Origin of the sequence: Methylobacterium sp. Leaf118 (assembly GCF_920984675.1) — a bacterium.
Taxonomy (GTDB): domain Bacteria; phylum Pseudomonadota; class Alphaproteobacteria; order Rhizobiales; family Beijerinckiaceae; genus Methylobacterium.
Genome location: NZ_CAKLBV010000006.1, coordinates 55195 through 111273, shown reverse-complemented (window position 1 = coordinate 111273; position 56079 = coordinate 55195). Strand labels below are relative to the sequence as shown.

At 70.8% G+C, this 56079-nt stretch carries 49 protein-coding genes and 2 pseudogenes (2 of these 51 cut by a window edge); 28 read left to right on the top strand and 23 right to left on the bottom strand.

Annotation, left to right across the window (positions count from 1 at the left end; genetic code table 11):
- Together hpt and LW587_RS04625 are read left to right on the top strand one after the other, a co-directional pair.
- Positions 1-86 carry the 3' portion of a hypoxanthine phosphoribosyltransferase gene (gene hpt / locus LW587_RS04630; protein WP_232628422.1) on the top strand. The gene continues 484 nt to the left of window position 1, outside the view, so the window shows 86 of its 570 coding nt (coding positions 485-570); its start codon lies off the left edge, out of view; its stop codon occupies positions 84-86.
- A gap of 161 nt (positions 87-247) precedes the next feature.
- Positions 248-613, top strand: a complete 366-nt coding sequence (locus LW587_RS04625; protein ID WP_232628421.1) for a response regulator — start codon at positions 248-250, stop codon at positions 611-613.
- 4 nt (positions 614-617) lie between these two features.
- Here the strand turns inward: LW587_RS04625 and LW587_RS04620 are convergent, their stop codons facing one another.
- Positions 618-1133 carry a TspO/MBR family protein gene (locus LW587_RS04620; protein WP_232628420.1) on the bottom strand — a complete coding sequence of 172 codons (516 nt, stop codon included), beginning with the start codon at positions 1131-1133 and terminating at the stop codon, positions 618-620.
- Positions 1134-1285: 152 nt separating this feature from the next.
- Between LW587_RS04620 and LW587_RS04615 the strand changes: the two genes are divergently transcribed.
- Both LW587_RS04615 and LW587_RS04610 read left to right on the top strand, forming a co-directional pair.
- Positions 1286-2494: a trans-sulfuration enzyme family protein gene (locus tag LW587_RS04615; protein WP_232628419.1), complete on the top strand. Its 1209-nt coding sequence runs from the start codon at positions 1286-1288 to the stop codon at positions 2492-2494.
- 107 nt (positions 2495-2601) lie between these two features.
- Entirely contained in the window at positions 2602-3081 is a 480-nt protein-coding gene (locus LW587_RS04610; RefSeq protein WP_232628418.1) for a hypothetical protein, read from the top strand.
- A 119-nt stretch (positions 3082-3200) separates the two neighbouring features.
- Here LW587_RS04610 and mdoH read toward each other — a convergent pair whose 3' ends face one another.
- Positions 3201-5132 carry a glucans biosynthesis glucosyltransferase MdoH gene (mdoH, locus tag LW587_RS04605; RefSeq protein ID WP_232628417.1) on the bottom strand — a complete coding sequence of 644 codons (1932 nt, stop codon included), beginning with the start codon at positions 5130-5132 and terminating at the stop codon, positions 3201-3203.
- 34 nt (positions 5133-5166) lie between these two features.
- On the opposite strand from mdoH, the gene LW587_RS04600 reads away from it, so the two are divergent.
- The gene (locus LW587_RS04600) at positions 5167-6843 is read left to right on the top strand and encodes a glucan biosynthesis protein G (protein WP_442919091.1); all 1677 of its coding nucleotides are present in this window, start codon (positions 5167-5169) and stop codon (positions 6841-6843) included.
- 71 nt (positions 6844-6914) lie between these two features.
- Positions 6915-7748 (top strand): DUF4261 domain-containing protein, encoded by an 834-nt coding sequence (locus LW587_RS04595; protein WP_232628415.1) that lies wholly within the window; start codon positions 6915-6917, stop codon positions 7746-7748.
- A 165-nt stretch (positions 7749-7913) separates the two neighbouring features.
- Here the strand turns inward: LW587_RS04595 and LW587_RS04590 are convergent, their stop codons facing one another.
- Both LW587_RS04590 and LW587_RS23975 read right to left on the bottom strand, forming a co-directional pair.
- Entirely contained in the window at positions 7914-8150 is a 237-nt protein-coding gene (locus tag LW587_RS04590) for a hypothetical protein (protein ID WP_232628414.1), read from the bottom strand.
- A 100-nt stretch (positions 8151-8250) separates the two neighbouring features.
- Positions 8251-9057 (bottom strand): cold-shock protein, encoded by an 807-nt coding sequence (locus LW587_RS23975; RefSeq protein WP_269780289.1) that lies wholly within the window; start codon positions 9055-9057, stop codon positions 8251-8253.
- Between the two features lie 370 nt (positions 9058-9427).
- Between LW587_RS23975 and LW587_RS04575 the strand changes: the two genes are divergently transcribed.
- A complete protein-coding gene (locus tag LW587_RS04575; RefSeq protein ID WP_232628413.1) occupies positions 9428-9907 on the top strand; it encodes a response regulator in 480 nt (159 codons plus the stop codon).
- A gap of 25 nt (positions 9908-9932) precedes the next feature.
- Here the strand turns inward: LW587_RS04575 and LW587_RS04570 are convergent, their stop codons facing one another.
- Entirely contained in the window at positions 9933-10874 is a 942-nt protein-coding gene (locus tag LW587_RS04570) for a metallophosphoesterase family protein (RefSeq protein WP_232628412.1), read from the bottom strand.
- Between the two features lie 239 nt (positions 10875-11113).
- On the opposite strand from LW587_RS04570, the gene LW587_RS04565 reads away from it, so the two are divergent.
- From LW587_RS04565 to lpxK, 3 genes are read left to right on the top strand one after another with little or no spacing between them, the layout of a single operon-like run.
- Entirely contained in the window at positions 11114-11860 is a 747-nt protein-coding gene (locus LW587_RS04565) for a lysophospholipid acyltransferase family protein (RefSeq protein WP_232628411.1), read from the top strand.
- The gene (locus tag LW587_RS04560) at positions 11857-13161 is read left to right on the top strand and encodes a 3-deoxy-D-manno-octulosonic acid transferase (protein WP_232628410.1); all 1305 of its coding nucleotides are present in this window, start codon (positions 11857-11859) and stop codon (positions 13159-13161) included. The genes LW587_RS04565 and LW587_RS04560 overlap by 4 nt, the downstream gene beginning before the upstream one ends.
- Positions 13161-14174: a tetraacyldisaccharide 4'-kinase gene (gene lpxK, locus LW587_RS04555; protein WP_232628409.1), complete on the top strand. Its 1014-nt coding sequence runs from the start codon at positions 13161-13163 to the stop codon at positions 14172-14174. Before LW587_RS04560 ends, lpxK begins: the two co-directional genes overlap by 1 nt.
- Here lpxK and LW587_RS04550 read toward each other — a convergent pair.
- The gene (locus LW587_RS04550) at positions 14149-14373 is read right to left on the bottom strand and encodes a DUF2093 domain-containing protein (protein ID WP_232628408.1); all 225 of its coding nucleotides are present in this window, start codon (positions 14371-14373) and stop codon (positions 14149-14151) included. The genes lpxK and LW587_RS04550 overlap by 26 nt on opposite strands.
- Before the next feature lie 140 nt (positions 14374-14513).
- On the opposite strand from LW587_RS04550, the gene cdd reads away from it, so the two are divergent.
- From cdd to deoA, 4 genes are read left to right on the top strand one after another with little or no spacing between them, the layout of a single operon-like run.
- Positions 14514-14942 carry a cytidine deaminase gene (cdd, locus tag LW587_RS04545; RefSeq protein WP_232628407.1) on the top strand — a complete coding sequence of 143 codons (429 nt, stop codon included), beginning with the start codon at positions 14514-14516 and terminating at the stop codon, positions 14940-14942.
- Positions 14932-15741 carry a purine-nucleoside phosphorylase gene (locus LW587_RS04540; protein ID WP_232628406.1) on the top strand — a complete coding sequence of 270 codons (810 nt, stop codon included), beginning with the start codon at positions 14932-14934 and terminating at the stop codon, positions 15739-15741. Before cdd ends, LW587_RS04540 begins: the two co-directional genes overlap by 11 nt.
- Before the next feature lie 10 nt (positions 15742-15751).
- The gene (deoC, locus tag LW587_RS04535) at positions 15752-16516 is read left to right on the top strand and encodes a deoxyribose-phosphate aldolase (protein ID WP_232628405.1); all 765 of its coding nucleotides are present in this window, start codon (positions 15752-15754) and stop codon (positions 16514-16516) included.
- Complete coding sequence (deoA, locus tag LW587_RS04530; RefSeq protein WP_232628404.1) at positions 16513-17823, top strand: thymidine phosphorylase; 1311 nt, start codon at positions 16513-16515, stop codon at positions 17821-17823. Before deoC ends, deoA begins: the two co-directional genes overlap by 4 nt.
- 290 nt (positions 17824-18113) lie before the next feature.
- Here the strand turns inward: deoA and LW587_RS04525 are convergent, their stop codons facing one another.
- The 4 genes from LW587_RS04525 to dnaK all read right to left on the bottom strand — a co-directional run bounded on the left by LW587_RS04525 (position 18114) and on the right by dnaK (position 22723).
- Entirely contained in the window at positions 18114-18476 is a 363-nt protein-coding gene (locus LW587_RS04525) for a hypothetical protein (protein WP_232628403.1), read from the bottom strand.
- A gap of 136 nt (positions 18477-18612) precedes the next feature.
- The gene (locus tag LW587_RS04520; protein WP_232628402.1) at positions 18613-19260 is read right to left on the bottom strand and encodes a class I SAM-dependent methyltransferase; all 648 of its coding nucleotides are present in this window, start codon (positions 19258-19260) and stop codon (positions 18613-18615) included.
- Between the two features lie 157 nt (positions 19261-19417).
- The gene (dnaJ, locus tag LW587_RS04515) at positions 19418-20578 is read right to left on the bottom strand and encodes a molecular chaperone DnaJ (protein WP_232628401.1); all 1161 of its coding nucleotides are present in this window, start codon (positions 20576-20578) and stop codon (positions 19418-19420) included.
- Positions 20579-20806: 228 nt separating this feature from the next.
- Positions 20807-22723: a molecular chaperone DnaK gene (gene dnaK / locus LW587_RS04510; protein ID WP_232628400.1), complete on the bottom strand. Its 1917-nt coding sequence runs from the start codon at positions 22721-22723 to the stop codon at positions 20807-20809.
- Between the two features lie 455 nt (positions 22724-23178).
- On the opposite strand from dnaK, the gene LW587_RS04505 reads away from it, so the two are divergent.
- The 3 genes from LW587_RS04505 (at position 23179) to LW587_RS04495 (ending at position 26921) form a co-directional block, all read left to right on the top strand.
- Positions 23179-24162, top strand: coding sequence for a hypothetical protein (locus LW587_RS04505; protein WP_232628399.1), 984 nt, complete (start codon positions 23179-23181; stop codon positions 24160-24162).
- A gap of 102 nt (positions 24163-24264) precedes the next feature.
- Positions 24265-26586, top strand: coding sequence for an FdhF/YdeP family oxidoreductase (locus LW587_RS04500; RefSeq protein WP_232628398.1), 2322 nt, complete (start codon positions 24265-24267; stop codon positions 26584-26586).
- A 41-nt stretch (positions 26587-26627) separates the two neighbouring features.
- On the top strand, positions 26628-26921 hold the full coding sequence (locus LW587_RS04495; RefSeq protein WP_232628397.1) for an RNA polymerase sigma factor region1.1 domain-containing protein: 294 nt from the start codon (positions 26628-26630) through the stop codon (positions 26919-26921).
- Between the two features lie 44 nt (positions 26922-26965).
- On the opposite strand, the gene LW587_RS04490 is transcribed toward LW587_RS04495, so the two are convergent.
- The 4 genes from LW587_RS04490 to LW587_RS04475 form a co-directional block, all read right to left on the bottom strand.
- The gene (locus LW587_RS04490; protein ID WP_232628396.1) at positions 26966-28999 is read right to left on the bottom strand and encodes an O-linked N-acetylglucosamine transferase, SPINDLY family protein; all 2034 of its coding nucleotides are present in this window, start codon (positions 28997-28999) and stop codon (positions 26966-26968) included.
- 258 nt (positions 29000-29257) lie between these two features.
- Complete coding sequence (locus LW587_RS04485; RefSeq protein WP_232628395.1) at positions 29258-33934, bottom strand: beta strand repeat-containing protein; 4677 nt, start codon at positions 33932-33934, stop codon at positions 29258-29260.
- 230 nt (positions 33935-34164) lie between these two features.
- Positions 34165-35583 carry an HlyD family type I secretion periplasmic adaptor subunit gene (locus tag LW587_RS04480; RefSeq protein WP_232628394.1) on the bottom strand — a complete coding sequence of 473 codons (1419 nt, stop codon included), beginning with the start codon at positions 35581-35583 and terminating at the stop codon, positions 34165-34167.
- The gene (locus LW587_RS04475) at positions 35583-37676 is read right to left on the bottom strand and encodes a peptidase domain-containing ABC transporter (protein WP_232628441.1); all 2094 of its coding nucleotides are present in this window, start codon (positions 37674-37676) and stop codon (positions 35583-35585) included. Before LW587_RS04475 ends, LW587_RS04480 begins: the two co-directional genes overlap by 1 nt.
- 475 nt (positions 37677-38151) lie before the next feature.
- Between LW587_RS04475 and LW587_RS04470 the strand changes: the two genes are divergently transcribed.
- The 3 genes from LW587_RS04470 to LW587_RS04460 are packed head-to-tail and all read left to right on the top strand — an operon-like array spanning position 38152 to position 41560.
- Positions 38152-40035 (top strand): MHYT domain-containing protein, encoded by a 1884-nt coding sequence (locus tag LW587_RS04470; RefSeq protein ID WP_232628393.1) that lies wholly within the window; start codon positions 38152-38154, stop codon positions 40033-40035.
- 2 nt (positions 40036-40037) lie between these two features.
- The gene (locus LW587_RS04465; RefSeq protein ID WP_232628392.1) at positions 40038-40484 is read left to right on the top strand and encodes a response regulator; all 447 of its coding nucleotides are present in this window, start codon (positions 40038-40040) and stop codon (positions 40482-40484) included.
- A gap of 38 nt (positions 40485-40522) precedes the next feature.
- Positions 40523-41560 carry a sensor histidine kinase gene (locus LW587_RS04460; RefSeq protein ID WP_232628391.1) on the top strand — a complete coding sequence of 346 codons (1038 nt, stop codon included), beginning with the start codon at positions 40523-40525 and terminating at the stop codon, positions 41558-41560.
- A 53-nt stretch (positions 41561-41613) separates the two neighbouring features.
- On the opposite strand, the gene LW587_RS04455 is transcribed toward LW587_RS04460, so the two are convergent.
- The 4 genes from LW587_RS04455 to LW587_RS04440 all read right to left on the bottom strand — a co-directional run bounded on the left by LW587_RS04455 (position 41614) and on the right by LW587_RS04440 (position 44236).
- Positions 41614-42513, bottom strand: coding sequence for an MBL fold metallo-hydrolase (locus LW587_RS04455; protein ID WP_232628390.1), 900 nt, complete (start codon positions 42511-42513; stop codon positions 41614-41616).
- A gap of 178 nt (positions 42514-42691) precedes the next feature.
- A complete protein-coding gene (locus LW587_RS04450; protein WP_003601858.1) occupies positions 42692-42958 on the bottom strand; it encodes a DUF2312 domain-containing protein in 267 nt (88 codons plus the stop codon).
- A gap of 128 nt (positions 42959-43086) precedes the next feature.
- Positions 43087-43395: a DUF1244 domain-containing protein gene (locus LW587_RS04445; protein ID WP_232628389.1), complete on the bottom strand. Its 309-nt coding sequence runs from the start codon at positions 43393-43395 to the stop codon at positions 43087-43089.
- A 58-nt stretch (positions 43396-43453) separates the two neighbouring features.
- Positions 43454-44236 carry an N-formylglutamate amidohydrolase gene (locus tag LW587_RS04440; protein WP_232628388.1) on the bottom strand — a complete coding sequence of 261 codons (783 nt, stop codon included), beginning with the start codon at positions 44234-44236 and terminating at the stop codon, positions 43454-43456.
- 214 nt (positions 44237-44450) lie between these two features.
- On the opposite strand from LW587_RS04440, the gene LW587_RS04435 reads away from it, so the two are divergent.
- The 4 genes and pseudogenes from LW587_RS04435 to LW587_RS04425 all read left to right on the top strand — a co-directional run.
- Complete coding sequence (locus LW587_RS04435; protein WP_232628387.1) at positions 44451-45764, top strand: glycerate kinase type-2 family protein; 1314 nt, start codon at positions 44451-44453, stop codon at positions 45762-45764.
- Positions 45730-46224 (top strand): DUF1036 domain-containing protein, encoded by a 495-nt coding sequence (locus LW587_RS04430; protein ID WP_232628386.1) that lies wholly within the window; start codon positions 45730-45732, stop codon positions 46222-46224. Before LW587_RS04435 ends, LW587_RS04430 begins: the two co-directional genes overlap by 35 nt.
- Before the next feature lie 88 nt (positions 46225-46312).
- Positions 46313-46615 (top strand): annotated as a pseudogene (locus LW587_RS24200) (Arm DNA-binding domain-containing protein); the annotation flags it as partial.
- Positions 46616-46665: 50 nt separating this feature from the next.
- Positions 46666-47401 (top strand): annotated as a pseudogene (locus LW587_RS04425) (IS630 family transposase); the annotation flags it as partial.
- Here LW587_RS04425 and LW587_RS04420 read toward each other — a convergent pair.
- The 5 genes from LW587_RS04420 to LW587_RS04400 all read right to left on the bottom strand — a co-directional run bounded on the left by LW587_RS04420 (position 47374) and on the right by LW587_RS04400 (position 53599).
- Positions 47374-48975: a PepSY-associated TM helix domain-containing protein gene (locus LW587_RS04420; protein ID WP_232628385.1), complete on the bottom strand. Its 1602-nt coding sequence runs from the start codon at positions 48973-48975 to the stop codon at positions 47374-47376. The pseudogene LW587_RS04425 and the gene LW587_RS04420 sit on opposite strands and share 28 nt — an antisense overlap.
- Positions 48972-49274, bottom strand: a complete 303-nt coding sequence (locus LW587_RS04415) for an iron transporter (protein ID WP_232628384.1) — start codon at positions 49272-49274, stop codon at positions 48972-48974. Before LW587_RS04415 ends, LW587_RS04420 begins: the two co-directional genes overlap by 4 nt.
- 58 nt (positions 49275-49332) lie before the next feature.
- A complete protein-coding gene (locus tag LW587_RS04410; protein ID WP_442919090.1) occupies positions 49333-51834 on the bottom strand; it encodes a TonB-dependent siderophore receptor in 2502 nt (833 codons plus the stop codon).
- Positions 51835-52027: 193 nt separating this feature from the next.
- Entirely contained in the window at positions 52028-53002 is a 975-nt protein-coding gene (locus LW587_RS04405) for a FecR family protein (protein WP_232628382.1), read from the bottom strand.
- Between the two features lie 87 nt (positions 53003-53089).
- Positions 53090-53599, bottom strand: coding sequence for an RNA polymerase sigma factor (locus tag LW587_RS04400; RefSeq protein WP_232628381.1), 510 nt, complete (start codon positions 53597-53599; stop codon positions 53090-53092).
- A gap of 61 nt (positions 53600-53660) precedes the next feature.
- On the opposite strand from LW587_RS04400, the gene LW587_RS04395 reads away from it, so the two are divergent.
- The 4 genes from LW587_RS04395 to LW587_RS04380 form a co-directional block, all read left to right on the top strand.
- Entirely contained in the window at positions 53661-53864 is a 204-nt protein-coding gene (locus tag LW587_RS04395; protein WP_232628380.1) for a hypothetical protein, read from the top strand.
- 65 nt (positions 53865-53929) lie between these two features.
- Positions 53930-54517, top strand: a complete 588-nt coding sequence (locus tag LW587_RS04390; protein WP_232628379.1) for a hypothetical protein — start codon at positions 53930-53932, stop codon at positions 54515-54517.
- Between the two features lie 83 nt (positions 54518-54600).
- Positions 54601-55098 (top strand): HAD domain-containing protein, encoded by a 498-nt coding sequence (locus LW587_RS04385; RefSeq protein WP_232628378.1) that lies wholly within the window; start codon positions 54601-54603, stop codon positions 55096-55098.
- A gap of 240 nt (positions 55099-55338) precedes the next feature.
- Positions 55339-56079: the 5' portion of a hypothetical protein gene (locus tag LW587_RS04380; RefSeq protein WP_232628377.1), read on the top strand. 6 nt of this gene lie beyond the right edge of the window; 741 of the gene's 747 nt are visible here — the first part of the coding sequence; the start codon lies at positions 55339-55341; its stop codon lies off the right edge, out of view.

Below are 56079 nucleotides of genomic sequence, written 5' to 3'. Positions count from 1 at the left end.
ATGCGGCCCACGCCTTCCGGCAGCTCCCCTTCGTCGGCCTGGTGGATTACGAGAGCACCGACCCGGACCTGTTCGGAGGCGCGTGACCGGGAGATCGGGGACGGCAAATCTCCGATAATTCTGCGACACTTCCCTGCAAAAGATAACGAATGGAACTCACGGCCGTGTGAAGGCTTGACAGGCCGCGGCTGCGCTTGATCAGTCGTAGCACACGAATGTCTTGAGGAACGGGTAAGGGCAGCCGGTCATGGCGCGCATCCTGCTGGTGGATGACGAGGACACCGTGCGCGGTTTTCTCAAGCGGGGGCTGGAACTCGACGGCCACACCGTCGTCACGGCGATCGACGGCAGCGACGGGCTCGACCGCCTGTCCGAGTCGGGCGGCGATTTCGACCTGCTCCTGACCGATATCCGCATGCCCCTGATGGATGGCATCGCGCTCTCGCTTGCGGCCAAGCGCGACTATCCCGGCCTGACGATCCTCCTGATGACCGGTTTCGCCGACCAGCGCGAGCGCGCCCGCGGCCTCGACGCGATCGTCACCGACGTGCTGACCAAGCCCTTCTCCCTCGCCGACCTGCGCTCGACCGTGACCCGGGCGCTGGCGGCGTAAGTCTTCAATTCATCTGCCAGATCACCCCGTTGAGAAGGCAGGCGAAGCTCACCCAGGCGGCATAGGGCACCAGGAGCCAGGCCGCCGCCCGGTCGAAGCGCCAGGACAGTCGGATGCTCCACAGAATCATCGCCAGCATGGCGAGCGCGACGATCAGGGCGAGGCCGAGTTCGTGGACGGCGAAGAAGACCGGCGTCCAGGCGGCATTGAGCGCGAGCTGCGCCCCGAAGGCGGCGAGCGCCAGCCACCAGGCCCGCCGGGCCGGGCCGGACACCGGACGCGCGCCGAGGAGCCGCCAGAGCGACACCGCGATCATCGCGTAGAGGAGCGTCCAGGCGACGGGAAACACCCAGTTCGGCGGGTTGAAGGCGGGCTTCCGAATCGTCGCGTACCACGTCTCGATGTTCGCGCCGGTAGCGAGGGAGCCCAGGGCCGCGGTGACGAGGACCGGCAGGATCGCGGCGGCGATCCGGGGGAGCGGCGGCAAAGCCGGCCGCTCGGGGATGTTCAGACTGGTCATGCGTCGAAATCCGCCTCGTCCTGAGGGTGTCTGAAGCCGCCGCGGGCCGAACCCGATCCGGGCGAAGGCCCCGCCCGGTCGGCTCACGCCTTGCCCGCGCGAGCGGTTTCGCTCAAGCCAGCGCGAGGTGAAAAATTCCGGACAGGACGTCGATGCCCCGCACCAACGCGCCCGCGACCGATCCGGATGCGGGTCCCGCGCCCCTCGACGCCGCGGAATGGCGTCCGCGCACCCTGGCCGCCCAGGCGATGGGCCATATCGATCCGGCGACCCGGGCGGTGGTGCCGCCGCTGCACCTCTCGACCACCTATCTGCGCGATCCCGACAACGCCTATCGCTCCGGCTTCTCCTATGCCCGGCCGGATAACGCCACGACCCGCGAGGCCGAAGGCGTGATCGCCGCGCTGGAGCAGGCGGAGGGCGGGGCGCTGCTGTTCGGCTCCGGCATGGCGGCGGCGGCGGCCGTGTTCTGCGCCCTCTCGCCCGGGGATCACGTGGTGGCACCGCAGGTGATGTATTGGGGCCTGAAGCGCTGGCTCCGCCAGGAAGCGGGCCGGCTCGCCCTGACGGTCGATTTCGTGGCGATGGACGACCTCGACGCCGTGCGTGAGGCGGTCCATCCGGGCCGGACACGGCTCGTCTGGATCGAGACGCCCGGGAATCCGCTCTGCACGATCACCGACATCGCGGCGGTGGCGGAGATCGCCCGGGCGGCGGGCGCCCGGCTCGCCGTCGACTCGACCGCCGCGAGCCCGGTCCACACCCGGCCGCTCGCATTCGGGGCCGACCTCGTGATGCATTCGGCCACCAAGATCCTGAACGGGCATTCCGACGTGGTGGCGGGCGTGCTCGCCTTCGCCGGGGCCGATCCGTTCGCGGAACGGATCGCGGCGATCCGGGCGACCTGGGGGGCGATCCTCGGCCCGTTCGAGGCGTATCTCCTGATGCGGGGCCTGCGCACCCTGCCCCTGCGGGCCGCCGCCCAGAGCGCGGGGGCGCTGCATCTCGCCGAGCGCCTGTCGGCGCATCCGCAGGTGAGTGCGGTGCTCTATCCGGGGCTGCCGACCGATCGGGGCCACGCGGTGGCCGCCCGGCAGATGACCGGCGGCTACGGCTACATGCTCTCGATCCGGGTGGCGGGGGGCGAGGCCGCTGCCGTGGCCGCGGCGGCACGGGTGCAGCTGTGGAAGCGGGCGACCTCGCTCGGCGGCGTCGAGAGCCTGATCGAGCACCGCGCCTCGGTGGAGGGCGAGGGCACGCCCTGTCCGCCCGACCTGCTGCGCCTTTCGACCGGGATCGAGGACCCCGACGACCTGCTGCGCGATCTCGACGCCGCCCTGCGGGCCACGCAGGCGGGTTGATCGTCTCACCCGCGTGTCCCGGGATTTTTTCGGGAGCGGAGGCCGTTCGCCCGGGTCCGCGCGTTGTCGGGGCGGACCCGTTTCCGAAGGCCTGCCCCCGAGCCACCATGACGACGCGCCTGCGCCTCTCCGCCGCCCTCGGCCTCTCCCTCCTCGCCGGACAGGCCCTCGCAGAAGGCGGGCCGCCCCGGCTCGACGTCGAAGCGACCTGCCAATCCGCCCAGCGGGCGCAGGTCAGCATCAGCGACAAGGCGAGCCTGGAGGGCTGCCTGCGCTCCGAGCGCAGTGCTCACGATGAGTTGAAGAAGCGCTGGAGCGACTTCCCGGCCTCCGCCAAGACCCAGTGCTCCCAGCAGTTCAAAGCGGGCGGCGCGCCTTCCTATGTCGAACTGGTGACCTGCCTGGAGCTCGCGAGCGGCACCGTTCCGGCCCAGTCCGAGGCCGTCCGATCCGACGCGGCGAAGCCGGGGACCAGCGATGTCGGCGGCGCCGCGGGCGCGGGCGAGAAGAAGGCCGGCAGCCGGCTCACCCGCGAGCCGCCGCCGACCCAGCGCACCAACCCGATCGACGTGCTGAACGACAAATAGGCGGCTGCGCCGCCACGCGCCGGCGTGATCCCACCGGCCGGAGGCGGACACCGGCTCGCGGGCCGATGCGACGCGGGCTCCGACAGAATCGTCCTTGGTGCGAAATTCCGGATTCTTCGTTAGTGCAGGGTCGGCGCCCTGGCCTCGTCCATCGTGCCGGCCAGCCACTCGGCTTGCGGCGCCGGGAGCGAGGCGGGGCCGGCACCACGGCCCTGGTGCAGTTCCCCGAGTTCCGGCGCCGGCCGCGTGTCGTCCTCGGTGAGGAAGAGACCGCGGGCCTTCGAGCCGAGGCCGAGGCGGGTGCTGCTCGTGAACACGCTCTGGAGCGGGCTCGTCAGCAAGGCGAGGGCGACCGGCGCCATCCAGAGCGCCAGCCAGGGGTCTCCCGCGACGGCGAGCCAGACCGCCAGGACGAACCCGGCCGCGACCGCGTCGCTCTGCAGGCGCAGGGCCTCGCGCCACGGCACGCTGCGGTCGTCGCGGGACTGCGCGTCCCAGCGCACCACCCGGCCGAACAGGGTCGAGACCACGGCGCCCGCGCTGAACAGCGCCATCACCGGCCACAGCGCCACCCAGACCACCTGCTCGAGGACGGCGCTGGCGAGGAGCGGGCCGGTGCCGCCGAAGGCCGCGCGGCGGTCGGCCGAGACGAGCACGTGGCCGAGGCTCAGGAGCTTCGGCAGGGCGAGCACGGCGATGACCAGGGCGGCGAGGGCCCCCGCGGCCGCGCCGCCGCCGTCGAGGCCGTAGCCGAGCAGGCCGAGGTGCCCGCTGCGTGCCGCCTGCCATGTGCCGAGCGCCAGGAAGGCGATCCAGAGCGGGTAGATGCAGTAGCCGAGGATGCCCACGCCGAGATGCCAGCGGCTCGCGGCCAGCAGACCCGGCATCGGCAGCACGCGGAGATGCTGGAGGTTGCCCTGGCACCAGCGCCGCTCGCGCCCGAGCAGGTCGATGAGGTTCGTCGGCATCTCCTCCCAGGTGCCACCCATCTCCGGCAAGAGGCGCACCTCCCAGCCGGCCCGGCGCAGCAGGGCGCCCTCGACGATGTCGTGGCACAGGATCTCGCCGCCGAGGGGGGGCTTGCCGGACAGGACCGGCAGTTCGGCGTTCTGGGCGAAGGCCGCGACGCGCAGGATCGCGTTGTGGCCCCAGTAGGAGCCGTCCGGCCCCTGCCAGGTCTCGAGGCAGCGCAAGGAGAGCGGCGCGTAGAGCCGCACCGCGAATTGCTGGATGCGGGCGAACAGGGTGTCGCGGCCGGCCGCGTAGGAGACGGTCTGGATCAGTCCGACCCGGGGGTTCTCCTCCATCAGCCGGGCGAGCTTGCGCATGCTCGCGCCGGTCATCAGGCTGTCGGCATCGAGCACGATCATGAAGTCGTACGCGGATCCGTAGGTCCGGCAGAACTCGGCGATGTTGCCGGCCTTGCGCCCGGTATTCTCCGCCCGGCGGCGGTAGCGGATCCGCGGCATCCCGCGGCCCTCGCGCTCCGCCCAGGCGACGGCGCGGGCGAATTCGTGCTCCTCGACGGCGCTGATCGCCCCCTCGCGGGTGTCGGACAGGACGAAGATGTCGATATCGGCCCCGTCGCCGCCCTCCCGCTGGAGCGAGCGGGCCATGACGCGGATCGCGGAGAACACCGCGATCGGATCCTCCGCGTGGATCGCCACCACCGCCGCGGTGCGGCTCAGGCCGGTGGCGCGGGCCGGGATCGTGGCGGCCCGGCGTTCCAGCGGCGAGAGCACCCGCTCGCCCATCACCACGGCGATGAGCCCGTACAGGTACTGCCATGCCGTGAACGACTGCCACGCCATCAGCACGACGAACAGCCCGAGCACCGCACGACCGAGCCACGTCTCCGGGACGCCGTAGGCGGCGAGCGCCAGGGCGCCGATGGAGGCCGCGGTCGCCAGCGTCGGTCCGACCAGGGCGAGGCGCCGGAGGCGGAGCGAGGCCGGCCGCGGCGCGGGCCCGGCGCCGAGGGGCCGGACCGGGAGCGGCAGACCCTCTCTCTCGACGGGCGCGCCCACCTGCGGCAAGTCTGGGCTGGACATGGTCGGCGTCAACACTCGCGGGAGGGATCAGCGGATGAACGTGCCGTCGGACGGGGGCGAGGATGGCTCTGAGAACGGACAGGTCTCGCGGCGGCAGATGGTCCGGGGCGCTCTTGCCGGTTCCGCCGGCATTCTGATGCCTAGCCTCCTCGACCTGAATGCCGACAGAACGATGGCCCAGACGGCTGACCCCGCACAACCCCGCCTCGGTGCCCCGCAGGAGCGTCCCGTGACCTACGAGGATGTCGTCGCACAGGCGCAGGCGCTCGCCGCGCAGGCGTATCGTCCGCCGGAAGCGGACCTTCCGCCGGATCTCGCGGCGCTGACCTACGATGAGTTCCAGGCGATCCGCTTCCGCCCCGAGGCGACGGTGGCGCTCGGGCCGCGCTTCTCGCTGCAGCCCTTCCACCGCGGCGGCCTGCACACCCGGCGCGTCGCGATCGACTTCCAGTCGCCGCAGGGGGCGCCCCGGCCGTTCGGCTACGATCCGGCCCTGTTCGACCTCGGGCCCTCGCTCCAGGGCCGCACCTATCCGGCCTCGCTCGGCTTTGCGGGCTTCCGCATCGCCCACGCCTTCGAGGCCGGCCGGCCGGACAACCACGAGGAATTCCTCGTCTTCCTCGGGGCCTCCTATTTCCGGGTCCGGGGACGCGATCAGATCTACGGGCTCTCGGCCCGGGGCATCGCCGTCGGCACCGGGGCGCCGGAGGGCGAGGAGTTTCCCGATTTCACGCGCTTCTGGATCGACGAACCGCGGGGCGGGTCGGTCACGGTCCTGGCCCTCCTCGACGGGCCGAGCCTCGCCGGGGCCTACCGCTTCGTGGTCACGCCGGGCGAGCCCTCGGCGCTCGCGGTGACCGCGGCCCTGTTTCCCCGCCGGGCCATCCCGGCACTCGGCCTCGCCCCGCTCACCAGCATGTTCCTCTACGGCGAGAACGGACCCGGCGCCCGCAACGCCCAGCCCTTCGACGATTTCCGCCCGCGGGTGCACGACTCGGACGGGCTGCTGGTGCAGGCGCCCGGCGACCGGCTGTGGCGGCCCCTCGTCAACGGGCGGGCGGCGCCGCAGATCTCGGCCTTCCGGGCCGCGCCCCTGGAGGGCTTCGGCCTGCTGCAACGGGAACGGCGCTTCGCCGCCTTCCTCGACGTGCAGGCCCGGCACGAGGACCGGCCGGGCCTGTGGGTCCGCCCCGAGGCCGGATTCGGCGCGGGGGCGGTGCGCCTGTTCGAGATCCCCTCTCGCGAGGAAGCGACCGACAACATCGTGGCGGCCTTCGTGCCGGAGGCGCCCGTGGTGGCGGGCCGGCGGCTCGATCTCGCCTATACCCTCGTCACCGTCGGCCCAGAGCCCGCCGCTTCCCTCGCGCCACCCCTCGCCCGGGTGGTCTCGACCCGGGTCGGCTCCGCCGAGCGGCTGCGCCCGACCCAGCCGCCTCGCCCGCAGCGGCGCCTCTACGCCATTGACTTCGAGGGGCCGGGCCTGCCGCAGGACCCGAACGCGGCGATCGAAGTGTCACTCTCGGCCAGTGCGGGCGCCTTCGTCGAGCCGTATGCAGAGCGGGTGCCGCAGACCGGGGGATGGCGCCTCTACGCCGAGTACCGCCCGCCCGAGACGCCACCCGAGACGCCACCGACAGGCGACGTGGTGCTGCGGGCCCGCCTCAGCCATGCCGGCCGGGTGCTGACGGAGACCTGGGACGGCGTGGCGTAACGCACCGACGCCACGACCGCCGACGGGTCGGGCGCCGGACTGCGTGCGATGCGATGCGAGGAGAAGCACGGATGACACAACCGCTGGCAGCCTTCGTTCTGACCCAGAGCGCGTTCGCGGTGGATGCGGCGGTCGTCGCGCGGAAAGTCGGAGAACGCTTCGCGCATCTCGGCATCCGCGCCGAGGTGCATGGGGCCGCCCCGCCGGGGTCGACGCATTACGCGATCGCGGTCGACGGGCTCGTGGTCACGGTCCGCTACGCGGGCGAGTTGATCCCTCACGACCTCCTGACAGGGTTCGCCCCCCACCTGTTCGAGGCCGAGCCGCCGCCGCTGGCCCACCGCGATCGTGCCATCATCATGCCCCTCGACGATGTCGCCGAAGGGCATGCGCCGACCGTTCGGGCCGCCCTCGCCGTCCTGAGGGTTGCCGCCATCCTGGCTGAGGGTGACGAGGCCACCGCGGTCTGCTGGGTTCCGAGCGCGATCCTGATGTCGGCAGCCTTCTTCACGCAGGTGTTCGCGGACTCCGCGGAACCGGGGGAGGTTCCGATCGCCCTCCTGAACCGCTTCGTTCCCTACGAGGGCGAGGCCGAGGGCGGCTTCGAGAGCCAAGCGGGCCTCGCCGTTTTCGGCCTGCACCGCTTTATCGGATGTGACATCGAGTTCACCCCGACGGATCTGCCGATCAATCTCGTTGCCCAGTGGGCCTTGGACGCGAGCAACTGGCTGCTTCTGAAGGGACCCATCTTCGCCGACGGGGATACCTGTGGTGGATCGGAGACCGAGATCATCCGCATCCGCCATGTCGAACGGGGCAGGATCAGCCCTTACCCGGTGCTCGCCCTGACGATCGAGACGCTCGATCCGTCCGACCTCACGAAATCGGCCATGTGGAGCAACTGACCGCCGAACCCTCGCGACGGACGCGCGATCCAACCGCGAACGCGCATTGGCCCGAGCGGTCGACGCCGGCTCTCGGGAAAACCCCGACGCGAACGGGACTCGGAGGGACGCGCCCCGGATCCGGGAGCCAGGAGGTTTGCCCCAAACCGGACCGGCCCGCTTCGGTCAACGGCGGCGCGAGGCCTCGTCCGGCCGGCGCCGCTCCTCGATCCGGGCGACGCTCGGCGGCAACCCGTCCTCGTCCCGGGCGCTCCCCGGCCCCGGCGCCGAGGCCGCGCCGTCACGACCGCGCTCATAGGCCCAGCCGGCATTCACGCCCGCATAGAAGCCGGTGAAGTCGTCCGCTGCGGCCGGGCTCGCCGCCAGCAGGAGCCACAGGCCGATCGCCCTCGTCCACCGCATCCGCCTGCGCCCCCGGTCTTCCTTATCTCACACCCATCCCGACAAACGAAAACGGCGGCCCTGAGGCCGCCGCTTCGTTGCCGTGAGCGAGATCTGTCGCTCAGTATTCGACGCTGATGCTCTGAGCCTCGCGGCCCTTCTGGCCCTCGACCACGCCGAGGGTGACCTGCTGGCCTTCGGCGAGCGAGTCGAGACCCGCGCGCGACAGGGCGGAGCGGTGCACGAACACGTCCTTGCCGCCGTCGTTGACCGAGACGAAGCCGAAGCCCTTGGCCGGGTCGTACCACTTCACGGTGCCGGACATCTCGACCGACGGGCCTGAGGCGAAACGGCCACCGCCGCCACCGCCACCGCCGCCAGGACTGAAGCGGTCGCCACCGCCGAAGCGGCCGCCACCACCGCCGCCGCCGCCACCGCCCGCGAAGCGATCGCCGCCACCGCCGCCGAAGCGGGGGCCCGACTCGCGCCGGGGCGGAGCCGCCTCGGCCGTAGAGGTGTCGACGCTGTTCACGGCAGTCACCTGCGGGCCCTTCTGGCCCTGGGCGGTCTGCACCGTGAGGCGCGTGCCCGGCAGGAGGTCGTCATGACCGGCAGCCTCGACCGCGCGGATGTGGAGGAAGGCATCGCCGGAGCCGTCACCGAGCTCCACGAAGCCGAAGCCCTTCTCCTTGTTGAACCACTTCACCGTGGCATCACGCTCCGGACCGGTGGGAGCCGCCGCTGCGGGGGCGCCGCGCGGAGGGCCGCGGTCGAAACCGCCACCGCCGCCGAAGCCGCCGCCGAAGCGGTTGCCACCGCCACCGTATCCACCACTGCTCGGAGGCAGCTGATCCGGCCACTGCGGCTCGGAGCCCCCCTCATCGAAGCCGCGCTTCTGCGGCCCCCGAAAATCACGACCACGTCCCATTGAAAGCTCGCAAAAACCGTCCGCCCGCCACGTCTCGAATACCGCGTGCGCGCTATCTCGAGACAGCCCACGCCCCGCACTATCATCCCCTCGGCAGCGGCTACCGAGAGCAACGCCTCAGGTCTGACGCAATCCTGCTCGGACCGCAAGGAACTTCTAACCTGACCGTGCTCTCGCCCGCCTTTTTTCGTAGTGAACTGCGTAGCGCCGATCGAGAGGGCCGGAATCGCCGATGAAATCTGGACTTGCGACCGGAGGCGACCGGGATCGCGCGCATTTTGCCGGGGGGCTTTAGGGAAGCGCAAACCGGCGCCCGCTAGCATCCGGCCCGGGAACACCCGAGTGCCGTCGCTCCGGTGCCGAGCCGCCGATGATCGCCACCCCGACCTTTCCGGACCTGTCGGCCCTCGTCGTCGACGAGAGCCTCTACATCCGCCGCATCGTGCGCGACATGCTGATGCGCGTCGGCATCAAGCGCGTGCTGGAGGCGCCCGACGGCGCCGAGGCGCTCGGCGTGCTCGCCGAGAGCAAGCCGGACCTGACCATCATCGACTGGGATCTCGCGATCCTGTCCGGCGAGGAATTCATCCGCCTGGCCCGTACGCCCGCGACCTCGCCGTCGCCGACGGTGCCGATCATCCTGATGCTGGGTCAGCCCCGGCGCAACGTGGTCGACCGGGCGATCGCGCTGGGCGTGAACGAGATCATCGCCAAGCCGTTCTCGCCCAAGACGCTGTGGTCGCGCCTCGACGAGGTGATCAACCGGCCGCGCCCGTTCTCGCAGGTGAAGAGCCTCCTGCGCCCCCTGCCCCGCGCCAACGGCCTGTCGAAGGGGATGGGCCTGAACTGAGTCCGGCCGGGCGTGGGCCCGCGCCTCACTCCCGCCGGCGCCGCGGCGCGCGCCCGAGACGGTCGGGCGGCGGCGCCTCGATGTCGAAGCCCGACAATTCGGCGATGCCGCCGGCCTCGTCGAGCCCCCGCTCCACCACGGCGATGTGATGGCCCGCCGCCGCCGGCGTGATCGTGTAGAGGTAGTAGGAGGCGCGCCGGTTCACGAGGAGCGAGCGGGCCGAGGCGGAGGGCGCGCCGACCACCGGCACCGGCCGCCCGTCGGGGCCGGGGATGTGGGCGACGGTGCCCACGTGATTGTGACCGTGCAGGATCAGGTCGGCGCCGACGCGGCCGACCATCGCCACGAACGCCTCCGCGTCCTTCAGCTCGCGGCCCGAGGCGGCCCCGCCCGGATGGGGCGGATGGTGGATCATCACCACGCGGCAGGGCCGGTCGGGCGCCTGCCCGAGCGCGCGCAGCAGCGCCTCGGCCCGCTCGATCTGCGGCGGCCCGAGCCGCCCGGTCGCCGCGAAGGGCTTCGTCGGAATCGCCGAGGAGAGGCCGACCAGGGCGAGCGGCCCGCGGCGCCGCAGGTAGGGAAAAAGCCCGGCCTGACCGTCATCGGCCGCCGTCCAGCCGCCGCAGGCGCGCAGAAGGCCCTCGAGCGAGCCGCGCACATAGGCGTCGTGGTTGCCCGGAACGAAGCTTACCCGGTCGGCGGGGCCGAGCGCCTCCAGGAAGATGCGGGCGGTGTCCCACTCGTCGGGCAGGCCGAGATTGCACAGGTCGCCGGTGCAGGCGACATGGTCGCTTCCCTGCGCGTGCAGGTCGGCGACCAGGGCGCCGAGCAGGTCCATGCAATGGTGCCGCCCGCGTCCGCGGCGCCAGTTGACGTACCCGGTCGCCCGCTTGCTCAACAGCTGGCGCAGGCGCAGCCGGGGCAGCGGCCCGACATGGGGATCGGTGAGGTGGGCGAGCCTGAACATCTCGGCGCTCCGCATCGGGGCAACGGGGTCTCCCGTCAACACCCCGCGGGCCGCGGCGGGTCGCCAGACCGTGCGATCCGCCGCCCGAACTCCGCCGCAATGGGGCACGACTCGAAGGCAAGACTCGGGAGCACGACTCGGGGTTGCCGAGCGGCCCGCCCGCGTTGCCTCCGCAGGCGGCTTGAGGGTAGACCCCGCGGGTCCATTCGATGCGATGAGGAGCGGAGCCGTCCGATCCCATGGGCCTGATCAAGACCATTGGCCGCAAGCCCGCCGTACAGCGGGGGCTCTCCTACCTCGCCGCCGGCTACCTGCGGCTCGTGCGGCGGACCAACCGCTTCACCGTGGAGCCCGCCGGCATCGACGCGCGGCTCGACGCGACCGGCCCGTTCATTGCCGCGATGTGGCACGGCCAGCACACGATGATCTCGTTCATGCGCCGCCCGCACGACCGGATCGCGACGATCATCTCCCGCTCGCCCGATGGAAACATCAACACCATGGCCCTGGAACGCATGGGCGTCCGCGTGATGCGCGCCTCCGGCGCCCGGGGCCGTGAGGTCCGCGACGCCCGCGCCAAAGGCGGGGCCGAGGGCCTGCGGGCCATGGTCAAGGCGCTCAAGGGCGGGGAGACCGTCGCCTTCTCGGCCGACGTGCCCAAGGTCTCGCGGGTGTGCGATGCCGGCATCATCATGCTGGCCCGCTTCTCCGGCTGTCCCATCATCCCCGTGGCGGTGGTGACGAGCCGGCATATCCGCTTCAACTCCTGGGACCGGGCCTGCTTCGGCCTGCCCTTCGGGCGCGGCGCCATGGTGTTCGGCGAGGCGATCCACGTCCCCCGCGAGCTCGCGCCCGAGGCGGTCGAGGTCCTGCGCACCCGCGTCCAGACCGAACTGAACCGCATCCACGACCGCGCCTACACCCTAGTCGGCCGACCCGACCGGATCGGGACGCCCGTCGGCGGCGCGCTGGGTCACTCCGCGTGAGGGTGCCGCCGCTGCCCGTCGCCCTGCGGGCCTACCGCTACGGACTTTATCTCGGCGAGCCGGCGGTGGCCGGGCTGCTCGCGTGGCGCTCCCGACGCGGCAAGGAAGATCCGGCGCGCCTGTCCGAGCGCCGGGGCCGGCCCGGCCGAGCCCGCCCGGTCGGCCATCTCGTCTGGATGCACGGGGCCAGCATCGGCGAGGCGCTCTCCCTGGTCGGGCTGATCGAGGGCATGATCGCCCGCGGCTGCTCGGTGCTGATCACCACCGGAACCCGCAGCGCCGCCGACCTTCTGAGCAAGCGCCTGCCGGCCGGCGCCGTGCATCAATACGTCCCCCTCGACGCCCCCCGCTGGGTCGAGCGCTTCCTGGCCCATTGGCAGCCGGACCTCGCCCTCGTCGCCGAATCCGAGATCTGGCCCAACACCATCGTGGCCCTGCACGAGCGCCGCATCCCGCTCGTTCTGGTCAACGGGCGGATGTCGGAGCGCTCGTTCCAGGGCTGGGGCCGCTCGCCGCGCACCGCCCGGGCGCTGCTGTCGCGCATCGCCGTGTGCCTGTGCCAGACCCGCGACGACGCCGAGCGCTTCGCCCGGCTGGGCGCCCCGCGCATCAGCGTCGTCGGCAACCTCAAATACGATGCCGCCGTCCCCCCGGCCGATGCGCAGCAGCGCGCCTATCTCGGCGACATGATCGGCGACCGCCCGGTCTGGGTCGCCGCGAGCACCCATCCCGGCGAGGACGCGGTGGTCGCGCGGGTCCATGCCCGGCTGAAGGCGCGCCATCCCCGCCTGCTCACGGTCCTGGCCCCGCGCCATCCCCATCGCGGTCAAGCGGCGGCGGAGGCGGCGGCCGAAATGGGCTTGCGGGCGACCCGGCGCTCCAAGGGCGGGCGGCCGCTCGCGAACATCGACCTCTACGTCGCCGACACGTTGGGCGAGCTGGGCCTGTTCTACCGCCTCTGCCCCCTGGTCTTCCTCGGCGGCTCGCTGGTGGACCATGGCGGCCAGAACCCGATCGAACCGGTGCGCCTCGACAGCGCGATCCTGCACGGCCCGCATATCCACAACTTCATCGAGCCCTACGGCGCCCTCGATGCCGCGGGCGGCGCCCGGCCGGTGACCGGGGAGGACGACCTCGCGGAGGCCGTGGACGCCCTCGTGGCGGACCGGCACGCCCTGGCCGCGATGGCCCGGCGGGCCCAGGCGGCGCTGGAGCCGTTCGAGGGCGCGGTCGGCCGCACGCTGGCGGTGCTCGACCCCTACGTGGTGCAGATGAAGCTCGCCGCCCGCGAGCGCGTCTGATGCGCCCGCCCGGCTTCTGGGCCGGGGAGCCCCATCATCCCCTCGCCCGCCTGCTGGCGCCCGCGGGTCGGCGCTACGGCGCCGCGACCGCCCGGCGGATGGACCGGCCCGGCGCGTCCGGGCCCTGCCCGGTCCTGTGCATCGGCAACGTCACCCTCGGCGGTGCCGGCAAGACCCCGACCGCGCTCGCCCTCGCCCGCCTCCTGCGCGACGGGTTCGGCTGCCATCCGGCCTTCCTGAGCCGGGGCTATGGCGGGCGCCTGGCCGGACCGGTGAGGGTCGATCCGGCGGTGCACGGCGCCGACGCGGTCGGCGACGAGCCGCTGCTGCTCGCCCGCCATGCCGCCACGATCGTCGCCCGCGACCGGGCAGCGGGCGCGAGGCTCTGCGCGGCGGGCGGCGCCGACGTGATCGTGATGGACGACGGGCTGCAGAATCCGGGCCTCGCCAAGACCCTTTCGCTCGCCGTGGTCGATGCGGGCGCGGGGGCGGGCAACGGCCTGTGCTTCCCCGCCGGTCCCCTGCGGGCGCCGCTCGAACGGCACTGGCCGCATGTCGGCGGGCTCGTGCTGGTCGGGGACGGGGCACCGGGCGAGCGGCTGGCGGCCGCCGCGGCGGCGCGCGGCATGCCGGTGCATCGCGCCCGCCTCGTGCCGGAGGCGTCCGCGTCCTGGGCCGGCCGCCGGGTCGTCGCCTTCGCCGGGATCGGTCGCCCGCAAAAGTTCTTCGACACGCTGGCAGGCCTCGGCACGCGGATCGTCGCCACGCGGGCGTTTCCCGATCACCACCCCTATCGTGCGGCGGAGATCGAGGCGCTCCGGGCGCTGGCGGAGCGTGAGGGAGCCGGCCTCGTCACGACGGAGAAGGATGCGGTGCGGCTGCCGGTCCGGGGAGCCGCGACCATCGCGGTGCTTCGGGTCGACCTCGTCTTCGCCGACGCGCTCGCCCTGCGCCGCCAGCTCGCCGAGGACCTCCTCGGCGGCGCCCCTATGGGGCCGCGCGCAGCGCCTTGAGCCGCTCCATCGCGGCCTCCGGGCCGGCATAGGGCTCCTGCCGGTCGACGTTCCAGTAGCGCAGGGCATCGAGGGGGATCGCCTCGCCGGTCACGGCGCAGCGCACATAGGCGCCGGGCTTCAGGACCCGCCAGTTGCCGTCGCCGTACTCGACCTTGGCCTCGCCGCCGTTGGACCCACGATCGTAGCGTCCGAGCATATTCGTCGCGCTCCCCTGCCGCGCCTTCCGTGCCGCTTGGTCTTAGAAGCGCGTCCCGGCCCTGTCGACCGTCCGCCCCTCGACATCGGGGCCGGGCTCGGGCCAAACCGGGCCATGAATGCCCGCGCCCCGGCCCGCCCATGACCGCAGACCCGGATCTCGACGCCCTCTTCGCGGCGGCCCGCGCGGTGCGGGAGCAGGCGCATGCGCCCTATTCGGGCTTCGCCGTCGGGGCGGCGCTGCGCGACGAGGCGGGCCGCGTTCATGCCGGGTGCAATGTCGAGAACGCGGCCTATCCGGTCGGCACCTGCGCCGAGGCCGGCGCCGTCGCCGCCATGGTGGCGGCGGGCGGACGACGCATCCGGGCGATCCTGATTCTGGCCGACAGTCCCGCGCCGGTCACGCCCTGCGGTGCCTGTCGCCAGCGCATCCGCGAATTCGCCGGGCCGGACACGCCGATCTTCGTCGCCGGCCCCGACGGCCTGCGCAGCCGCTTCACGCTGGAAGCCTTGCTGCCCGCGTCCTTCGGGCCCGAACACTTGCCGGATCATGGCGTCGATGCCGGCTGAGGCCGCCCTCGCGCGGCTGCGCGCCGGGGGCTTCGAGGGTCCCTTCGCGCTCGCCATCGTCACCGGGACCGGGCTCGGCGCCCTGGTCGAGGCGGTGACGGAGCGCCAAAGCCTCGCCTATGCCGAGATCCCGGGCTTTCCCGCCCCCGGCGTGTCCGGCCATGGCGGGCGCCTCCACCGCGGGCGGCTGTCGGGCCGCCCAGTCCTGGTGCTGGAAGGCCGCGCCCATGCCTACGAGCGGGGCGACCCCGCCGCCATGCGCGTGCCCCTCGAGACGATCGCCGCCCTCGGCGCACGGACCCTGCTCCTCACCAACGCGGCCGGCTCGCTGATGCCGGCGGCCGGCCCCGGCAGCCTCGTCATGCTCTCGGACCACATCAACCTTTCCGGCCACAACCCGCTGGTCGGCGAGCCGTCGGACGCCCGCTTCGTGCCGATGACCGATGCCTACGCCCCCTCCCTTCGCGCGACGCTGCAAGCGGCGGCGGAGGCGGAGACAATCCCCCTGCTTGAGGGCGTCTACGCGTGGTTCCGCGGCCCGAGCTTCGAGACGCCGGCCGAGGTGCGCATGGCCGGCCGGCTCGGGGCCGACCTCGTCGGGATGTCGACCGTGCCGGAGACGATCCTGGCGCGTTTCCTCGGCCTCGAGGTCGCGGCGGTCTCGGTCGTCACGAACTTCGGCGCGGGCGTCGCGGGCGGCGATCCGCACCACGCCGAGACCAAGGCCGTGGCGGCGCGGGCCGGCGCGGACCTCGCCCGCCTCGCCGCCGCCTTCGCGGCCCGCCTTCCGGCGCCTTGAGGATTCTCGGATGACACCGCCCAATTCCCTCCCGCCCCTGGAGGCCGCGGACGTCGCCCGCCGGGCGGTGCCGCTCCTCGACCTGACCGATCTCAGCGAGACCTGCACGGAGGCCGCCGTCACAGCGCTCTGTGCCCGGGCCTGCGCCGAAGGGGTCGCGGCGGTCTGCGTCTGGCCGGCCTTCGTCGCCTCGGCCGTTCGGGCGCTTGCCGGCCACCCGGTGCGGGTGGCGACGGTCGTCAACTTTCCGGCCGGCGGGGAGGATGGGGAGGCGACGCTCGCACAGACGCGCAGGGCGCTCGCCGACGGGGCGCAGGAGATCGACCTCGTCCTGCCCTACCGGGCGCTTCTGCGCGGCGAGGCGGGGGTGGCCCGCGCAATGGTCGAGACGGTGCGGGGGGCCTGCGGCGGGAGCATCCTCCTCAAGGTCATCCTTGAATCCGGGATGCTGCCCGACAGCGCCGCCGTCGCGGCGGCGAGCCGGCTGGCGCTGGAAGCGGGCGCCGACTTCCTCAAAACCTCGACGGGCAAGACCCTGGTCTCGGCGACGCCCGAGGCGGCCGAGACGATGCTTCTGGCCATCCGCGCGGCGGGGACCGGGCGTGCGGCGGGGCTGAAAGTGTCGGGGGGCCTGCGCCGGGTCGAGGACGCGGCGCGCTATCTCGCTCTGGCCGAACGGATCATGGGGCCGGGCTGGGTCGGTCCGCACAGCATGCGGATCGGCGCCAGCACCCTCCTCGACGATCTCCTCCGCGCCAGGGATCAGGCTGCATGAGGCTCCCGCAGGAAATCATCCGCGACAAGCGCGACGGCCGGGCCCTCGCGCCCGAGGATATCGCCGGCTTCATCGCGGGGCTCACCGCGGGCCAGGTGACGGAGGGGCAGGCGGCGGCCTTCGCCATGGCAGTGTTCTTCCGCGGCCTCTCCCTCGACGAGCGGGTGGCGCTGACCCGCGCCATGACCCGATCCGGAACGGTGCTGGCCTGGGACCTGCCCGGCCCGATCCTCGACAAGCACTCCACCGGCGGCGTCGGCGATACGGTGAGCCTCGTCCTCGCCCCCCTGGTGGCGGCCTGCGGCGGCATCGTGCCGATGATCGCCGGCCGCGGCCTCGGCCATACGGGCGGCACGTTGGACAAGCTCGCCAGCATTCCCGGCTACGACGGGGCCCCCGGGCTCGACCGGTTCCGCGCGGTGGTCCGGGATACGGGCTGTGCCATCATCGGCCAGACCGCCGATCTCGCCCCGGCCGACCGGCGCCTCTACGCCATCCGCGACGTGACCGGCACCGTGGAATCCCTCGACCTCATCACGGCCTCGATCCTGGCCAAGAAGCTCGCGGCCGGGCTTGACGGCCTCGTCATGGACGTGAAGGCCGGCTCGGGCGCCTTCATGACGGGACGCGAGGACGCCCGGGCGCTTGCCGAGAGCATCGTCACGGTCGCCAACGCCGCGGGGCTTCGCACCCGCGCCGTCGTGACCGACATGGACGCGCCCCTCGCCTCCGCCGCCGGCAACGCGGTCGAGGTGCACTACGCGGTGGATTACCTGAACGGACGGGTCCGCGAGCCGCGCTTCCACGCGGTGACGCTGGCGCTCGGCGCCGAGATGCTGGTGCTGGGCGGGCTGGCGGCGACGGTGGACGCGGCCGAGGCGTGCCTGTTGCAGGCGCTCGAATCCGGGGCCGCGCGGGAGCATTTCACCCGGATGGTGGCGGCGCTCGGGGGACCGGCCGACCTCGCGGACGCCCCGGAGCGTCACCTGCCGCGGGCGCCGGTGATTCGCGCGGTCACGGCCGGGACGGCGGGAACCGTCGAATCGGTGGAGACCCGGGCGGTCGGGCTCGCGGTGATCGGGCTCGGCGGCGGGCGCGCCCGGCCCGAGGACGCCATCGACCCGCGGGTCGGCTTCTCGCACCTGGCCCGACCGGGCGACCGGCTCGGCAGCGGCGACGTGCTGGCGATGGTTCATGCCGTGGACGCGGCGGCCGCGGACCGGGCCGAAATGGCCCTCCGGGCGGCCTACCGCATCGGCGAGGCGCTCCCCGCGCCTCGGGAGGCCGTCCTGGAGCGCCTGGGTTAGGCGCATCGCCCCGAGCGCCTGACGCCAGGCCCTCCATAAAAAAGGCCCCGTGCCGGATGCGGAATCCGGCACGGGGCGCAGGATCGGAGGGAATCACACCAAATCCGGTTGATCCCTTCGGGATTGCGGATTTGAGCTTCGCTCAAACGCCGCGCGGGCTTGCCTGATCCGGGCTCCCGGACGATCGACCAGAGCCGTGCCCGATCACGGGGGACGTGAGCACGGCTCTCAGTCTTTGTTTCGTCGCGCTCACTTAAGCCGAAACGGTGTCCGCTTCGGCAAAGAGCGCCCTAGTGGAAGTGGTGGCGCCGCCCGCCGTGGTAATGGTGGTGTCCGCCGAAGTGATGGTGGCCCCAGCCACCGTGGTGGTGATGGCGGCGCCAGCCGTGATGGTGGTGGTGATGGCCCCAGTGATGGCGGCGATGACCCCAGCCGTGATGGTGGTGATGGTGGTGGTGGCGACGATGGCCCCAGCCGTGATGATGGTGGCCCCACTGCACCGTCTCGACGGCGCCCTCGGTCGCGAGGGCCGCGGCGGGCGCCGGTGCGAGGGGGGCGGCCTGGACGGCCGAGCCGCCGATCAGGCCGCCGGCCAGCATCGCCAGAGCGGCGAGGGTACGGCGGAAACGTTGGGTCGAATGAGTGTCCGACATCGGTATGCCTCCCTTCCGGCCGCCTGGAAGCGGCCTCGGATGGGAAAACTAGGTCTTCGTCGATGAACAGTCACTGAGGGGCCCGGCGACAAACGCGAAACAATTGTTTTTCACGCTCGCCCTCGCCCGGTCAGATCTAGGACGGCGCCTTCTCGGGCCGCCGATAGACCCACACACGCGCCGGCGGCAGGTTCAGCCACACCTTGTTGGAGCGGCTCGCCGTATAGCTGCCCGCCTCGCACTTGGCCGGGATCGGCGGCACCACGGCGTAGGTGAACTGCACGAAGGGCGCGCCGGGCCGCATCAGGTCATGGGCGCCCTGCAGCAGGTCCAGACGGTGTTCGAGGGGCTTGGTGAACAGCGGAAGGCTGGAGATCGTCGCGGCACAGGAGGCGTCGGCGACGCTGCTGAGGGTCTCGCGGATCCGGTAGGCGTCGCCGCGGATCACCGTCGTGCGCGGGAAGCGGCGGCGCAGGAGCGCGCAGAAATCCGGGTTGAACTCGACGAGGATGAGCCGCTCCTCCTCGAACCCGCGCCGGATCAGCGCCTCGGTGACCGGTCCGGTGCCGGGGCCGAGCTCGATCACCGGGCCGGGCACGGACGGATCGGCGTAGGAGGCCATGGTCCGGGCGAGCATCTTGCCCGAGGGCGTCACCGCCCCCGTGACCAGCGGACGCTCGAGCCACGAGCGCAGGAAGCGGGCCTCGTCGGGCAGCGGCTCGCGCTGCTCCCGGATGCGGGTCGCGGCGACGGCTCGGGCGCTGGAACGGCGAAGCGGCGGCACGACCGATGGTCCTCGGTTCATTGGTGGGGAAACTGCCTAGACGACGAAAACCCGGAACCCGTCAAGCGGCACCGTGACGAACGGGCCCGCCGAGGGGCCCCGACGACCGCGGTCATAACCGGGCTGCATGGCGGTTTGATCCGCAGGCCGCCCACGATCAAGGCCGTCCGGCTCCGCTCACGAAGAAGTCACGCACCTTGGAGAAGAAGCCGGCGCTTTCCGGGTGATTCTCGTCGGAGGCCGACTGGTCGAATTCCTGTAGCAGTTCGCGCTGGCGCTTGGTCAGATTCTGCGGGGTCTCCACGGAAACCTGAATGTAGAGGTCGCCGACCTCGCGCGAGCGCAGGACCGGCATGCCCTTGCCCTTGATGCGGAACTGTTTGGCCGTCTGCGTGCCGGCCGGGATGCGGACCTGGGTCTGCGAGCCGTCGATCACCGGCACGGTGATCTCGCCCGAGAGGGCGGCGGTCACCATCGAGATCGGCACGCGGCAGAACAGGTCGGCCCCGTCGCGCTGGAAGAACGGATGCGGCTTGATCGAGAGGAACACGTAGAGGTCGCCCGCAGGCCCTCCGCGCAGGCCGCTCTCCCCCTCCCCGGCCAGCCGGATGCGCAACCCGTCATCCACGCCCACGGGCACGTTGATCGAGAGCGTGCGCTCGCGGTTGACCCGGCCGGCGCCGGCGCAGGCCTGGCAGGGATCGTCCACGACCTCGCCGCGGCCATGGCAGTTCGGGCAGGTCCGCTCGATCGCGAAGAAGCCCTGCGCCGCCCGCACGCGCCCGTAGCCGCCGCAGGTCGGGCAGGGGCGCGGCTTGGAGCCGGGCTTGGCGCCCGAGCCGGAGCAGGGCTCGCAGGCGATGGAGGTCGGGATGCGGATCGTCTCGGTCTTGCCGGAGAACGCCTCTTCCAGGCTGATCTCGAGATTGTAGCGCAGGTCCGAGCCGCGCTCGCGCCCGGGCTGGCCGCCGCGCCCGCGCCCCGCGCCGGCCCCGCCAGGAGCGCCACGCCCGTCCCCGAAGAAATTCTCGAAGATGTCCGACATGAAGTCGCCGAACTCGTTGCCGAATCCGGGACCGCCCGCGCCGCCCTGGCTGAAGGCCGCGTGGCCGAAGCGGTCATAGGCAGCGCGCTTCTGGCCGTCGGAGAGGCACTGATAGGCCTCGTTGACTTCCTTGAACTTGATCTCGGCTTCCTTGTCACCGGGATTGCGGTCCGGATGATGGACCATGGCGAGCTTGCGGAAGGCGACCTTCAATTCGCTTTCCGTCGCCGTCTTCGCAACGCCGAGGACTTCGTAGTAATCCCGCTTGGACATTCCCGGCCCCTGGAGCCTTCCTTTTTCGCGTCGACCGCCGGTTCGTCCGGGCCGCGCGACACGGCCCGCCGCTCAGCGGTGCCGGAATCGACCGTCGCGTGGGAGAGACGTTCGATACGGGTGATCCCCGAGCAGGGCCCGGGGATCAAGCCACCTTCGCGGCATGGCGAAAAAAATGGCGAGAAAAAACGGGCCGGAAGAGTCGCCTCTTCCGGCCGTCACGCCGGATCAGGCGCGCTTCTTCTGGTCCTTGTCGTCGACTTCCTGGAAGTCGGCGTCGATGACGTCGTCTTTCTTCTCGGCCGAGGCCGCGGGGCCTTCACCCGGTGCGCCCTCGTTCTGCGAGGCGGCATACATCGCCTCGCCGAGCTTCATCGAGGCCTGCATCAGGTCGTTGGTGCGCGCCTTGATGCCCTCGACGTCCTCGCCCTCCAACGCCGTGCGCAAAGCGGTGATCGCGGACTCGATGGCGCCCTTGTCGGCGGCCGAGACCTTGTCGCCGTACTCGCCGACCGACTTCTCGGTGGCGTGGATCAGGCTCTCGCCCTGGTTCTTCACCTCGACGAGTTCACGCCGCTTCTTGTCGGCCTCGGCATTGGCTTCGGCGTCCTTGACCATCTTCTCGATGTCCGCGTCCGAGAGGCCGCCGGAGGCCTGGATGCGGATCTGGTGCTCCTTGTTGGTCGCCTTGTCCTTGGCCGTGACGTTCACGATGCCGTTGGCGTCGATATCGAAGGTCACTTCGATCTGCGGCATGCCGCGCGGGGCCGGCGGGATGCCCATCAGGTCGAACTGGCCGAGCAGCTTGTTGTCGGCCGCCATCTCGCGCTCGCCCTGGAAGACCCGGATCGTGACGGCGTTCTGGTTGTCCTCCGCCGTGGAGAAGACCTGGGACTTCTTAGTCGGGATCGTGGTGTTGCGGTCGATGAGCCGGGTGAACACACCGCCCAGCGTCTCGATGCCGAGCGAGAGCGGGGTCACGTCGAGGAGCAGCACGTCCCTCACGTCGCCCTGAAGCACGCCCGCCTGGACCGCGGCGCCGATGGCGACGACCTCGTCCGGGTTGACGCCCTTGTGGGGCTCCTTGCCGAAGAACGACTTCACGACCTCCTGCACCTTGGGCATGCGGGTCTGGCCGCCGACGAGCACGACCTCGTCGATCTCCGCGGCCGTGACGCCGGCATCCTTGAGCGCCTTGCGGCACGGCTCGATCGTGCGCTGCACCAGATCGTCGACGAGCGACTCGAACTTCGCGCGGCTGAGCTTGAGCGCGAGGTGCTTCGGGCCAGTCGAATCGGCGGTGATGTAGGGCAGGTTGATCTCGGTCTGGGTCGCCGAGGACAGCTCGATCTTGGCCTTCTCGGCGGCCTCCTTGAGGCGCTGAAGGGCGAGCTTGTCCTTCGTCAGGTCGATACCCTGCTCCTTCTTGAACTCGGCGGTCAGGTACTCGACCACGCGGTTGTCGAAGTCCTCGCCGCCGAGGAAGGTGTCGCCGTTGGTGGACTTCACCTCGAACACGCCGTCACCGATCTCGAGGATCGACACGTCGAAGGTGCCGCCGCCGAGGTCGTAGACCGCGATGGTGCCGGCCTTCTTCTTGTCGAGGCCGTAGGCGAGCGCCGCGGCCGTCGGCTCGTTGATGATGCGCAGCACCTCGAGACCGGCGATCTTGCCGGCATCCTTGGTGGCCTGACGCTGGGCGTCGTTGAAGTAGGCCGGGACCGTGATGACGGCCTGCGTCACCGGCTGACCGAGATGCGACTCGGCCGTCTCCTTCATCTTCTGCAGGGTGAAGGCGGAGATCTGCGAGGGCGAGTACTTCTTGCCGTCGGCCTCGACCCAGGCGTCGCCGTTGTCGCCCTTGGCGATCGTGTAGGGCACGAGGCCCTTGTCCTTCTGCGTCATCGGATCGTCGTAGGTCCGGCCGATGAGGCGCTTGATGGCGAAGAAGGTGCGTTCCGGGTTGGTCACGGCCTGCCGCTTGGCGGGCTGGCCGACGAGGCGCTCCCCGTCATCCGTGAAGGCGACGATCGACGGAGTCGTGCGGGCGCCTTCCGCATTCTCGATGACCCTCGGCTGCGTGCCTTCCATGACGGCCACGCAGGAATTGGTGGTGCCGAGGTCGATACCGATTACTTTACCCATGGTGGGATCCCTCTGTTCGAGCTTTTCAAGCAGACCGCCGAGCCCCGAAGCAGCTCGACCCATGGCGGTACAAAACTTCAAGGTTTGAGAACGGGATGGATCCGAAGCGCTTCCCCAGGGCGGCAAGCGCGTCCCCGGCCTCGTCCCGTGTCAGGCCGCATATAAGAAGGTGGCTTTGCCGCCGCAAGAACACGTGCGCCGACGGCCGAGCCTTCCGTCTCATCCCGTGCCGCGCCCGGAATGTTCGAGGGCCCCGCCCCGCGGCGTGGCCCCTTCCCTGTTGCCAGGCTGCCACGTCCACGCCACGGGTGGCGTGGTAGGGATCCTTCAGGAGTGCCTCACGCGGCGCCCGTGCACGAGCCGTTTCCACGTTTGGCCACGGCCGCGGGCGGGCGTTGCGTGGGGGACACTCGGCCCATCGAAGCGACGACCGAGCCGGGATGGCGACAGGCCTGATGCATTCGAACGTTTCCGCGAGTTTTGCGCTCGCCTGCCTCCTCGCCCTGCTGCCCGTGGAGGCGCGTGCCCAGAACTTCTTCGAGGAGCTGTTCGGCATCGGCCGGGCGGCCAAGCCGGCCCCGCCGCCGCCGCCGCGCAACGTGCCGGTCCAGCCCCCGGCCGGCCTGCCGGAGCCCGGCCCGGTGCCCGGAGAGGGCGCCGAGACGCGGCCGAGCACGCCCGCTCCCCCGCGCCAGCCGGTCGTGCTCAAGGTCCCGACCGAGGACAACGTCGCGGGCCAGGACCTCCTGCTCAACGGCCTGAACGGTTCGCTCAAGATCGAGAAGGCCGGCGGCGGCTACACCGCCGTCATGACCCTGCCGGGCACCAAGGTCTCGCAGCCGACCGAGGCCTGCTCGGTCAAGCTCAATACCGGCAAGCCGGTGCCGCTCACCACCGAGGGGCGCGCCCTGGGCGTGTCGCGCTTCTCCACCACGGCGCCGGAATGCCCCCTGCGGCTCGACGTGCTGGAGGGCAGCGTGCTCGCGACCTCCCTCGGCGACAAGGTCTGCACCTTCACCGCCCAGGATTGCGCCACGACTCCGAACGGATTGTGGGGGCCCGGGGCGGCCTCGCTGATTTCCCAGGCGGGCGAGTTCGACACCGCCCGCGGCGTCGCCGACAAGGCGGTGCGGGACAATTTCAAGGTCATGACCCAGCGGGCCCGCGGCGGCGACCTCCGGCCGATCGTGCAGGAGCAGGCCGCCTTCTCCTCCGACCGCGAGCAGGCCTGCCGCACCTATGCCCGCGAGGGCGCGCACGGTTATTGCCACCTGCGCTACACCGAGGCGCGGGCGATCGGGCTGGCCGCGCGGCTCGGCGCCAATGTCGCGAGCCCCACCGCCGCGAACACGGCCCCCCCGCGCCCACGCCGGCCGAAACCCGCCGTCGAGGGCACCAACCCGGATGCGCCGGGCGGCGATCCGTTCTTCGAGCGCTAGGCGGCGCCGGGGCGGCGCGGGCGGCGGCATCGTCGCGGGTCGGAACTGTGCCTGGGCGCAGCCGTTCCGCCGAGGTCTCCCGAGAACCGTCCGAGCCTCGCCATGTCCGACCAGAAGATCGAAGCCTATACCGATCCGGCCGGCGGCTGGGGCTCGGCCCGGTCGCTCGTCGAGATCCTGACCCGGGAGGAGATTCCCGCCTCGGGCGCGGCGATGCTGCTGAAGCAGAACAAGCCCGGCGGCTTCATGTGCGTGTCCTGCGCGTGGTCGAAGCCCGCCAAGCCCGCGACCTTCGAGTATTGCGAGAACGGCGCCAAGGCCACCGCCTGGGAGCAGACCCGCAAGCGCGTCGGGCCCGATTTCTTCGAGCGCCACTCGGTCACCGAGCTGCTCACATGGTCGGACTACGCCCTGGAGGAGAAGGGCCGGATCACCCATCCGCTGCGCTACGATGCCGAGCGCGATCGCTACCTCCCGGTGTCCTGGGAGCAGGCCTTCGAGGAGATCGGCCGCGAGCTGAAGGCGATCCGGGCGGACGATCCGCGCGCGGCGGTGTTCTACTCCTCCGGCCGAGCCTCGCTTGAGACGAGCTACATGTACGCGCTGTTCGCGCGCCTCTACGGCAACAACAACCTGCCCGACTCCTCCAACATGTGCCACGAATCGACCTCGAAGGCCCTGCCGCAATCGATCGGCGTGCCGGTCGGGACGACGGTGCTGGAGGATTTCGAGGCGACCGATCTGATCCTGTTCTTCGGCCAGAACGTCGGCTCGAACGCGCCGCGGATGCTGCACCCGCTGCAGGAGGCCCGGCGCCGGGGCGTCCCGATCCTCACCTTCAACCCGCTGCGCGAGCGGGGGCTCGAACGCTTCACCAACCCGCAATCGCCGGTCGAGATGCTGACGAAGTCCTCGACGCAGATCTCGACGCAGTACCATCAGGTGAAGGCGGGCGGCGACATCGCGGCGATCGCCGGCATCTGCAAGGCGCTCTTCGCCGCCGACCGGCAGGCGCAGGACGAGGGGCGCCCGCGCATCCTCGACGTGGACTTCATCGAAGAGCACACCCACGGGTTCGAGCGATTCGAGGCCTTTTGCGACGGGCTCGACTGGCCGGCGCTCGAGGCGAAGTCCGGCCTCCGGCGCGAGGGGATGGAGGCGGCGGCCGCCGTCTATGCGCGGGCGCGGGCGGCCATCGGCATCTACGGGATGGGCCTGACCCAGCACCGCCGCGGCACCGAGACGGTGCAGATGCTCGTCAATCTGATGCTCCTGCGCGGCAATATCGGCCGGCCCGGCGCCGGCATCTGCCCGGTGCGGGGCCATTCGAACGTGCAGGGCCAGCGCACCGTCGGCATCGCCGACGAGCCCTCCCTGGTGCCCCTCGATAAACTCAAGGAAATGTACGACTTCGAGCCGCCGCGGGAAAAAGGCCTCAACACGGTGGAGGCCTGCGAGGCGATTCTCGCCGGCACCGTGAAAGCCTTCATCGGCCTTGGGGGCAACTTCGTGCGGGCGATCCCCGACACGGGCCGGATGGAGGCGGCGTGGCGCAACCAGCGGCTCACCGTGCAGGTCTCGACCAAGCTCAACCGCTCCCACCTCGTCCATGGTGCGGTCAGCTACATCCTGCCCTGTCTCGGGCGGATCGAGGTGGACACGCAGCGAAGCGGACCGCAGGCGGTCTCGATGGAGGATTCGACCTCCTGCTTCCACGGCTCCCGGGGCGTGGCTCCGCCGGTCAGCGACCATGTGCGCTCGGAGCCCTGGATCGTGGCCGAGCTCGCCAAGGCGACCCTGCCGGTCAATCCGCGGGTCGATTGGGACGCCTGGGTGGCGGATTATGCCCGCGTGCGCGACGCCATCGAGGCGACCTATCCGGAAAAGTTCAGGGATTTCAACGCGCGCCTGTTCGAGCCCGGCGGCCAGCACAAGCCGGTCGCAGCCCGTGAGCGCAAATGGGAGACCGAGACCGGCCGAGCCAACTTCGTGGTGCCCCCGGACGGGCTCGATATGGACCCGGACATGAAGAGCGACCGCCGCGACGTGCTCGATCTCATCACCCTGCGATCGAACGATCAGTTCAACACCACCGTCTACGGCTACCACGATCGTTTTCGTGGCGTGAAAGGCACGCGTTCGGTGCTGTTCATGAACGAGCACGACATCGTGCGCCTCGGACTGGCCGATGGCGGGACGGTCGATGTGAACACCGAGGCGGCGGACGGGATCACCCGGGCGGTCACCGGCCTCCGGATCGTGAAATACGATATCCCCGAGGGCAATTGCGCCGGCTACTACCCGGAGCTGAACGTCCTGATCCCCCTCTGGCATCATGACGCACAGGCCAAGGTGCCCGCCGCGAAGGCGATCCCGGTGCGCATCGCCAAGGGCGCGGGGGCGGCAGCGCGCGACCGCGGCTGATCCGGACTCGACGCGCGCCCGCGCCGGTCCATATTCCGGCCATGGATGAACCGGATGCAGCCCATGCGCGTCGGCAGGCGATCATCGATCGCCTGCTCAGCGACGCCCTGCGCCCGGCGGGCGGGGTCGTGCTGCCGAGCCACGATGCCCTGCCGGCCGACATCCGCATGACCGTCGACCGCCTGTTGGCGAAGGCGGATTCCGAGCGCCGGCGCTCGCTCACCTACGACGATCTCGAAGAGGCTCTGCCCCCCCGTGACGTGACGGCGGACGACCTCGAGGCGATTTTCTGGGTCCTGGCCGAGTACGGCATCGAGCTGGACGAAGGCGAGTAGCGCCGTCGCGGGGACCATCGCCGGTCAGACATCGCCCATGACGGTCAGACGAGATCGTCCGCGAGCGCGTCGCCGCCGTAGCAGGCCACGTGTTCCCGGAACTGGCGGCGATAGAGCGTCCGGAACGCCTCGTCCGTGAGCGTCTCGCTGTCGGGCAGATCGAGGCCCGCGCCGAATTCGTGGCAGAGATCGAGCCCGCGCAGGCGCGGCACCGGCACCACGTCGTGGGCCGCGGCCTGGGCCATCTCGCCGTACAGGCCCTCGAGCCGGCGCACGAGGAGCGGGGTGTCGAACAGGAGGCAGGTGTCGCGGCCCGCGACCAGCCGCGCGCGGATCGGCGCCAGGCTCGCCGGCTCGCGGCCGTAGGCGATCGCCCGGGCGACGTAGTCGTCGCCGGAGTGGCAGACCATCTCGCCGATGCCCGCCGCCCGCACGAGGCTCGCGCAGACCCGGGCCGCGAAGCTGCGGCCGATCAGCGTCAGCACCGGCAGGCCCATCCACAGCGCGTCGGCGGCGGTGGTGTGCGAGCCGTAGGGGAAGGTGTCGAGGAACAGGTCGGCCAGCGCGTAGCGGGCGACATGGTGGGGGTTCGCCCGCTTGTCGGCGAAGACCAGCCGCTCCGGCGCCACGCCGCGCGCGGCCGCCGCCTGCCGCAGGCGCTCGTTGGTCTCCTCGGTGCCGCTGAGCAGCCACAGCACGCTGTCGGGGACGCCGGCGAGAATCGCCATCCAGCGCGAGAACACCCGCTCGGTGATCTTCTGCATGCCGTTGAGGGAGCAGAACACGAAGGCCCCCTCGGGCAGCCCGAACTCGGCCCGGCTCGGTCGCTCCGGGGCGACGACCCGGCGGCGGTCGTTCGGCTGGTAGCAGGGCAGGCGCAGCACCGATTCGGAGACGGTCTCCTCGAGCTCGCGCGGCAGGATCGTCTCGTCGGCGATGAGGTAGTGGTGATAGGGCGAGGCCATGGTGCCGGGAAAGCCGAACCAGTTCACCGAGACGGGCGCCGGGCGCATCGCGAAGACGCGGGTCCGGGCGTCCTTGGTGTAGCCGTTGAGATCGATCAGAATGTCGATCCCGTGACTACGGATCAGCCGCGCCGCGTCGGCGTCGCTCACCCCGGTCAGGTCGTGCCAGTGATCGACTGCCGCCCGGGTGCGCCGATGAGTGGCGTCGGTGGACGCGATCCCGCAGTAATAGGCGAAGATCTCGCAGACCGTGCGGTCGTGCAGCTCCATGACCTCGGTCATCGAGAACCCGACGGCGTGCTCGCGGAAATCCGACGAGACGTAGCCGATCCGCAGCCGGCCCGGCCGGCGCTCGCGCGGGTCGAGGGGCGGCAGCGCGTCCTCGGGGGCCGGCCGCAGGCCGACGGAGGTGCGGCAATAGCGGTGGGCGTTGGCGAGCTGGAACACCGGATCGTCGGTATAGCAGGCCGCCGAGAGCGGGGAGATCCCGGCGGCGAGGTCCGCGCGGGTCACGGTCCCGAATCCTTCGAGGAGCGGCCATTTGCACTGGCGCTGGCGCAGGGCGATCCAGTGCTGGATCACGTCGGGCTGCTGCAGGTTCAGCTCGAGCGACTGGCGCAGGCTCTCTTCGGCGAGTGTGTCGCTGTTCGAGGTCTCGAAGACGCGCCCCAGTTGCTTGAGGGCGATGGTCTTGAAGTTGAGGGTCTCGCCGGTCAGCGTGGGCAGCGCGCTCGCGACGCCGTTCCAGGCGGCCACCGCGGCGCCGACCTGTCCCAGCCGCTCCAGCGCGCTGCCGAGATTGATCTGGGCGGCGTAGAAATCGGGTTTGATCCGGGCGGATTCGCGCAGGAGATTCACCGCGCCGGCGATGTCGCCCCGGTCGGACAGGACCATGCCGTAGTTGAAATAGGCCGCATAGACGAGCGGATGGTCCGGATTGAGCGCGATCCAGGTCTTGTAGAGCTCGATCGTGCTCTCGGACCGGCCCTGGTTCTTCAGGGTCTCGGTGGCGTGGACGAGCCCGGCCAGATCGAGCTGCCCGGCGCGGATGCGCGCCAGCGACTCCGCGTCGAGATCGGCCTCGCCGCCGACATCCCCCTGCCCTGCCGCCATGGTCCGCATCCGCCAACAGTGATGAGTGCCTGAAGCTCCGGGCGCCCTTCGCGCATCCTCCGGCGGGCGGAAGGACGGGCGAAGTCTGTCGAGAGCCCCGGTCTCATCACGTCAGGATATGGTTAACGGACCGTTGCCGGCGGCCCCGGGCGATCGCGTCCCGGCCGCCCCGACTGCGTGGCGCCGACGCAAAACGACCCCCGCGACCCTGGAGGGTCGCGGGGGCCGGAGAAGCAGTTCGAACCGGAATGTCGGGCGTCAGGCGCCCATCAGTGTCACGAGGGCGTTGACCTGCGGGCTCGTCATCGCGGCGATCTGGCTGGTCGTGAAGGCGCTGCCCTGGGTCGTTGTCAGCGAGGCGATGTCCGTCGAGCTGAAGCCCAGGATCTGGGTCTTGCTCAAAGCCGCGATCACGGTCGTGCTCAGGCCGTCGATCTGCGTCGTCGTCAGCGCATCGATCGCGCTGGAGGACAAGGCGCCGACCTGCGACGTCGTCAGCACGCCGATCTGGGTCGAGGTGAAGCCGCCGATCTGCGTCGTCGTCAGCGCCGCGACTTCCGAGGAGGTCAGGCCGCCGACCTGGGTCGTCGACAGGGCCTGGAGATCCGTCGAGGCGAGCCCCTTGACCTGGGTCGTCGTCAGCGCCCCGAGCTGGGTCGAGGTCAGGCCGGTGATCTGGGTCGAGGTCAGGTCGGCGATGTCGGTCGAGGAGAAGCCCTGGACCTGGGTCGTCGACAGCCGGGACAACTGGGTGGTCGTCAGCGCCCCGAGCTGCGCGCTGGTCAGGCCGTCGATCTGGGTCGCCTTCAGGCCGCCGACCTGCGTCGTGGTCAGCGCGGTGACCGCGCTGGTGGTCAGGCCCTTCACCTGCCCGAGGGAGAGGGTGCCGAGCTGGGTCGCCGTGAGCCCGCCGACCTGCGTCGTCGTCAGGGCGCCGAGATCGCTGGAGGTGAGGCTTCCGAGCTGCGAGGTGGTGATCGCGGTGATCTGGTTCGTGGTCAGGCCGCCGAGCTGGGTCGTCGTCAGGGCGTCGAGCTGCGAGCCGGTCAGACCGCCGATCTGGGTCGTGGTCAGTGCGGCGACCTCCGTGGAGGTGAGGCCGCTGAACTGGCCCGTCGCGAGGCTCTTGAGCTGGGCCGTCGTGAGGCTGGTCAGCTGCGTCGTCGTCAGATCGCCGATATCGGTCGAGGTCAGCGTCTTGAGCTGAGCGGTGGAGATCGCCGCCACCTGCGTCGTCGTCAGCGCCTGGGTCAGCGTCGAGGTCAGGGCCGAGAGCTGCGTGCCGGTCAGACCGCCGAGCTGCGTCGTCGTCAGGGCCGCGACGTTCGTGGTGCTGAGCCCGCCGACCTGCGTGGTCGTGAGGCTGCCGAGCTGGGGCGCCTTGAGGCCGCCGAGCTGCGTCGTGGTGAGCGTGCCGGCCTGGGTCGTGGTCAGGCCCTTGAGCTGCGTGGTCGAGAGGGCGCCGAGTTGGGTCGTGGTCAACCCGCCGACCTGCGTCGTCGTGAGCGCCCCGAGCTGGGCGCTCTTCAGGGCGCCGAGCTGTGTCCCCGTGAGGGCGGCGACGCCCGTCGAGGTGATCGCGGCGACCTGGGTGGTCGTGAGGCCCCCGACCTGATCCGCCTTGATCCCGCCGAGCTGCGTCGTGGTGAGCGCGCCGACCTCGGTGGTGGTGAGGCCACCGAGCTGCCCCGTCGTCAGCGTCCCGAGCTGCGTGGCGGTCAGGCTGCCGAACTGAGTCGTGGTCAGACCCGCCAGCTGCGTGCTGCTCAGCCCGCCGAGCTGCGTCGTGGTGAGGCCCGCCAGCTGCGTGGTCGTGAGGCCGCTGACCTGGGTCGTGGTCAGGCCCTTCACGTCGGTCGAGCTCAGGCCGCGGGCCTGGGTGGTGGTAAGGCTCGCGAGCTGCGTCGAGGTCAGCGCGCCGAGCTGGCCGCTCGTCAGGGCGTCGAGCTGGGCCGCCTTGATCCCGGTCAGGGCGGTCGTGGAGAGCGCGGCGACCTGCGTCGTCGTCAGACCGCCGAGCTGCACCGTGGCCAGGGAGCCGATCTGCGTCGTGGTCAGGCCGTTGAGCTGCGTCGTCGAGAGCGCGGCGACGTCGGACGAGGTCAGCCCCTTCAGCTGGGAGGTGGAGAGGCTGGCGAGCTGGGTCGTCGTCAGGCCGCCGAGCTGCGTGCTCGTCAGCGCGTCGAGCTGGGCCGATTTCAGGCCGGTCAGCTGCGTCGTCGTCAGCGCGGCAAGGTCGGTGGTGCTCAGCCCGCCGAACTGCCCGGTCGCCAGGGCCCCGATCTGCGTCGTGGTCAAGCCGCCGAGCTGCGTCGTCGTCAGCGCCCCGAGCTGGGTCGAGGTCAGGCCGCCGAGCTGGCTCGTCGACAGGGCCGCGATCTGGGTCGTCGACAGGCCACCGACCTGCGTCGTCGCCAGGACCTTCACATCCGAGGACGTCAGGCCACCGAGCTGCGTCGTGGTGAGGCCGCCGAGCTGCGTCGTCGTCAGCGCCCCGAGCTGGGCCGAGGTGAGGGCGTCGAGCTGGCCCGCCTTGATGCCGACGAGCACCGTCGTGGTCAGCGCGCCGACCTGCGTCGTCGTCAACCCGCCGAGCTGCGTCGTCGTCAGGCCCCCGAGCTGGGTCGTCGTCAGGCCGTTGAGCTGGGTGGTCGCCAGCGCCGCGAGCTGCGTCGTCTTGAGGCCGCCGAGCTGGCTTGAATTCAGGTTCGAGAGCTGGGTCGTGGTCAGGCCGGTGACCTGGCCGGTGCTGAGGCCGCCGAGCTGCACGGTCTTGAGACCGACGAGCACGGTGGTGGTGAGCGCCCCGGCCTGGGTCGAGGTCAGGCCGGCGAGCTGGGCGGTCGAGAGGCTGCCGAGGCCGGTGGTGGTCAGGCCGTTGAGCTGAGTGGTCGTGAGCGCGCCGAGCTGGGCCGAGGTCAGGCCGCCGAGCTGGCTCGTCGACAGGGCCGCGAGCTGGGTCGTCGACAGGCCGCCGACTTGCGTCGTCGACAGGACCTTCACATCCGTCGAGGTCAGACCGCCGAGCTGCGTCGTCGCGAGACTCGCGAGCTGCGTCGTCGTCAGCACCCCGAGCTGCGTGCTCGTCAGGGCGTCGAGCTGGGCCGCCTTGATCCCGGTCAGGGCGGTCGTGGAGAGCGCGGAGACCTGCGTCGTGGTCAGACCGCCGAGCTGGACCGTGGTGAGACCGCCGAGCTGGGTCGTCGTCAGGCCGTTGAGCTGGGTCGTCGCCAGGGCTCGGACATCCTCGGTGCCAAGGCCGCCGAGCTGGGTCGCGGTGAGGTTGGCGAGCTGGGTCGTGGTGAGCCCGCCGAGCTGCGTGCTGGTCAGCGCCCCGAGCTGGGCCGATTTCAGGCCGGTCAGCTGCGTCGTCGTCAGCGCGGCGAGGTCGGTGGTGCTCAGTCCGGCGAACTGCCCCGTCGCCAGGGCCCCGATCTGCGCCGTGGTGAGGCCGCCGAGCTGCGTCGTCGTCAGCGCCCCGAGCTGGGTCGAGGTCAGGCCGCCGAGCTGGCTCGTCGACAGGGCCGCGATCTGGGTCGTGGCCAGTCCGCCGACCTGCGTCGTCGACAGGACCTTCACATCCGAGGACGTCAGGCCACCGAGCTGCGTCGTGGTGAGGCCGCCGAGCTGCGTCGTCGTCAGCGCCCCGAGCTGGGCCGAGGTGAGGGCGTCGAGCTGGCCCGCCTTGATGCCGACGAGCACCGTCGTGGTCAGCGCGCCGACCTGGGTCGTCGTCAGGCCACCGAGCTGCGTGGTGGTGAGACCGCCGAGCTGGGTCGTCGTCAGGCCGTTGAGCTGGGTGGTCGCCAGCGCCGCGAGCTGCGTCGTCTTGATGCCGACGAGCTGGCTCGAAGTCAGGTTCGAGAGCTGGGTCGTGGTCAGGCCGGTGACCTGGCCCGTGCTGAGGCCGCCGAGCTGCACGGTCTTGAGACCAACGAGCACCGTGGTGGTCAGCGCCCCGGCCTGGGTCGAGGTCAGGCCGGCGAGTTGGGCGGTCGAGAGGCTGCCGAGGCCGATGGTGGTCAGGCCGTTGAGCTGGGTCGTCGTCAGCGCGCCGAGCTGGGCCGAGGTCAGACCGCCGAGCTGGCTCGTGGACAGGGCCGCGAGCTGAGTGGTCGAGAGGCCACCGACCTGCGTCGTGGTCAGGCCCTTGAGGTCGCTGGCGGTGAGGCCGGCGGCCTGGGTCGTCGCGAGGGCTCCGATCTGCGTCGTCGACAGGCCGCCGAGCTGGGCGGTCGACAGGCTGTCGAGCTGGGTCGCCTTGAGGCCGCCGAGCTGCGTCGTGGTGATCGCCCCGACATCCGTCGAGGTCATCCCCTTCAGCTGCGTGGTCGTGAGCGCGCCGACCTGGGCCGAGGTGAAGCCCGTGATCTGGGTCGAGGTGAGGGTGTCGATATCCGCCGAGGTGAGGCCGCCGAGCTGGGTCGTCGTCAGGTTGGACAGCTGGGTCGTCGTCAGCGCCCCGAGTTGGGCCGAGGTGAGCGCGTCGAGCTGGGTCGCCTTGAAGCCGCCGAGCTGCGTCGTTGTCAGGGCGGTGACGCCGGTGGTGGTCAGCCCGGTGACCTGCGCCGTGGTGAGAGCGCCGAGCTGGGTGGTGGTGACGCTCCCGAGCTGGGTCGTCGTCAGGGCACCGAGATCGGTGGACGACAGGCCGAAGACCTGCGCCGTGGAGAGCGCGCCGACCTGGGTCGTCGTCAGGGCGCGAAGCTGGGTGCTCGTCAGCGCATCGAGCTGGGTTCCGTTCAAGCCGGAGAGCTGCGTGGTGGCGATCCGGGCGAGATTGGTGGTCGTCAGGACCCCGATCTGCGTGGTCGACAAGGCGGCGACCTGGCTCGAGGCGAAGGCGGCGATGTCGGTGGTGGTCAGCCCCGCGATCGTCGTCGTCGACAGATTGCGGATCTGCGTGGTCGACAGGTTGGCAATGATCGAAGCCACGGTCCGCTCCAGCTCTTCAGAGGGCCGCCCGGTCAGCGGGCGAGGCCCCTGCCCCCGTACTTTTTTAAAAAAGCCGAAGGCACCCCTCGAACCGATATGCCGACAGACCTGTTAAAGTTGGTTTAAGTCCTGGCGTGGTCCGGGCCCGCCGAGGGGGCGGCCGAGATCAATCCTTCGCGTGCTGAATTTTCGAGTAAGATGATGGCTCGACAGGGGCGGCACCGCCGCCCTTAGGGCTCGCGGATGCTCTCGTCGAGGCCGCGGATCACCGGGTAGAGGAAGTACGAGATCACGCTGCGGGAGCCGACCTTGATCTCCGCGGTCACGCTCATGCCCGGGATCGGCCTCGTCCCCTCGGGGAGCGCGCGGAGCCGGTCGGCGGTGAGCGCGACCTGTCCGCGATGGGTCAGGTTTCCGGTCGGCGCCGGGCTCGGCCCCCCCTGCCCCGTGTCCATCCGGATCGAGCGCAAGCGCCCCGACAGGGTGCCGTGGCGCTGATAGGGGAAGGCGTCGAGCTTGATCAGCACCTCGTCGCCGGATTTGGCATAACCCGCGTCGCCCGCCCCGATCATCACCTCGGCAAAGAGCGGCGCGTCGAGCGGCAGCAGCGTCAGCACCGGCTCGGCCGGCTGGACCACCGAGCCGACGGAGCGTTTGGCGAGGTCGAGGACGATCCCGTCCTCGGGGGCTGTGAGCACCACGAGCTCGTTCATCCGGTTGGCCTTGATCAGGCCCTCCGAGACGCCCTTCTCCTCCTTGCGCGCCTTAACCAGCGCCTCCATCAGCTCGCTTCTCCAGCGATCGACGAAGACCTGACGCTCGGCCCGCTTGGCGGCGAGCTGATTCTCCAGCTCGTTCTTGCGGTTGTCCTCGTCCTTCTTCTCGCGCTCCGCCTTGAGGCGGCTCACCGAGGCGCCGAGATACTGCACCCGCGAGGCGACGGTCTTGCGGTAGAGCTGGGAATACATCTGCTCCAGCTCGGAATAGACATCGAACTGCAGTTCGGCCGAGCGGGCGTTGATCCCGGCCGCCGCGAGGCTGCCGGAGAGCCGGGCGATCTCGGCGTCGAAGCCGCGCAGCTGCGCCTCGAACTGCGAGCGGCGCTGCCGGTGGAGGCTGGTCTGGAGCGCCACGTCGGGGCCTTGACCGGTGAAGCGGGGCTCGGCGTCGTTCAGCTCCGCCTCGAGCCGATCGAGCTCGGCCTGCAGGGCCTCCTGCTGGGCGGCGAGTGCGGTGCGGTCGGCCAGGGCGAAGGTCGGATCGAGGCGGGCGAGCACCTCGCCCTTGCGCACGGTGTCGCCCGCCTTCACCCGCAACTCGCGGATGATCGAGAGCTGGAGCGGCTGGAGCACGATGTTGGGCGCGTCCGCGAGCAGCCGGCCGGAGGCCGAGACGATGATGTCGACCTTCACGAGCGTGGCCGCCAGGGTGAGCACGGCGACGAGGGCGACGACGACGTAGAGCGTCAGGCGCATGGCGCCGGGCGGACGATCGGCGAAGACCTCGTCGAGGTCGGGCGGCGGCGCGTCGCGCAGGCCCGCACGCATCCGCGACGCCCCCATGAGCGTCCGCCGCGTCCAGGCCGAGGCGGCGCTGACCGGGCGGCGCGGCGGCGGCAGGCCGGATTCGGATCGGGCGCGGCGCAGCATCACTGGAAATGCCTGGTCTGCTGGTGCCAGAGCCGCTGATAGACCTCGCATCGCTCGAGCAGCACGCCGTGGGGCGCGATATCCACGACCCGGCCCCGGTCGAGCACCAGGATCGCGTCGGCCCTCACCAGCGAGGTGAGACGGTGCGAGACGATGACCATGGTGCGCCCCAGGGCGATCTCGGCGAGGTGCTCCTGCACGATCGCCTCGCTCTCGGGGTCGAGCGCGCTCGTCGCCTCGTCGAAGATCAGCAGGCGCGGCTGCACCACCAGCGCCCGGGCGATGGCGATGCGCTGGCGCTGGCCGCCGGAGAAGTTGGCGCCATTCTCCTGCACCAGGGTGTCGTAGGAGGCGGGCAGGCGCTCGATGAACTCGGACGCCCCCGCCATGCGGGCCGCCTCAACGATCTCGGCGAGGGAGGCCTCGGGCCGGGCCGCGGCGATGTTCTCGCGGATCGTGCCGCGAAACAGGAAGTTCTCCTGCAGCACGACGCCGATCTGCCGGCGCAGATGGGGCAGGTCGATCTGGCGCAGGTCGATCCCGTCGAGGCGGATCGCGCCGCCCTGCGCGGTCTGGATGCCCTGGATCAGCCGGGTCACCGTGGTCTTGCCGGAGCCCGACCGTCCGACCACGCCGATCACCTGACCCGGCTCGACCGTGAAGCTCACCCCGTCGAGGGCGGGCGCGGCGGCGCCGGGATAGCGGTAGGTCACGTCTTCGAACTCCATCCGGCCGGTCAGCTCGGGCTTCATGCCGGACTGGGCGGGATCGCGCTCGGGCGGGTGGGTCATCACCGTGCCGAGCATCTCGACGGCGAGCCGCGCTTCCTGCGATTCGTTGACGAGCGCCACGATCTGGATCAGCGGGCCGGTGACGCGCCCGGCGACCATGTTGAAGGCGATGAGCGCGCCGATGCTCAATTGCCCGTCGAACACGTCGAGGGCGCCGAGCCCGAGCACACAGATCTGCATGCTCTTCTCGAGCCCCGTGGTCATCACGTTGGCGAAGGCCGCGAGCCGCCCCACCGCCGCGCGCCGGGTGACGCCGGTGGCGACCGCCGCGTCCCACTCCTTCAGCCGGGCCGGTTCGAGGGCCAGCGACTTCACCGTCCGCATCCCGTGGATCGTCTCGACGAGGTGCGACTGGCGCGAGCCCTCGGCCTGGTAGAGCCGCTGGAGATGGTGGCGGAAGACCGGGACGATCACGCCGATGACGCCCGCGATGGCGGCGGAGAACACCAGCACGACGAGGGTGAGCTTGCCGCTGTAGAAGGCGAGCAGCCCCAGGGTCAGCGGCAGGGTCACGGCGTCGAGCGCCGCCTGGAACAGCCGGCCGGTCAGGAAGCCCCGGATCGTCTCGGTCTGCTGCAGGTTGCGCGTCAGCGCCCCCGCGCTCTGCCCCTCGAAGAAGTGAAGCGGCAGGTGCAGCATGTGCCGGAAGGTGCGGGTCGCGAGTCGCGCATCGACCTTGTTGGTCACGTACAGCATCAGATACTGGCGCGTGTAAGCGAACAGGCCGTCGAACAGGATCAGGATCGCGGCGACGAGGATGACCGCGCCGAGCGTCTTGTAGCTCTGGTGGCCGAGCGCCTTGTCGATCAGAACCTGGAAGGTCAGCGGCGTCGCGAAGCCGATCAGCGTCGCCATCACGGCGGCCACCGCCACGTCGCGCAGGTAGCGCCGCTCCCGCAGGATGTCGGGCAGGAACCAGCTCATCCCGAAGGTTTCGGGCTCGGGCGGCGGCGCCTTGGCCTTCCGGCACAGGATCAGCGTGCCGGTCCATTCCTCCTCGAAATGCCGGCGTGAGACCGGGATCGCGCCCTGCGCCTCGGTCTGGGGATCGATCACCATCAGGCCCGGCCCGTCGGGGCCGTCGGTCGCTTCGGTGACGAGGACCCAGTTGCCGGCCTTGCGCAGCGCCATCGCCGGCCAGGCGCCGCCGAGCCCGGCCAGATGCTTCCAGCGCCGTCCCTGGAGGAGCTTGCCCTCCAGACCGGACGCCGCGAGCACCCGCAGCATCGAGCCGGCGGGATCCTCCTCGCGGATTCCGGCGATCGCCTCCGGCCGCAGCTGGACGCCGCGATGGAGCGCCATCACGAACAGGCAGCGGATCGCCGTATGGTGGCGCGAGAGCAGGAAGGTCGAAGGCGCGTTCACGGGGCGCTCCGGACGGAGCCGCGGCCTTCGAAGGAGCGCGCGTGCGGGGGCATGGGCGGGACCGACGCGATCTCAGGCGGCTCGGGCGGAGGCGGGGCGAGCGACGGCGCAGGCCGCGAACGGACGCGTGCTCCGATCCCCTGCTTGCGTCACGGCAGTGCCTCCCCGAGGGGCACGAGCGCCCCGGGACGGACCTTGGGCGCCATCGCTCTACATTCGGTTAACTATACCGCTCGGATGCGGGCCTTCACGGCGGACGCTCGGCGCGGCCCCTGGGCTCCGCGCCCGCGTCGGTGCGGTGGCGGCGCCCTTGCGGGTGTCCCCGCGGCGCCCCGGTGCGCGCGCGAAGGCGATGGCCACCGCCGCCGCGCCGAGCTAGCCTGAAGGGCTCGCATCCGACGCCGAAACCCGAATGATGCCCAACGGCTACAACCCGGCGCTCGTGGCGCTGTCGATCGCCATCGCGGTGTTCGCCTCCTACACCGCCCTCGACCTGGCGAGCCGGATGCGCGGCGCCGGCCCCCGGCTGCGGCTCGCGTGGCTGTCGGGGGCGGCGCTCGCCATGGGCGGGGGCATCTGGTCGATGCATTTCGTCGGGATGCTGGCCTTCGAGATGGGCCTGCCCGCGGCCTACGATCTCGGCCTCGCGCTGCTGTCCCTTGCCCTCGCGGTCGGCGTCACCGGGGCGGCCCTCGCCTATGTCGCCCGCGAGGGATCCCGGACCCGGGACATCCTCGTCGGCGGCCCCGTCATGGGGCTGGGCGTCGCGGCGATGCATTACACCGGCATGGCGGCGATGCGGGTGCACGGCAGCGTCGCCTACAGCCCGCCGGTGGTCGCCGTCTCGGTCATTATCGCGGTCACCGCCGCGACCGCCGCCCTGTGGCTCACCGTCCGGCCGAGCGGCGTCGGACAGAAGCTCGGGGCGGCCGGCATCATGGGGCTGGCGGTCGCCGGGATGCACTATACCGGCATGGCGGCGGCGACCTTCACGGCGGAGGCCGCCGGGGTGCATGCCGGCCACCTCGACGTCGCGGGCGTGAACCACCAGACCCTCGCGCTCACCGTGGCGGGCGCCACCTTCGTCATCCTGTTCCTCGCGATCCTCGCCACCTCGTCCGACCAGCAGAGGGTCGCGCGCGAGCTGCGCGCCAGCGAGGAGCGGTTCCGCGCCGCAGTCCAGGCGGTGCGCGGCGTGCTGTGGACCAACGATCCGCAGGGCCGCATGACCGGCGAGCAGCCCGGCTGGGCGGCGCTGACCGGTCAGTCGCGGGCGGAGTACGAGGGCTATGGCTGGGCCAATGCCGTCCATCCGGACGACCGGGCGGCCAGCGTCGAGGCCTGGAACCGGACGGTCGCCGCACGGAGCACCTTCGTCCACGAGCACCGGGTCCGGGCCAGGGACGGCACGTGGCGCCACTTCGCCATCCGGGCGGTGCCCGTGCTCGAGGCCCAGGGCGCGATTCGCGAATGGGTCGGCGTGCACACCGACATCACCGAACAGCGCGAGGCGGAAGGCGAGTTGCGGGAGTCGAACGAGGAGATTCAGCGCTACGCCTACATCGTCAGCCACGATCTGCGGTCGCCTCTCGTCAATGTGATGGGCTTCACGAGCGAGCTGGAGGCGACCCGCGAGGAGGTGCGCGCGGCGCTCAAGGACCATCCGCAGGCCGGGCGGATCGACGCCGACATGGAGGAGGCGCTGGGCTTCATCCGCGCCGCCATCACCCGGATGGAGGGGCTGATCACCGCCATCCTCAAGCTGTCGCGGGAGGGCCGCCGCCGGTTCGATCCGGAGCCTCTCGTCATGACGGACCTCCTGCGGAGCCTCGCCGACGCGCAGCGCCATCAGGCGGAGAGCCGCGGCGCGGTCGTCACGATCGCCCCGGATCTGCCGGAGATCGTGGCCGATCGGCTCGCCGTCGAGCAGATCTTCGCCAACCTGATCGACAACGCCCTCAAATATCTCGACCCCGCGCGGCCGGGCCGGATCGACGTCACCGCCACGCCCGCTCCGGGCGGGCGCGTCCGTTACGCGGTGGCGGATAACGGCCGGGGCATCGCCCCCCACGACCACGCCCGCGTGTTCGAGCTGTTCCGCCGCTCCGGCGTGCAGGACCGGCCCGGCGAGGGCATCGGCCTCGCCCACGTCAAGGCGCTGACCCGGGCCCTCGGCGGACGCATCGAACTCTCGTCCACCCTCGGCACCGGCACCACCTTCACGGTGACGCTGCCGCGCGGGACCGCTACAGGCAAAAGGGCGGCGGCGGAACCGGCGCGCCTGGCCGCCGAATGACGATGGAGCCCGCCTTGCATCCCGTCTGCATCGTGATGATCGAGGACGACGAGGGCCATGCCCGGCTCATCGAGCGCAACATCCGTCGCGCCGGCGTCAACAACGAGATCGTGCCCTTCCGCGACGGCACCTCGGCGCTGTCCTATCTGATGGGCCCCGACGGCACGGGCGAGGTGAGCGCGCGGCGCCACCTCCTCGTCCTGCTCGACCTCAACCTGCCGGACATGACCGGCATCGACATCCTGGAGCGGATCAAGGCCAACCCGCATACCCGCCGCTCACCCGTCGTGGTGCTCACCACGACCGACGATGCCCGCGAGATCCAGCGCTGCTACGATCTCGGGGCCAACGTCTACATCACCAAGCCAGTGAACTACGAAGGCTTCTCGAACGCGATCCGCCAGCTCGGGCTGTTCTTCTCGGTGATGCAGGTTCCGGAGACCCCATGAGCCCGCATCCATGAGCCCGCATCCATGAGACGACGCCGATGAGCGCGCCCGCGGCACGCATCCTCTATATCGACGACGATCCAGGGCTCGGTCGCCTCGTGCAGCGCGCGCTGCAGGCCCGCGGCTACGTGGTGGAGACCGCCCTCGACGGCGAGGCGGGGCTGGCGCGGCTGCAAGGGGGCGGGATCGACCTCGTCGCCCTCGACCATCACATGCCGGGCCGGACCGGCCTCGACCTGCTGCCGGCGATCCGGGCCCTCCCGGAGGCGCCGCCGGTCGTCTACGTCACCGGCTCGGAGGACAGCCGGGTCGCGGTGGCCGCCCTCAAGGCGGGGGCGGTCGATTACGTCTGGAAGGACGTGCAGGGCCAATTCCGCGAGCTGCTCGGCGAGGCGGTCGGCACGGCCCTGGGCGCGGAGGCCCTGCGCCGGGACAAGGAGCGGGCGGAGGCGGCGGTGCGCGAGGCCCGCGACCGGGCCGAATTGCTGCTACGCGAGGTCAACCACCGGGTCGCCAACTCGCTGACGCTGGTGGCGGCCCTCGCCCGCATGCAGACCAACGCGGTCAAGGATCCGGCCGCCAAGGAGGCGCTGGAGGAGATGCAGGCGCGCATCTCGGCCATCGCCGGCATCCACCGCCGCCTCTACACCTCGCAGGACGTCGAGGCGGTGGAGCTCGACGCCTATCTCGCAGGCCTCGTGGAGGAGTTGCAGCTCGCCATGAAGGCCTCGGGACGCGACCACGCCATCCGCCTGCGGGCCGAACCGATCCGCCTTGCCACCGACAAGGCCGTCTCCCTCGGCGTCGTCGTGACCGAACTCGTCACCAACGCCTACAAATACGCCTATCCGGGCAACGCCGCGGGCGAGATCCGGGTCACCGTCGCGCGGGACGGGCCCGACACCCTGTCGCTGGCGGTCGAGGATGACGGCATCGGCTGGACCGGCGAGGGCGAGGCGAAGGGCACGGGCCTCGGCTCCCGCATCATCCGGGCGATGGCCTCGAACCTGCGCTCCGCCCTCACCTACGTCCCGGTCGGGCCCGGCACGCGGGCGGTCCTGTCGTTCCAGGCCTGAGCGGACGCGCCCGGCCGGTTGCCGCGGTCGCTGAACCGCCGCCGAGTACCCGCTCACGGCGCGCGGTAGGCCGAGCCGTCCTCGGCGCGGGCCGGTCGCGCGACGTAGCGTCCCGCATCCGGCACGGCGACGCGGGCGAAATCCCGGGCGAGGGCGTGGAGGGCGCGCCGTAGTTCGGGGCCCGCCAGGGGGCGGCCATGGCCGGTCACCGCGCGCTCCGGCTCCAGCGCCGCGAGCGCCCGCACCGAGGCCTCGGCGGCGGGCCAGTCGAGGGTCAGGTATTTCGGCGGCCCGTGCAGCTCCGGAGCCTGAACCGTCACCGCGTAGGCGGATTCCTGGGCCGTCGTCACGAAGGCATCGCCGACGATCAGGCTGCGGTCGGCCGCCCGCCAGAACGAGACATGGCCGGGGGAATGGCCGGGGGTGTGGAGCCAGCGCCAGCCCGGCATCGGCGGCACGCTGCCATCCGCGGGCAGGATGTGCAGGCGCTCCGACACGTCGACGGGCTTGGTCGGGTAGAGGGGCGAGAGGCGGGCCATGAGCCCCCCGCCGACGCTCGGGTCGGGCGCCGGATAGGCGGCGCTCCCGTCGAGATAGGGCCGCTCGAGGGCATGGGCGTAGACCGGCGCGTCCCAGTCCCGAGCGAGGTCCGCCAGCACGCCGACATGATCGAAATGGCCGTGCGTGAGCACGATGGCGGCCGGGCGAGCGCCGGCGCCGAAGCGGGAGGCGGCGGCGTCGCGGATCGCGGAGGCCGAGCCCACAATCCCGGCATCGACCAGGACCCAGCCCCGGTCCCCGGCGCCGGGCGGACCGACGAAGACCACGTTGACGAGGACGAGGCGGCGATAGGCGAGATCGGGGGCGACCGCGTGGGTGCCGTCGTCGCGCGCGGCATCCGCGCGCGGATCGTCGGCGCGGGCCTGCGGGTCGATCGGGATCTGCTGTGCCACGGCCGCCTCCTTGCCCGAGCGGCGCGGAGCGCCGTCCTGTCGGGGAAGGCAGGCGGGAGGCGCGATGGTTCCCGAGGGTGCGCGGCGCCGCCCCGAACAGCATGCGCGGTGGCCCCGGCTTGAGGACCGCCACGCTTGGGGAGCGCCACGCTTGGGGAGCCGCCGCGATGCCGACGGGCTACGCCATCCCGAGCGCCTGGAGGTAGAGTTCGAGGATCGCCTCTTCCTCCTGGCGCTCGTCGTGATCGCGCTTGCGCAGGGAGATGATCTTGCGCAGCACCTTCACATCGAAGCCGTTGGCCTTGGCCTCGGCATAGACGTCCTTGATGTCGCCCGCGATGCCGGCCTTCTCCTCCTCGAGGCGCTCGATGCGCTCGATGATGCTCTTGAGCTGGTCGGCCGCGACGGAGGACGGGTCGACGGCGGGGGCAGGCGATGCGGCCATGGCGGCGCTCCTTCAGGCGGGGCGGCGGGCCGGCCGCGAAGGGCCGGCACACCGGATCGTCCGGGGTTAGCCCATCAACCTTACCCAGCCGTTGATGCCGCCAGGCCCGACCGCGGAGACCACCGCCGTCAGTGACCTTTGGTCGGGGCCGCGTCGAAGCGGGCCTTCTGATCCGGGCTCGCCTCGGTCTGGTGCTGCCGCTTCCAGTCCTCATAGGGCATGCCATAGACCTCCTCGCGGCTCTGATCCTTGGTGAGCGGCAGGCCGCGGGCGTCCGCCGCGTCCTTGAGCCAGTTCGACAGGCAGTTCCGGCAGAACCCCGCCAGATTCATCATGTCGATGTTCTGCACATCAGTGCGGTTGCGCAGATGCGCGACGAGGCGGCGGAATACGGCCGCCTCCAATTCGGTCTGGGTGGCGGGGTCGATCTGGCTCATCGGGCAGGTTCCTGGCGGTGTCACGCGTCCGCTCAGGTCGTCCCGCGCCCCCGGCGCGTCAAGCGGGCCGGTTCAGCATCGGCCTGAGCAGGACGGCGAAGCGCTGCGCCCATTCCTCCTGTCCCTCGGGGCCGCCGATCAGATCCTGGCGGATCTCGATGAGCGCGTTGGGCAGGCCGCGGGCGGTGGCGTGACGGTCGATCGTGTCGCCGGGCAGCCCCCCGCCATAGGGCTGGTTGTCGCCCACGCACAGGCCGGCCGGGTCGGCCTGGAGGGCGTCGAGGATGGGGCGAGCCATGCGCGCATCCCGATCGTAGAGCACGCCGACCTGCCAGGGACGGGCGACGGTGCGCCAGAACGGGGTGAAACTGTGCATCGTCAGGATCATCGGCGGCGCGCCCGCGGCCTCCGCCCGCGCGACCGCCGCGTCCACGGCGCGGTCGAACGGCACGTAGAAGCGGCGAATTCGCTCGGCGATGCCGGCCGCGTCGATGCGGGCATTGCCCGGCACGATCGCCCCGTCGGAGAGGCGCATCACCAGGGTCGGGTCGCGCCGCCCGCGATTGGGGTCGATGATGAGCCGCGAGAACTGCGTCAGCACCGCCGGCACGCCGAGTTCGGCCGCGAGCCGCCGCGTCACCGCCGCGGCACCGATGTCGTAGGCGATGTGGCGGGAGAATTCCCGCTCCGGGACGCCGAGGCGGGCGAGATCGTCCGGCACGTGGTTCGAGGCATGCTCGCAGACGAGAAGCAGGCCGCGGGCGGGATCGCCGTCGATCTGTTCGACGGGCTGTTCGGGACGCAGTTCCGCGTCCCGGCTGGCGAGATCGGGGGAGAGCATGGCGCTTATCTGGGCCGATCGCGTGCGATCGAAAGGGGTTGTCCGGCAGCGACATGCCGGATCGGTGCCAAGCGCATTCCCCCGCTCCGGCACCGTCAAAAAGAATGCGGAGCGCGGCGAAAGTTTTGTGAGGCCGCCGAGGCTTGCCGTGTCGCCGGGGCTCGGGCAAGCAAGCCCCAAACAAGACTGCGCCAAAAATTCCGCGAGGACGCCCATGACCGCCCCTGCCCCGACCGATCCGGCCATCCGGGACCAGCGCGCCCTCCTCTCCGCCCTCCTCGACGAGGCCATCGCCGCCGCCCATCCGCGCAAGTGCCTGCCGGGGCATCTGCCGGCGCCGACGCCGGGCCGGCTCCTCATCCTGGGCGCGGGCAAGGCCGGCGGGTCCATGGCCGCGGTGGCGAGCCGGTTCTACCGCCAGGAACACGGGGTTCCGGAGGAGCGCATCGTCGGCCTCGCGGTCGCCCGCCACGGCTACGGCGAGGACGCGCCGGGCATCCGCATGATCGAGGCCGGCCATCCGGTGCCGGACGCCGCCGGCATCGAGGCGACGAAGGCCGCGCTCGCCATCGCCGAGAGCGCCGGGCCCGAGGACGAGGTGCTGGTGCTGCTCTCGGGCGGCGGCTCCGCCAACTGGATCGCGCCGGCCGGCGACCTGACGCTGGCCGAGAAGCAGGCGATCACGAAGGCGCTGCTGCGCTCGGGCGCGCCGATCAACGAGATCAACGCCGTGCGCAAGCACCTCTCGCGCATCAAGGGCGGGCGCCTCGCGGTCGCGGCGAAGAACGCGAAAAGCATCCTCACGCTCGCGATCTCCGACGTGCCGCACGACGACCCCTCGGTGATCGCCTCCGGCCCGACCGTGCCCGACCCCTCGACCCTCGCCGACGCCCTGGCGATCTGCGAGCGGCGCGGCATCACCCTGCCGGATTCCGCCCACGCCCTGCTCACCGACTCCGCCAACGAGACCCCGAAGGCGGGCGATCCGGCCTTCGCCCGGGCGGAGTACCGCATCATCGCCCGGCCGATCGACGCCCTGGAGGCGGCGGCCGAGGCCGCACGCCGGGCCGGCTACGAGCCGGTGATGCTCGGCGCCGATCTCGAAGGCGAGGCCCGGGAGGTCGCAGCCGACCACGCGCGGCTGGCCCTCGACGCCCGGGCGGCGGGGCGGCGGGTCGCGCTGATCTCCGGCGGCGAACTCACGGTGACGATCCGCGGCGAGGGCGACGGCGGTCCGAACCAGGAATACGCGCTGGCGCTGGCGATCGCCCTCAACGGGGCCGCCGACATCGCGGGGATCGCCGCCGACACCGACGGCACCGATGGCGGGCGCGGCGCCGCCACCGACCCGGCCGGCGGCCTCGTCGACCCGACCACCCTGGCGCGGGCCCGCGCCGCGGGGCTCGATCCGCAGGCCATGCTGGCGGACAACGATTCGACGCGATTCTTCGCGACGATCGGCGATCTCGTTCAGCCCGGTCCCACTCGCACCAATGTCAACGATTGCCGCGTCATCCTCGTCGGCTGACTTTCGCACCCCGTTGCGCACCCCGTTACGCACCCCGTTGCGTGCCCTCCTCTGCCTGGCGACCGGGCTGGCCCTGTGGCCGTCCGGCGCCCGGGCGGACCTGCGCCTGTGCAATCAGACCGCCAGCAAGGTCGGCGTGACCCTCGGCTACCGGGACGCGCAGGGCTGGGTGACGGAGGGCTGGTGGGACCTGAAGCCCCGCAATTGCGAGACGCTGCTCAGAGGCACGCTCGCAGCGCAATTCTATTACATCTACGCGGTGGACTACACGCGCGGCGGCGAGTGGAGCGGCCGCGCCCTGATGTGCACCCGCGACACCGCCTTCACGATCCGCGGCGTCGAGGATTGCCTCGCCCGCGGGTTCGACCGCAACGGCTTCATCGAGGTCGATACGGGCCAGCAGAAGAACTGGACGATCCAGCTCTCCGATCCAGGCCAGCCCCTGACTGGGAACCCGTAGCCCGTCGGCGGGCGGGCGCGCCCCCGGTGGCGTTCTACCGGAGGGCGCGGAGTCCGAACGCCGCGGCGGCGACACCGACAGGCGGAGCGTGGTGAGCGACGGGCAGCGGCGGCGGTGGGTCTTCCTGTCCCGGTGGCCGGGCAAGCTGCGCGAGATGGGCCTCGGGATTCCGCGGGATGTGTCGCTGGCGAAGGCACGTGAGGGCGCGGCTCGCGCCCGCGATCTCGTTGCTGAGGGAGCAGACCCGTTGGCCGTGCGGGATGCCGCGCCGGCTTTGGTGGTGACTTTTGGCCAAGTGGCGGACGCGTTCGTGGAGGCGATGACGGCGCAGTGGCGCAACGAGAAGCATGTCGCGCAGTGGCAGATGACCCTGCGGGAATATGCGGCTCCGCTGCGCGAGCGCGCCGTCGGTGCGATTAGCACCGATGACGTCGTGCGAGTGACGAGGCCCGGCCCGAACGCTTCCTGCGAGAGGTGCGCGACGCCTTGGCCGAGCAGGGCGTGCAGACCAGCACGAGCGGTCTGTCACGCTTCTTCGCGCGCCACGGGATCACCCGTAAAAAGGGGCGCTGTTCGCGGCTGAGCAGGAACGGGCCGACGTGAAGGCGGCGCGTGAGGCGTGGTTTGCGGCTCAGCCTGACCTCGACCCCGACACCCTCGTCTTCCTGGACGAGACGGCAGCTGCCACCAACATGGCCCGCCGCTACGGCCGCGCCCCGCGCGGCGAGCGCTGCCGGCTCCTCGTGCCCCAGGGCCATTACAAACGACCACCGTCACCGCCGCTCTGCGCATCACCGGCCTGTGCGCCTTCGACCTCGCGGATGGCGCCACCAATGGCCAGCGCTTTCGCGACGACGTCGCCAACCGCCTCGTCCCGGTGCGGCGCGCCGGCGACATCGTGATCCTCGACAACCTGCAAGCTCACAAGGTCAGCGGCCTCCGCGAGCGGGTCGAGGCGGCCGGCACCCGGCTGCTCTACCTTCCGCCCTATAGCCGCGAGTTCAACCCGATCGAGCAGATCTTCGCCAAGCTGAAAGCCCTGCTGCGGAGCGCAGCCGCCCGCACCGTGCCAGACCTTTGGGACGCCGTCCGGCACGCCTTCACCCGCTTCACCCCAGATGAGTGCCGCAACAGCCTCGCCGCCGCCGGCTACGACAACGACTTGGCCGTCGCTACGCAAGCGGGACCCGCTCTAGTCTTCGTATACACCGCCGACAACCGACCGTGCCGTGGTCTAATCCGAGCACGGGCCGAGACCTTGCGGGCTGCGACGGCGAAAAGAGCGGCAAGTGTGAGCATCGCCCCGTCGAACCACAGGAACAGCACCTCGCCCCCACTGAGCCGGCGCAGCGGATGCGCCTCGACCATGGCGATGTCCGCGGCGGCGACGGCGAGGCAGAGCATAGCGACGAGGGCCAGCATCTCGCTCCAGGCCCTGCGGTGCGGCCGGGCGAGCGGGATCAAGGCTGCGATGATCCAAGCCGCGAAGAAGGCACGGATCTCCCATTCGGCGCGCGAAGCGAGTTCGGTCGGCAGCAGCCGGTTGGCCAGGAAGTACACCGCGATCGCCGCGGGCAGGCCGGCGACGCTGCCGATGTTGAGGGCCTGCACGAGCCGCAGCCCGAAAAAGGGCCGCTCGCTCGCCCTCGGCAGCCGGGCGAGCGACCACAGCACGAGGCCGGTGGCCACCATGGCGCTGCCCATGATCCCGCACAGGAAGAACAGCAGCCGCAAGCCCGTATCGGCGAAATGCGCCACGTGGAGGCCGATCAGGGTGGAGACGGTCTTGGCCGCGGGTTTCAGGTCACCGCCGCGGATCTCCAGCAATGCGCCGCTCGCGCCGTCGAAGGCGATGTGGGTCGGCGTGTGGGCGAGGCCGTGCGGCTCCTCGAACATCGCGACGATGGTCGCCTGGGCATCGCCGAAATGGGTGACGGTCAGCCGTTCGAGCCGCTCCGACACGCTCGCCTGCGCCTGCTCGATCATCGGCCCGAGGGGCGCGGGAGGGGCCGGCCGACCGATAGGCAGGCGCGGCGCCGTGATCCAGCCGGCCTCCGTGAAGAAGGCGCGGGTGTCGCCCTTGTAGGCCGCGGTCACGCCCCAGGGCATGTAGAACGTCGCGAGGGCGACGACGCCGGTATAGGTGATCATCAGGTGGAACGGCAGCGCGAGCACGCCGGTGACGTTGTGGGCGTCGAGGAAGCTGCGCCGCGGCGCCTTGTCCCGGCGGAAGGTGAAGAAGTCGGCAAAGATGCGCTTGTGGGTGACGATGCCCGAGATCAGCGCCACCAGCATGATCATTGCGCAAGTGCCGACGACCCAGCGCCCCCAGAGCGGCGGCATGTGCAGTTCGTAGTGGAAGCGGTAGAGGAAGTCGCCGCCTTCCGTGTCGCGCAACACAGCCTCGGTGCCCGTCGCCGGATCGAGAAGGACATGGCTGGGCGGCTCGCCTGGGCGGTTGCGCCAGAACAGGTCGAGCAATGGTCGGTCGGGCTGCGGCAGGCCGATGAACCACGTCTTGGCCTTCGGAGCGTGCTGCTCGAGATAAGCGACCGCCCGCTCAGCCGCCTTCGGCAGGTCGGCCGTCGCGACGGGCGCGGCCTGGCTCAATTCGGGCCGCATCCAGCGGGAGATGTCGGTGCGGTAGTAGCTGGCGGTGCCGGTGACGAAGATCGCGAACAGCACCCAGCCGACGACGAGGCCAGACCACGTGTGGAGCCACGCCATGGACTGACGGAAGCTGCCCCTCATGGCGCGCCCCGCATCGCCAGCCCGACCAGGCCACCGAGCACCAAGGCCGAGCCCGCGAGCGCCAGCGCCGCCCGCCGGAGCGAGCGCGTCGCGAAGACGGCGACGGCGACGGCCGGCATCAGGACGAAGCTGGCGAGCGTCGCGGCAGCCACTGCCTCGGGCCGTGCCAGCGGCAGCGTGAGCGACAGGAGCGCGGTGGCGAGCCCTGCGAGCCCGTAGCCACCGCCCGCCGCCAGCACGACGCGGCCGGCGACGGAGAGCCGCTCGCGCAAGGTGATCGATCCGCTTCGCGACGCCATTGAGCTCTACCGGTCCGGGCACCGTGTCATGCGCGGCTTGTCTCCCCGCACATCGGCATCAGAAATCGACCGATGCGGACAGGATGAAGGTGCGCGGCGCACCGATACCGAGGAAGCCACGAGCGGCCGAGGCATAATACGCCTCGTCGAACAGGTTCTGGACGGTGGCCCTGAGCAGGACGGGCCTGCCGGCATAGCCCTCGAAGGTATAGCGCACCCCCGCGTCGAACCGGGTCCAGTCCGGAACGACCTGCGTGTTCCCCTGATCGTAGAACACGCTGCTGGAATAGAGGATGCGGCCGGTCAGGGTCAGTCCCGGAAGCATCCACGGCGGCAGATCGACCTCCCCATAGAGGCTGATCGAGGTGTCCGGCACACCGGGCACGTCGTTGCCGTCGAAGGTGCCGCCGGCCGTCTTGGCGAGCTTCGCATCGATGAAGGAGACGCCGCCGAGCAGGCGCACGCCCTCCAAGGGCTCGCCGTAGACGTTGACCTCGACGCCACGGTTGCGCTGCAGGCCGTTCAACCCGAAGATTGGCAGCACCCCGGGAACGGCGGAGGGGGCAGCGAAGGCATTGGGCAGCTCGATCTCGAACAGACCGGTCGTGAGCATGGCCGTACCGAAGTCGATCTTGACGCCGACCTCCTTCTGCTTGCTCACGATCGGCGGGAGGACCGCGCCAGGGTTGTTCACGCCGACGCCTGGTGCAGTCGGCCCCTCAAGAAGCGCCTCGATGTAGTTGCCGTAGAGCGTGAGGTTTTCGAACGGCTGAACCGCGAGCGCGATCGCCGGGCTGAACCGGCCCTCGGCGTAGCCGTAGCTCTGGCTGCCCTGGGTCGGCACCGGCCGCGTCACGAAAGCCTTCGAGACGATGTCCTGGAAGCGTCCGCCGAGGGTCAGAAGGATACGGTCTTCGGCGAAGGACAGGGTGTCGGAGATGCCCACGCTGCGGTAGGTGCCGTCGGCCTGGAGTGGCTGCGCGCCGGCGCGCGGGAAGAGGTTCGCGATGCTGCCGAACGGGAGGTGGACCGGATCGTAGATGTTGGTCTGCACGCTTGGCAGGGCGGGCGGGAAGAAGCCGTTGCGGAAGATCTTGTTGTTGGCCTCGACGGCCGAAACCGTGAGGAAATGCCCGATGAAGCCTGTATCGAAACGGCTGCGGAACCCGACATCGCCGGTGTAACCCTCGATCGCGGTCGGCGCGATCGCGAACGAGTTGGTCGCATTGCCGTTCGTATTGGTGATCGTGAAGAACGAGGACAGCGAGTTCTCGCGGAAGCGGCTGACGCCGCCTGCGAGGTAGACCGTCGTCTCGGGCAGGATGTCGTACTCCATCCGGCCGGCGACCATGTCGTAGACGCTGTCGTTGTACTCGAACCGGCTCGCCGTGTTGATCCGGCCGTTCGGGGCGCGGGGGATGACGATGCCGGGCGCGACCGCGTTGAACAGCGAGGCCGGTGCGGTGACGTTCTGCCGCTGATGGCTCATGTCGAGCGAGGCGCGGAAGCGCTCGCCGCGATAATCGAGCCCGAGGGTCGCGTTGCTCACTTCGAGGGCGTGGTTGTCCAGCGCCGTGTCGCCCGCGCGATAGGCGCCGTTGAAGCGCACGCCCCATTCCTTGAAGTCGCCGTAGCGACGGCCGATGTCGAGATGCGTCCCGAAATTGGCGTTGCTGAAGTAGGAGGTGGTGATCCGCGTCAGCGGCTCGTCGTAGGCGCGCTTGGGGATGAGGTTGATGGTGCCGCCGACGCGACCGACGCCGCCGGTGAGCAGCGCCGTCGGCCCCTTGAGGAGTTCGACGCGCTCGATGCCGTCGAGCTGCATCCGGCGTGGGTTCGCGAGGTAGAACAGGCCGTCGAAAGCGGTGTCGACGTTGGTGACCGAGAAGCCGCGGATGAAGAACGAGTCGCGGTCGCTGAAGAAGGGCGCGTCCGAACGCACGGAAGGGTCGTTGGTGACGATGTCGGCCGCCGAGCGCGCCTCTTGGTTGCGGATGAGCTTTTCGGTGAAGCCGGTCGTGCTGAACGGCGTCTTCATGACGGAGCGGTTGCCGAGAAGGCCGATCCGGGTTCCGGTCGCGACCTGCCCGCCGGCATAGGGGACGGGCGGCTGTCCGACGGTGCCGGAGCGGGGCGGCAGGCCGACGGGGACGATCGCCGTTCCCCGGCCTTCGCCCGCGACGCTCAGCTCGTCGAGGCGCACCGAGCCTGCCGGCTCCGGGCCGAGCTGGACGTAGCGCGGATTGATCAGTGTGATCGTCGAGGCGCCGGCGGGCCTGTAGGTGAGACCGGTGCCCTCCAAGAGCTTGGTCAGGGCGTCGAAGGGAGAGAACTCGCCCTCAAGGCCGTTCGTCTCCAGGGTCGCCGTCAGTTCGGTCGGATAGACCAGTTTGACGCCGGCCTGTTCGGTAAAGGCGACGAGGCCGCTCTCCAGCGATCCCTTCGGAATCCGAAGACGGACATTGGCGGGCCCCGGAGCCGGTGCATGGGAGGAGACATCGGCGCGCACCGCCTCGAGGCTCTGCGCCGAGGCCGCCTGCACCATCACCCCGACCGACACGCCAGCGAGCGCGATCCCCGCGACCCTGCCCCGTGAAACCCTGCCCCGTGAAACCCTGCCCGCCCGCGACGCCATTCCAAGCCCCATCGATCTGCCGAAGGGGCGGCACGCTTCGCGTTCTCTCTCGCCCCTCACTGATCAAGATCAACGAGGGCGTGATCTCCTGACGTCGGGTCCCGACTTTTTTCGTCCCTCAGAGAGGTGAGCCGATCAGCACGAGCAACGGGGACAGGCGCCGGACCCTCACGCCCATCGTGGTGGCGATGACGTCGAGGGCGTCGTCGGTGTCGCGGGGGTCGAAGGCGCCGGTCACCCGCCGCTCGCCGAGGCGGCGGTCGAGGAGGAGGATGCGTCCGTGACGGTAGCGACCGAGTTCGGCCAGGACCGTCGCCAGGGTCTCGCCGGAAAAGAGGAGCCGGCCCTCGCGCCAGGCCAGGCTGCGCTCCACATTCGCCGCGGCTACGGTCAGGGCGACGTCGCCTTCGCGTTGGATCACTTCCCCGGCCGAGACCGGGACCCTCCGGCCCGCCTCCGCGACCTCGACGCGGCCTTCCGCGACACCGACCGGGCTGCCGCTCCCGTCGGCGCGCACGAAGAAGTGGGTTCCGACGGCGCGCACGCTCAGATCCCCGGCCTGTACCGTGAAGGGTCGTCTCGGGTCCGACACAACATCGAAGCTCGCCTCGCCGCGTAGGAGCACGATCCGGCGCTCCTGTTCGGAGAAGCGCAGCACCAGGGCCGTGTCGGTGTTGAGATCGACGCGGCTGCCGTCGGCGAGCGTGGTCTGCGCGATCTCACCGACACCGCTCCAGAGGTCGGCCCGTAGGCGGTCCACGAGGCCGTATCGATCGGCGAGGGCACCCGCGAGCAGCATGGCGGCAGCGAGGCCGAGGATGGGTTTGGACACCCTCTTGGGCCGCCGTACGGCCTTCACCTCGGCAGGGTCGGGCCGGCGATCGGGCAGGTGTCCGAGCTTGCGCCACAGTGCGTCCATCTCGGCATAGGCCTCGGCATGGGCCGGATCGGCGGCCCGCCAAACCTCGAAGGCTGCCCGATCGTCCTCGGTGGCGTCGTGGGAGGACAGTCGGGCGACCCAGCCAGCTGCAGCCTCCACGATCGGATCGTCCGCGCCACCGCTCTCCGCGTCGGTCTGTTCGCTGCCGGCCACGCCGTTCCCCCTGAGGCGCGCCGCAAGCCTGCCGATGCGCTCCCGTCCTTTAGATCAACGAGCCGCCGATCTCCTGAGGGTGCCTCCTCAAAAATCGTTCAGCTGGCAGCGACGGCAGTGCAGGAGTGCCCGGATGATGTGCTTCTCGACCATGTTGCGCGAGATGCCGAGACGGGCAGCGATCTCCCCGTTCGGGAGACCCTCGAAGCGGCTCAGAAGGAACACTTCTCGGCAGCGCGGCGGCAACTGGTCGATGGCGGTAGCGAGGCGTTTCAGCTCCTGCTGCGCGATCAGTTGCCGTTCCGGGAGCGCGAAGCCGTCGATGACGTCCACGAGGTCCACCTCGCTGCCGTCCGCGAACAGCCTGCGTTCGAGCCGGTGCCGGTTGCGGGTGCGCAAGGCGACGTTGTGGGCGATCCGGAAAAGGAGCGCCGAAGGGTGCTCGACGGGCGTGCGCGAGAGGGCCGCGAGCATGCGCAGATAGGTCTCCTGCGTCGCGTCGGCAGCGTCCGTCGGATTGCCGAGCAGGCGCAGGAGGAAGCGCTGGAGCTTCAAACCCTCGCGGCGATGAAGAGCATCGACCGACACCCCTTGCATAAACCCAAGTCCTATCGCTTGACGAACCTCGCACCCCTCCGGATGTCCTGGAGCGGCGCGGATGTGGAAGCAAGAGTTGTGCAAGCAATCTTCTAGTTTGAACGACTTCCAACCTGAAAAGGTGCAGGCAATTAAGCGCCTGTCCGGCCAGCAGGAACTCAATCAGGACAAGGCAACAGAAATTATAATAATTACAATCTCTATCTCAATTCATGCGCATGTTGCATCTTGGCGACAGGCACTTGCCAGCGCCGTCTCGCTCTAAACCTGCGCCATGAATCAGGCCTCGGTGCGCTGTCTGTTCGCTCCGGCCGGTGGCTCGTTGAGGCGATGATGTTCACGCACCGGCTCCCCGCAGCGTTCCAGACACGCGAGGCGGCGCTGTTGCTCGCGATGTGCTTTGTCATCGATTTCGGGCTCGCCTTGTTTCAGGTGCCCTTCGCCGTCGCGCTGGTCCAGGTCCATGGCTGGGACGCGGGCAGCCTCTCTCGAGTTCAGGCGGGGCTCGCGCTTCTCGGCGGCACCCTCGGCGCCCTGGACATCGGCGCCATTGTCGATCGGATCGGACCGCGGCCTGCCCGGCAGGCGCTCCGGCTCGCCTGCACCGTGGCGTTCGGCATTGCGGGATCGCTGATCGCGGCTGGGCTAGCCGCGGGGGCGGGGTCCGTCATTCTCGGGCTCGCCAGCGTCGTGCCGGCGCCCCTCTACGTCGCCGTGCTGCTGGCGAGCCGCGAGGGACGCGCGTCGGCGGTCCAGTTCCAAGTCCATATGGCGGCGGTGAACCTCGGCGACGTTACCGGTGCGGCGCTCGCTGGTGCGCTCGGCGCCTCAACGATCCTTATGGCACTCACGGTGGCGAGCGTGTTCCTGCTCTGCGCGCGCGCTGCGCACGCTCCTCGACCGGGTTCGGCGCAATGAACCGTCGCTGGACGGCTGAGTTGCCGCGCTGTAGCCGTGCGGCGGCGGATGCGGGGTGGCCGCACGGGAACGGGGTCGGCTTCTTGGACGAGCACGGAGGGACGGCACGGCCGACGATCTATCTCGACGTCGACGGCGTCGTGACCACCGTTGGCTATCAGCGGCGGGCGGGCAAGGACAGGCTGAACCCGGCCCAGGTCGCCCGTGTCGCCGCCCTGGTGCGAGCATTCGGCGCGCGAGTGGTCGTCTCCTCCACGTGGCGGGTCGCCGATTGCCGTGCGACTCTCGTCGAGGCGGGTCTGCCCACGGACTGCTTCCATCCCGACTGGCGCACGGCCATCCTCTCCGCCAGCCGCGATGCCCGGACGGGCGCCATGCTCCCCGCCGAGCAGGCCGCGCGCGGCGACGAGATCGCCGAGCACGCGATCCGCAACCGCATCACCCACTACGTCGTCCTCGACGATGTCGAGGTCGGCCCCGCCCATGCGGGGCGGCATGTCCGGCCCGATGCGGAGCATGGCCTGGGTGACGCCGAGGACATCCTTGCCCGACGACTTCTGGCGAGGACGACAAATCCTTGACGCTTCATGCGTCAGGACAGCGCATGCCAGGCATTCATCGGTTTACGCTTTCGTAGCACTTGAACTTTCCGCGACCTCGCGTCATTCGATGACGGTGGTGTGACAGTCGCGTCACTCTGCTCCCGACATCGACAGGGTCTTCGAGACCATCGCCGGACCCGCCCGTTCGGCCATTTCTTCTGACCCTGCCTTGCAGCGTCAGAGTGTGTGTCGCGTCGGTCCACTGCTCGGCAGGAAGGAGTGACGGCAATGCTGCGATTCGCAAACCGGGTTCCGACGTCCGGGCCGTCGCTCGCCGCTCTGGGCATCGTCGAACGCTCGGCCGCCGGGGCCCATGCGTCGCTGCTCGCCACCGGCTGGGCCGAGATCGGCTATGGCTATCACGGCTCCGTCCACGCCCATCCGGACCACCCGGACGTCATCGTGCGCCTCGCTCGCAAGGCCGATGGCTTCGGCGATTACGCGGCTCTTCTCCGCAAGGGCTTCCGGGGTTCCAATGGGCCGCATGCGCCGCGTGTCCACGACCTGTCCGTGAGCCGCTGCGGTGCGTTGATGACGGTGGGCGCGCGCTTGACGAATCCGAGGCCGGACACGTGGTGGTTGGCCTACGCTCACGCCGTCCTTGCAGACCATCCCGGGGTGGCGATGGACGAGGGCGTCCGCCAGCGCTTCAAGGCGGAATGGCCGGCCTACGAGCCCTTCGTCAATCATCCGAGCTTCGACGGGATACGCGAAGATTTCAGGGCTTCGTGGCCGGGGTACGAGGCTTATGTGGCGACGCTGCGCGCCGTCTCTCCCCGTGCGCTCGATCCGAATGTCGGAAACGTCCTCGTCGGCCAGGATGGCAGCCCCGTCGTCAACGACCCGCTCTGCGACGACGGATACGGTCTCTGGCGGTCTCCGCTGTCACGGTTGATCGCACGCATCGCGAACGCTCTCCGCCGTCTGGCCGATGGACCTTCGGCTCGGGGGCCTGCGACC

Excerpts from the sequence above, each read along its gene's own strand:
- LW587_RS04465 (WP_232628392.1), top strand. The coding sequence starts at position 40,038 with ATGGAGCCCGCCTTGCATCCCGTCTGCATCGTGATGATCGAGGACGAC.
- LW587_RS04430 (WP_232628386.1), top strand. The coding sequence starts at position 45,730 with ATGTCAACGATTGCCGCGTCATCCTCGTCGGCTGACTTTCGCACCCCG.
- LW587_RS04525 (WP_232628403.1), bottom strand. The coding sequence starts at position 18,476 with ATGTCGGACACTCATTCGACCCAACGTTTCCGCCGTACCCTCGCCGCT.
- LW587_RS04615 (WP_232628419.1), top strand. The coding sequence starts at position 1,286 with ATGCCCCGCACCAACGCGCCCGCGACCGATCCGGATGCGGGTCCCGCG.
- LW587_RS04500 (WP_232628398.1), top strand. The coding sequence starts at position 24,265 with ATGTCCGACCAGAAGATCGAAGCCTATACCGATCCGGCCGGCGGCTGG.
- LW587_RS04445 (WP_232628389.1), bottom strand. The coding sequence starts at position 43,395 with ATGAGCCAGATCGACCCCGCCACCCAGACCGAATTGGAGGCGGCCGTA.
- mdoH (WP_232628417.1), bottom strand. The coding sequence starts at position 5,132 with ATGTCCAGCCCAGACTTGCCGCAGGTGGGCGCGCCCGTCGAGAGAGAG.
- LW587_RS04550 (WP_232628408.1), bottom strand. The coding sequence starts at position 14,373 with ATGCTCGGACGCTACGATCGTGGGTCCAACGGCGGCGAGGCCAAGGTC.
- LW587_RS04625 (WP_232628421.1), top strand. The coding sequence starts at position 248 with ATGGCGCGCATCCTGCTGGTGGATGACGAGGACACCGTGCGCGGTTTT.
- LW587_RS04450 (WP_003601858.1), bottom strand. The coding sequence starts at position 42,958 with ATGGCCGCATCGCCTGCCCCCGCCGTCGACCCGTCCTCCGTCGCGGCC.
- dnaK (WP_232628400.1), bottom strand. The coding sequence starts at position 22,723 with ATGGGTAAAGTAATCGGTATCGACCTCGGCACCACCAATTCCTGCGTG.
- LW587_RS04400 (WP_232628381.1), bottom strand. The coding sequence starts at position 53,599 with ATGCAAGGGGTGTCGGTCGATGCTCTTCATCGCCGCGAGGGTTTGAAG.
- LW587_RS04620 (WP_232628420.1), bottom strand. The coding sequence starts at position 1,133 with ATGACCAGTCTGAACATCCCCGAGCGGCCGGCTTTGCCGCCGCTCCCC.
- LW587_RS04460 (WP_232628391.1), top strand. The coding sequence starts at position 40,523 with ATGAGCGCGCCCGCGGCACGCATCCTCTATATCGACGACGATCCAGGG.
- deoC (WP_232628405.1), top strand. The coding sequence starts at position 15,752 with ATGACACCGCCCAATTCCCTCCCGCCCCTGGAGGCCGCGGACGTCGCC.
- LW587_RS04595 (WP_232628415.1), top strand. The coding sequence starts at position 6,915 with ATGACACAACCGCTGGCAGCCTTCGTTCTGACCCAGAGCGCGTTCGCG.
- LW587_RS04470 (WP_232628393.1), top strand. The coding sequence starts at position 38,152 with ATGATGCCCAACGGCTACAACCCGGCGCTCGTGGCGCTGTCGATCGCC.
- LW587_RS04495 (WP_232628397.1), top strand. The coding sequence starts at position 26,628 with ATGGATGAACCGGATGCAGCCCATGCGCGTCGGCAGGCGATCATCGAT.
- LW587_RS04565 (WP_232628411.1), top strand. The coding sequence starts at position 11,114 with ATGGGCCTGATCAAGACCATTGGCCGCAAGCCCGCCGTACAGCGGGGG.
- LW587_RS04540 (WP_232628406.1), top strand. The coding sequence starts at position 14,932 with ATGCCGGCTGAGGCCGCCCTCGCGCGGCTGCGCGCCGGGGGCTTCGAG.
- LW587_RS04575 (WP_232628413.1), top strand. The coding sequence starts at position 9,428 with ATGATCGCCACCCCGACCTTTCCGGACCTGTCGGCCCTCGTCGTCGAC.
- LW587_RS04435 (WP_232628387.1), top strand. The coding sequence starts at position 44,451 with ATGACCGCCCCTGCCCCGACCGATCCGGCCATCCGGGACCAGCGCGCC.
- LW587_RS04395 (WP_232628380.1), top strand. The coding sequence starts at position 53,661 with ATGTGGAAGCAAGAGTTGTGCAAGCAATCTTCTAGTTTGAACGACTTC.
- LW587_RS04415 (WP_232628384.1), bottom strand. The coding sequence starts at position 49,274 with ATGGCGTCGCGAAGCGGATCGATCACCTTGCGCGAGCGGCTCTCCGTC.
- LW587_RS04480 (WP_232628394.1), bottom strand. The coding sequence starts at position 35,583 with ATGCTGCGCCGCGCCCGATCCGAATCCGGCCTGCCGCCGCCGCGCCGC.
- LW587_RS04610 (WP_232628418.1), top strand. The coding sequence starts at position 2,602 with ATGACGACGCGCCTGCGCCTCTCCGCCGCCCTCGGCCTCTCCCTCCTC.
- deoA (WP_232628404.1), top strand. The coding sequence starts at position 16,513 with ATGAGGCTCCCGCAGGAAATCATCCGCGACAAGCGCGACGGCCGGGCC.
- LW587_RS23975 (WP_269780289.1), bottom strand. The coding sequence starts at position 9,057 with ATGGGACGTGGTCGTGATTTTCGGGGGCCGCAGAAGCGCGGCTTCGAT.
- LW587_RS04490 (WP_232628396.1), bottom strand. The coding sequence starts at position 28,999 with ATGGCGGCAGGGCAGGGGGATGTCGGCGGCGAGGCCGATCTCGACGCG.
- lpxK (WP_232628409.1), top strand. The coding sequence starts at position 13,161 with ATGCGCCCGCCCGGCTTCTGGGCCGGGGAGCCCCATCATCCCCTCGCC.
- LW587_RS04390 (WP_232628379.1), top strand. The coding sequence starts at position 53,930 with ATGATGTTCACGCACCGGCTCCCCGCAGCGTTCCAGACACGCGAGGCG.
- cdd (WP_232628407.1), top strand. The coding sequence starts at position 14,514 with ATGACCGCAGACCCGGATCTCGACGCCCTCTTCGCGGCGGCCCGCGCG.
- LW587_RS04570 (WP_232628412.1), bottom strand. The coding sequence starts at position 10,874 with ATGTTCAGGCTCGCCCACCTCACCGATCCCCATGTCGGGCCGCTGCCC.
- LW587_RS04600 (WP_442919091.1), top strand. The coding sequence starts at position 5,167 with ATGAACGTGCCGTCGGACGGGGGCGAGGATGGCTCTGAGAACGGACAG.
- LW587_RS04420 (WP_232628385.1), bottom strand. The coding sequence starts at position 48,975 with ATGAGGGGCAGCTTCCGTCAGTCCATGGCGTGGCTCCACACGTGGTCT.
- dnaJ (WP_232628401.1), bottom strand. The coding sequence starts at position 20,578 with ATGTCCAAGCGGGATTACTACGAAGTCCTCGGCGTTGCGAAGACGGCG.
- LW587_RS04475 (WP_232628441.1), bottom strand. The coding sequence starts at position 37,676 with ATGGCGCTCCATCGCGGCGTCCAGCTGCGGCCGGAGGCGATCGCCGGA.
- LW587_RS04440 (WP_232628388.1), bottom strand. The coding sequence starts at position 44,236 with ATGCTCTCCCCCGATCTCGCCAGCCGGGACGCGGAACTGCGTCCCGAA.
- LW587_RS04505 (WP_232628399.1), top strand. The coding sequence starts at position 23,179 with ATGCATTCGAACGTTTCCGCGAGTTTTGCGCTCGCCTGCCTCCTCGCC.
- LW587_RS04590 (WP_232628414.1), bottom strand. The coding sequence starts at position 8,150 with ATGCGGTGGACGAGGGCGATCGGCCTGTGGCTCCTGCTGGCGGCGAGC.